The sequence below is a fragment of the Archangium sp. genome (genome assembly GCF_036277355.1).
GTDB lineage: Bacteria > Myxococcota > Myxococcia > Myxococcales > Myxococcaceae > Archangium.
This window is the reverse complement of record NZ_DASUNC010000015.1, coordinates 1-56,375: the sequence shown is the minus strand read 5'-3', so window position 1 is coordinate 56,375 and position 56,375 is coordinate 1. Positions and strand designations below refer to the sequence as shown.

Here is a 56,375-nt window from a genome sequence, read left to right as displayed (position 1 = left end):
ACGGAGACAGACGAACCGGTAGCGAGGGAAGACTTCCCATCCACGGAGCGGGACCCTCTCTCGATTCATCTCCTCGGTCCTGACTGGGCATCAGGACTGCAAGGGAGCGGTTGCCGGCCGGGAGCTGCCCATCGCCTGACGAAGACAGCCTCCGCCGCCGGAAGAACGCCGGCAGGCATCCAGCGCGACACATGACGTGGTGTTGCAGCTGGGAGAAAGAGGCTATATTGACGTGAGATCAACTCAGGAACCGTCCAAGCCATTGGACGCCAATGCCGCGCGCAAGCGCATCTCGCTCCTGCTGAGGAACGGCCAGCTCACCTACACCCGCCATGCGCGTGAGGAGATGGAGAAGGACGATCTCACGGAAGTCGACGTGACGAACGTGCTGCGAGGCGGGCACATCACCGAGCCCGCGGAGAACGAGAAGGGCACCTGGAGGTACCGGGTCCACACCAACACCATCTGGGTGGTGGTGACCTTCCGGGGAGAGACGGAGCTGGTCGTCGTGACGGTCTGGAGGAAGCGATGAAATGCCTGCAGTGTGGGGGGAAGATGACGGTCCGGCACGAGACGCGACGCGCCTATGCGGGGCTGGAGGGTGTCATCATCGAGGGGGTGCAGGTCCGCCATTGCCCGGACTGTGGCGAGGAGGAGCTGAGCTACTCGAACGTCGAGCAACTCCACGCACAACTGGCGCTGCAGCTCGCACGCAAGGAAGCGGCACTCACGCCCCGGGAGATCCGCTTCCTGCGCTCCTGGCTGGGCCTGTCGAGCACAGACCTGGCGAAGCGGATGGGCGTGGCCAAGGAGACCGTGTCGCGGTGGGAGCGGCTCGACAAGCCCCTCTCCATGGGAGCAACGGCGGAGCGGCTCCTCCGGTTGATGGCGGTGCACGAACGACCCGTGGAGGAATACCCGCTCGAACGGCTCGAGCACGTGGCGACCTCGAAACCGGCGCCCCTCCGGGTGCGCCTCAAGCCACGCAAGCAAGGCTGGTCGGCGGAGGTCTAGCCCACGCGCCTCACGGCACCAGCACGAGCTTGCCCACGGTGCTCAACGAGAACCGGACCTGTCCTTGGACTTCGACCGGACACGCCGAGGGGACTGAGGAGCCCGGCGCGACGACGAAGCCTCGCCCCTCTCCTGCCCCCTGCCACGGACCGGCTCACCAAAAGCGAGGGCCGAGGGCAACTCGGACTCGAGCGCATCGAGTTCGCGGAGAAGCTCATCGGTCGCTGGGCGCTTGGGAGAAGGCATGGAGACGCTCCTGATTCATTATGAGGGCTTCCCTGCGAAATGTGCAGACCACGGACCGCCCGAGTGAAGGCACACGCATCTCCTCGCACTCCAGTTCGAGCGCACGCTGAGCAGCGAGGTAGACGGCCAACACGCCCAAGCGTGCACGCCGCCCCCACCCTCACGGCACCAGCACGAGCTTGCCCACGGTGGAGCCGGACTCCAGCGCGCTGTGCGCCTCGGCGACGCGCTCCAGCGGGAAGCGGGTGACGGGCGGCGAGATGATGCGGCCCTCGTCCACCCACGCGAGCAGCCGTCCCATGGCCTCCTCGAGCACATCCCGGCGCTCGAACAGATAGGAGAGGTTGAAGGCGAGGACGCTCGCGTTCGCGTTGGTGAGCGAGAGCGGATCGAACCGGGGCGTGCGCAGGAAGTCCGCGGCGAGCTTCACCCAGTTGGGCCGGCCTCCTTCCCGCGGCAGCATGGAGTGGAAGCCGTAGATGACGAGCTTGCCGGGCCTCGCGAGGTGCCGAAAGCTGTCGCGCAGCGTGGAGACGCCATTGGCATCCAGCACCACGTCATAGCCTTGGGGAGCGGCCTTCTCAGCGGCGCGCCAGAGGTCCTCGCGGCTCTTGTCGATGACGACATCGGCCCCCAGGGCGCGCGCGGTCTCCACCTTGTGGCTGGAGCCGACGACGCCCACCGTCCTGCAACCGGCGATGCGCCCCAACTGCAACAGGGCCCCGCCCACGCCGCCCGCGGCCGAGTGCACGAGCAACGTGCTCCCCGGGCGCGGATGGGCCAGCTCGAAGAGAGCGTAGTAGGCGGTGAGGAAGACGGTGGGGAAGCCCGCGGCCTGGGCCATGTCGAAGCGCGCGGGCAGGGGGAACACCTGGTGGCGGGGCACGGCGACGTGGGTGGAGTAGCCCCCGAAGCGCGTGACGCCGAACACGCGGGTTCCCACGGCGAGGTCCGTGACGGCGGAGCCCACCGCGGACACGATGCCAGCGAACTCGAAGCCCGGGGTGATGGGCCAGCCGACGTACTCCTTGGCCGAGGCATATAGCCCCATGCGGATGACGCAGTCGGCGTAGTTGACGCCGATGGCCTCCGTGGTGACGACGACCTCCTCGGGAGCGGGAGTGGGATCGGGCTGCGTCTGGAGCGTGAGCCGGTCGTAACCACCGGCGCGGGGGATGACCACCTTGCGCATGGCCCGGATATACCCCCTCTCCCGGGCTCGAACTTCCCCAACTGGTCCGATTGTCGGACCAGTTCACGCCTCGTCGTCGAACGGGAGCCCCAGGGCCGGTGCCTGCTGCGCACCGGACACGGCAGCGGGGGCCTCCTCACTGGCCACGGGCCCGGCCTCCGGCACCACCTCCGCCGCCGCGAGAATCACGGAGGGCTCCAGCGCCACGGGCTCGGCGGCAACCGGTGGCACGGCCTCGGGAGCAGATTCAGGTGCGGAGTCGGGCACCAGCTGCGCGATGTCATCCATGCTCGCCACGAAGGCATTGGCCCCCGCGTCATCGAACGCTCCCCCACCCTGCTCCAGGTTCTCGATGTCATCCAGGCTCGCGAAGAACGTGTCCGCGCCCGGATCGCTGTAGACCTCCTCCTCCTCGAGCGCCTCGGCCTGGGCCTGGAGCGCGGACAGCTCCGCCTCCATCCACGAGTTGTCCTCGCCCGCCTCCACCTCGGCCCCACCATCCACCTGGAGCGCGGCCACCTCCGCCGCCATCCAGTCGTCCACCCCGGCCCCACCGGCGGCGGCGGCCTGCTCCGCCGCGGCCCGCTCCAGCGCGGCCTGCTGCTCCGCCGCGGCGCGCTCGGCCCGGCTCACCGACTCGTACACGTTGGCCCGGGCCAGGTGCGCGAGCGAAACCCCCGGCGTGTCCGCACGGGCGCTCGGCGGTGTCTCCTTCGAGACGTCCTTGCCCCCCTTCAGGTCCACCAGCTCGCGCTGGGCCGTCTCGTACCCATCGGCGAGCGTCAGCTGGGCCCGCAGCGCCTCGGTCTCGCGCTCCTTCTGGGCCCGCTCGGCCTCCAGCGCCTCCATCTCGGCGCGGTGCTTCGCGTTGAGGGCCTCGAGCGCCTGCTCCTCGGTCATCAGCTCCGGGTCATCGGTCCCGAGGGGCTTCTCGACGGCCTCGACGCGCTGCTGTGCCTCGATGCGCCGCTGGGCCTCGATGATGTTCGCCGTCTGGACGAAGGGGTTGAAGCCGATCCTTCGGATGCTCATGGAAGGTCCTCGCTGGACACACGGGGGGTGCTTCGTTGTCCTATTGTCGCAGCGAGCGGGCCCCGGTTGCGACCCCCCCGCGAAAACAGGGCGGCCCGGGCCCGTCACACGCGGTAGCCTGGGTCTCTACCCGCACAACCCGTTCCAGTCGGAGGCCGAGATGTCATCCGCGCCCAACCACTACAAGCCCAACCTGCGAGACCTGAGCTTCAACCTCTTCGAGTTCCTGGACATCGGGCGGAGCTCGCTGGGCAAGGCGCCCTTCGGGGACTTCGACGAGACGGCGGCGCGGCAGACGCTGGAGACGTTCGCCGAGGTGTGCCTGAAGGAGATGGCGCCGAGCTTCTCCGAGCCCGAGCACAACCCGCCGAAGCTGGAGAACGGGCGGGTGACGTTGCCGCCGGGCATCCAGAAGGCGATCGCGGCCTATCACGAGTCGGGGATGGCGCAGCTGGAGCTGCCGGTGCACCAGGGGGGCATGGGAGCACCGCCCTCGCTGGGCTGGGCGGCCTTCGAGCTGATGGTGGGAGCCAACCCGGCGGTGGCCTTCTACACGCTGGCCGGCGTGCTGGCGCGCGTCATCGACCGGCTGGGCACCGAGTCCCAGAAGAAGCGCTACCTGCCGGCGATGATGGAGCGGCGGTGGGTGGGCACCATGGTGCTCACCGAGCCGGACGCGGGCAGCGACGTGGGAGCGGCGCGGGCCAGGGCCCGGCACGTGGGCGGGGACGTCTGGGAGCTCGAGGGCGTGAAGCGCTTCATCACCAGCGCGGAGACGGACAGCACGGAGAACATCGTCCACATGGTGCTGGCGCGGCCCGAGGGCGCGGGCCCGGGCACCAAGGGGCTCTCGCTCTTCATCGTGCCCAAGTTCTGGGTGGAGGAGGGCGGCGCGCTGGGCGAGCACAACGGCGTGGTGTGCACGAAGATCGAAGAGAAGATGGGCCTGAAGGGCTCGGTGACGTGCGAGCTGACCTTCGGTGACGGAAAGCCCGCGCGCGGCCTGCTGCTGGGCGAGGTGCACGACGGCATCCGGCAGATGTTCCACATCATCGAGCAGGCGCGCATGGCGGTGGGCATCAAGTCCATGGCCACGGTGTCCACGGCGTACCTGAACGCGCTGGAGTTCGCGAAGGATCGCAAGCAGGGCTCGGACCTGAAGGAGGCGCGCGACGCCAAGGCCCCGCGCGTGACGATTCTGCACCACCCGGACGTGCGGCGGATGCTGATGGCGCAGAAGGCGCACGCCGAGGGCATGCGGGCGCTCTGCCTCTACACGGCCTCCATCCAGGACCAGGTGGAGCTCAAGGGCGGGCACCGGGCGCTCGAGGCCGCCGAGTACGACTCGCTCAATGACTTGCTGCTGCCGCTGGTGAAGGGCTACTGCTCGGACCGGGGCTACGAGCTGCTGGGTACGGCGCTGCAGTGCTTCGGGGGCTCGGGGTACCTGAAGGACTACCCGATGGAGCAGTACATCCGGGACCAGAAGATCGACTCGCTCTACGAGGGCACCACGCACATCCAGTCGTTGGACCTGCTGCTGCGCAAGGTGGCGAGGGACGGCGGGGCGACGCTGCAGCGGCTGCTGGGGCAGGTGCGCGAGACGGTGGAGACAGGCGAGGGCGGCAAGGAGCTGGAGGCCGAGCGGGCGGCACTGGGCAAGGGGCTGGCGGACCTGGAGACGATGCTGGGCGCGCTGTTGGGGAAGATGGGCGAGTCCATCTACCACGTGGGCCTGCAGGGCAACCGGGTGCTGCTGGGGCTGGCGGACCTGGTGGTGGGCTGGCTGCTGGTGAGGCACGCGGCGGTGGCGCTGGAGCGCATGAAGACGAACCCGGGGGACAAGACCTTCTACATGGGCAAGCTCGCGAGCGCGCGTTGGTTCTGCCACGAGGTGCTGCCAGGGCTGGCCCACGCCGCGCGCATGGTGGAGCAGGGCTCGCTCGACCTGATGGAAGTGCCCGAAGAGGCCTTCTGACCTGCCTGACCGTCTGCCCTCCAGGCCATCAACCCGAGAACCGCTGCCGGACGTCTGACCCGGGTGTTACATCCCACCCCTCATGGAAGAGCAGCAGGGAGAACAGGGCCGGAAGGCCGAGCGCCCGAGGAAGAAGCCGAGGAAGGTATCTCCCCGCTATCTGGAGAACGCGGCGCTGCACTACCTGAAGCGGTACGCGGCGACGGAGAGCCAGCTCAAGCGCGTGCTGATGCGCCGGGTGGACCGCTCCCTCAAGGAGCACGGCGGAGAGCGGACCGAGGCACTCGGTTGGGTAGACGAGCTCGTCGCGAAGCTCAGGCGCGGCGGGCTCATCAACGACGAGGCCTACGCGGGGATGAAGGCGCACTCGCTGCGCAACTCGGGGCGGAGCGCGCGGGTCATCGCCCAGAAGCTGAGGCTGAAGGGCGTCCCGGCGGAGGTGGTGGCGAAGAAGCTGGCGGACGCGACCGCGGAGCTCTCGGAGGAAGAGGCGGCGAAGATCTGGGCGCGGAAGAAGCGGCTGGGCCCCTTCCGGACGAACACGAAGACGCGCGAGGAGAACCGGCAACGCGACCTCGCGGCGCTGGCGAGGGCGGGGTTCTCCTTCGCCATCGCGAAGAAGATCATCGACTCGGCGGGATAGACACGCGCGACTACCGCCGGAACACGGTGCCGCCCTTCATGACGAAGCGGACCTGACGCAGCGCGGAGATGTCGCGGGTGGGGTCGCCCTCGACGGCGACGAGGTCCGCGAACAGTCCCTCCTTCACCTGGCCGATGCGGTCCTCCATGTGGAGCATGCGCGCGTTGACGGAGGTGGCGGCCTTCAACGCCTGCAGGGGCGTCAGGCCATAAGCAACCAGGAGCTCCAGCTCGCGGGCGTTGTCACCGTGGGGGAACACGCCCACGTCACTGCCATTGCAGACGGTGACACCAGCGGCGAGGGCGGCGCGGAAGCTGGCGCGCTTCTGCTGGATGGCGGCGGGCTCGGGGTCGGTGCCCTTCTTCCAACCGCCGTACTGGTGGATGGCGTCCCCGGCGGCGAGCGTGGGGCAGAAGAAGACACCGCGCTCGGCCATGAGCTTGAAGACCTCGGGGGTGCCACCGTCCCCGTGCTCGATGCTCTCCGCACCGGCGAGCACGGCGCGGCGCATGCCTTCCGGAGTGCTGGCGTGGACGACGACGGGGCGGCCGCCATCGCGAGCGGTCTGGACGATGAGCTTCATCTCCTCGAGGGAGTAGGACGGGAGCGCCTCGCCGCGAGGGCCCCAGCGGTAGTCACCGTAGACCTTGATCCAATCAGCGCCCTTGCCCATCTGGCCGCGGACGGCGCGGATGAGGTTGTCGACGCCATCGGCCTCCTCGGCGCCCTGGGGGACATGCCACTCGGGAGCGAAACCCTTGGGCGCATAGGAGCCGGTGGCGACGAGGGCGCGGGTGGTGGCGAGGACGCGGGGCCCGGGGATGATGCCCTGCTGGATGGCCTGCTTGAGCCCGACATCGGCATCGGCGGCGCCCTCGGTGCCGAGGTCGCGCACGGTGGTGAAGCCAGCGAACAACGTGTCCCGGGCGTGATGGGTGGCGCGGGCGACGCGAAGGGCGAGCGGCTCGCGGAGCACCTGATCATTCCAGGAGGTCTCGTTGTAGGGGTGGAGGAGCAGGTGCGAGTGGCCCTCGATGAGACCGGGAACGAGCGTGGTGCCGGGAAGCTCGACGATCTCCGTACCAAGTGGCGCGGTCACCTGAGCCGCGGGCCCGACGGCGGCGATGCGGTCACCGCGGACGAGCACGACCCACCCCTCCTGGGCCTTCGCGGAGACGCCGTCGAAGACGCGAGCGGGGCGCAGGAGGAACACGGCGGAGCTGGCAGCCTGTGCGGAGGCCATGGAAGGCACGACGCAGAGGAGCGCGGCGAGGAGAGCGGGCAGGAGGCGCATGGAGAGCAGGGAGGAAGGAGGAACGAGCGAGCGACCTATCACAGGAGCCCACCCCTGCCATCCATCCCCTCTCCCCTCGGGAGAGGAGCCCCCCGTCGTTCAAAGGGGGGGCAAGCCCCCCGGGGTGAGGGTACCCGTCCCCGTTCTCTTCCCCCGTGCCCCTACTCGTCCTGCTCGATGGCGGAGGCGTCCTTGCCGAAAGGAGGCTCGAAGGCACCGGAGAGCTGGCGTTCCTTGAGGTCCTTGTCGCGCTCGAGATCGGCGTAGGTCATGCCGGGGGACTCGGGACCGGGGCGAGACGCCTCTTCTTCGGAATGCGCACGGAAACGCGAGGACAGCTTCTGCCAGATGCTCATGGGGAGACCTCCTGCCGGAGAGGATGCGCACTCCGGGAACGAAGCGAGCCCCCTCCCCTGGCTGGGATACGACCCGGCTCTCCCGGTGCGGAGCATCGGACGCTCGCATCCCTGCCCGCTCGGATGGCGCGTGCAATGGGGCGGGCTTTGGAAGAAAAAGAATCACACAGGGCGCCGGCGGGCGCGAAGGATGGTCAGGCGGAAGATGCACGAAGTGACTGCGGGAGCACCGGGGAAGGTGGCGTCGAGGCTGGAGCTGTCGGCGGGAGCGTTGGCGGCGAACGTGGCGACGCTGCGCAAGCTGTCCGCGGACACGAACGGGCCGAGGGCGCTGGGGGCGGTGTTGAAGGGCAACGCGTACGGCCACGGGCTGACGCAGATGTTGCCGCTGGTGCACCCGTTGGTGGACGTCCTGTACTTCATCACGCCGGGGGACGCGCTGACGGTGCGGGCCTTCGAGCAGGCGAAGGGCCTGAAGCGCAAGCAGGTGCTGGTGATTGGCGCCACGGACGCGGAGGAGGCGGTGGCGCTGGCGCGAGCGGGGGTGGAGGGGGTGGTGGGGGACGGCTCGTGGAGGGAGGCGGTGGAGGAGCTGCGCCGGGCGAAGCTGGAGCAGCCGCTGCGGGTGCACGTGCACGTGGACACGGGGCTGGGGCGCGAGGGCTTCACGCCGGGGCAGATCGCGGGAGGCGAGCTGGACTTCCTGCGCGAGGCGGCGGACGTGCTGCGGGTGGTGGGGGTGCTGAGCCACTTCGCGAACACGGAGGACGTGACGGAGCAGACGTACGCCGAGTCGCAGCTCGACATCTTCGAGGGTGGGCTGATGGCGCTGAAGGCGAGCGTGCCGGTGGAGGAGCCGTTGCAGCGGCACATGGCGGCGAGCGCGGCGACGCTGGTGCTACCCAGGGCGCGCTACGACGCGCAGCGGGTGGGCATCTCGCTGTACGGGCTGTGGCCGTCGACGGAGACGAGGCTGTCGGCGCGGCTGGTGTTGGGGCGGGTGCCGGAGCTGAGGCCGGTGTTGTCGTGGAGGTGCCCGAGCCAGGTGGTGAAGTGGCTGCCGTCGGGGAGCTACGTGGGGTACGGGTGCACGTACCGGTGCGCGGAGGCGACGCGGGTGGCGGTGCTACCGGTGGGGTACTTCGACGGGTACGCGCGGCTGATGTCGGGGAAGGCGCACGTGCTGGTGAACGGGAGGAGGTGCCCGGTGTTGGGGCGGGTGATGATGAACCACATCATCGTGGACGTGACGAGGGCGACGCACGACGAGCGGCCGCTGACGGCGACGCTGATCGGCAAGGACGGGGACGAGCACCTGCACGTGGAGAACCTGGCGGACTGGGCGCAGACAATCCATTACGAGTTCGCGACGCGGCTGGGCGCGCACCTGCGCCGGGTCGTGGTCCCCTGAACCAGGGTCCAATCCCCAACACAGGGTGACCCCCTCTCCCTCTGGGAGAGGGCTGGGGTGAGGGTCTTCCCTCATGTGGAACCACGGCGCGGCGGACGGCGGCTCGCGAGCCTACCTGTCGCGGTACTGAGTCATCCAACAACACACAGCGCCCCCCATCCCTGGACCGATGGCTGGGGCCAGGGAGGGACCGCACCGTAGGCGCCCCGCTTGCAGAGGTGGTGCGAATGCGACGTGTCTGGTTCCTCTCATTGCTCACGGGCGGACTGCTGGCCTGCGAACCCCAGTCCGCCCCCGAAGCCGTTCCACCCACGCCCCTGCGCTCCGCGCCGGACGAGGCGCGAGCCGTCTTCGAGGCCACACTGGCGCTCGAGGACGCACCAGCCGCCGGAGCCCGGCTGACGCCCGTGGAGCGGCTCGGCAAGCTGCTGTTCTTCGACCACCGGCTCTCGGAGCCACCCGGCCAGCCGTGCGCCGTCTGTCACGGGCCCGCCGTGGGGTGGACGGGGCCGGAGCTGCTCATCAACGCCTCGGGCGCGGTCTACGAGGGCGCGGTGAAGGGGCGCTTCGGCAACCGCAAGCCGCCGTCGTCCGCCTATGCCACCCCGGCGCCCCTCTTCCATCGCGAGCACCCCCGGAATGCCGGGTTCGTGGGCGGCAACTTCTGGGATGGGCGCGCCACGGGCGAGGAGCTGGGCAACCCCGCGGCGGACCAGGCGCAGGGCCCCTTCCTCAACCCGGTGGAGCAGAACAACCCGAGCGAGGCCGCGGTGGTGGCGAAGGTCTGCCAGGGCCCGTACGCGGGCCTGTTCCGCTCCGTCTACGGCTCGCGCATCTGCGCGAACGTGGAGCGCGCCTATGACTCCATCGCGCGGGCCATCGCGGCCTACGAGGACTCGCCGGAGGTCAATGCCTTCACCTCCCGGTACGACGCGTGGCTGAGGGGGAAGGCCCAGCTCTCGCCGCAGGAGCACTGGGGCCTGAGACTCTTCGAGGGCAAGGCCCGCTGCGCCAACTGTCACCCGAGCCGGCCGGGCCCGCGGGGCGAGCCACCGCTCTTCACGGACTTCACGTACGACAACCTGGGCACCCCGAGGAACCTGCTCAACCCCTGGTACTGGCAGGACGAATTCAACCCGCTCGGGCCCTTCTGGGTGGACTACGGGCTGGGCGCCTTCCTGCAGAGGCGCGAGGAGTGGAGGCCCTTCGCGCGGGAGAACCTGGGCAAGGTGAAGGTCCCCACCCTGCGCAACGTGGACAAGCGGCCCCACCCCGGGTTCATCAAGGCCTACGGGCACAACGGCTACTTCAAGAGCCTCGAGTCCCTCGTGCACTTCTACAACACGCGCGACGTGTTGCCGGTGTGCCTGCCCGAGTTCCCCGGCACGCCCGGCGAGGACTGCTGGCCCCCCCCGGAGGTGGGGCTGAACGTCAACACGAAGGAGCTGGGCGACCTGGGCCTCTCCCCGCAGGAGGAGGCCGCCATCGTCGCCTTCTTGAGGACCCTCTCGGACGGCTACTTCCAGCGCTGAGCCGGGCGGCCGGGCTACGGGCCCAACTCCGGGGTACAACCAAAGACAGACATGTCCTCGGTGACGGTGGAGCAGGTCCACCCGGCGCCGCAGGACTGGAGGTCCCCGGGGTCGCACTGGCGGAAGCAGGTGCTGGCGGTGGAGCTGCCCATGCCGCAGACATTCCCGGCGGAGCACGAGCCGGGCCGGATGGGGTTGCAGAGCGGAGCGCACCAGAAGACGGCCCGGCCCCGGGACATGCGCATGTTGCAGCGCTCGCCCTCGGGGCACGGGGTGTCGCGGCAATCCCCCTGGGAGGCCACGAGACACTGGTACGGGCCCTCTCCCACGCGGGAGCACTGTTGCCCCTCGGGGCACCCGAGCCGCTGACAGTCCGGGACACACCCGGGGCCCTCGCGGCTGTCGGTGCAGACGAAGCCCTGCGCACAGCGCACGGCCCCATCCATCGAGCACGGCGCCGAGCACACCTGGTTGACGCAGCGCAGGCCCTCGCGGCAGGAGCTCCCGGGCGAGACGGGCAGCGCGTCACAGGACTCCCCCTCGCGGCGCACGCCCTCGGGGACACAGCGGCGGACGACGGCGGTGCCCGTGGCGCCGGTGGTGACGGCGCGGCACACGCTGCCCGGGAAGCAGTGGTCATCCACCTCGCACTCGGACGCCAGGCACTCGAAGCGGCGCGTCTCGCGATTGGCCACACACCCCTGGCCGGCGGGACAGTCCCCATCGGTGCGGCAGCTTCCGCAGTCGAGCCCCTCGCCGGTCCGGGTGCAGCGCATCGCCGAGACGGGCAGGCCATCCGGCGCGAGCTCCCGCGAGGACAGCGGCAGCACGCTGGCGAGAGGCGGAGGAGAAGGAGGAGGCGGCGGCTCGGGAGGAGGAGCCGGCACGCCATGTAACGGACGGGAGCCCACCCAGGCGGGGACGGCCCGCACCAGACGCGAGGCCGAGGTGGCCGCGAAGCTGGCATCGAGCACGGAGGCGCCGTGGAGCAGGGCACGCGGCCGCGAGGCCGGGCGGGGGACGAAGAAGGGGCCGGACGGCGGCTCCCAGGGAACGGGGCCCGGGGAAGCGGTGGCGAGCTGCCAGAGGAACACCGCGACGCCGCCGAAGGCGAACGCGAGCGCGTACCGTTTCGAGCGTGTCCGCTCACGCATGTGCTGCGCCTCTCATGTCATCCCCTCCGTGAGGTGGCGAGTCCATTCACGGTGCGATGTCTCCAGACACTCCTTCCCCATTATGGGAGGAAGGCGTGCCCGGGTTCCGCACCAATCTTCATGAGCCGTGCGCCTCGCTCAGCAAGCGTAGGCGTCACAACACATGAGATAGCCACCATCCGACGAGCAGCCGCAGGGCGAGCACTGCCAGCACTCCTTCTGCATGGCGTAGGCCGCGCCTCCGGCGAGAGCAGCGGCAGCACCAAGGGCCAACATCCAACGGCGCCAGTACGTCTTCTTGTTCGTCTTCATGACGTCCTCCGGGCTCACGACTGCACACACGGCTGCTCTCACAGCGCGACGCCCATCCGCCCCCGCAGCTCCAGCTCGAACCGGGCCTGCCCGTCCTCGGGCAGCGCCGGCGTGACGACGACGAGCCACCCCCACCCACCGGGCGGCAGCGACCCGGGCCCCATGCGCAGGGCCAGCACCTCCACCTCCCCTCCCCCCTCCACGCGACGCACCCGGACATCTCCGGGCTCCCAGGAGCGCAGCGGATCCGGATTCCTCACGCGCACCACGAAGCCGGACAGTCCTCCGGCGTGGAACACGCGCCGCTCCACCTCGAGCCCCTCGCCCGGCACGGCCGGGGGCAGGGGCCCGGAGCGCGCGGCGAGCACCAGCATGGACTCCGCGAGCTGCCCGGCCCGGCGCTCCTCCTGACGCGGGCGTGGCGCGGCGTCGTAGCGGGAAACACGGACCTGCACGTCCACCTCGGAGGCGCTGGTGGCGAGCACGAAGGGCACCTCGGTGCCGTCGGAGAGCACCACCCGCAGCGTCACGTGCTCGCCGCCGGCGAGCTCCTCGCGCGGGGTGACGACGAGGAAGCCATTGCCCACCAGGAGCGGCTCGAATCTCCCGAGCCCGTCCTCCAGACGCGTGCGCCGCGCGTCCAGGGCGGTGTCGAAACGGATCCGCGTCGCCGTCCTGGCGGCCACGCGCACCTCCTCGGCCCGACCCGTCACCCGGACTGCGCGCAGCCTCGGCTTGCGACAGCCTTGCTGCGCCTCCCACCCCCCAGCGGAGACACGCGTGGTCAGGAACAGCATGACGCAGAGAGTCATCTCCGCGAGTCCTGACCTCATGCATCACCCAACCTATGCAGCAAGGACTGACATGGCGAGGGGACAGGTCGGCCTTTCGTGCACCCATCAACTCCAACGCACGGGCAATGAACCGTGGAAAACGTTATAATCGTGCAATGCGGCACAGACCCCCGTGCCGCATGCACCCCACCCCCATACAAGGAGTAGCAATCATGCGGCTGCATCATTCCCTTTCATTGACGGGTGCGCTGTTGTTGGGCGCGCTCGTTCCCGGTTGTGGTCCCGCGGAGGAGGTGGACGTCCCGGCGCAGGCCCCCGTGAAGCAGGAGGCGCCCGCGCGGGAGACGGGCAGCACGCAGCAGGCGGCGGTGTCCACGTCTGGCTTTACCTCGCACTTCCGCACGTGGCTGTCGGCCAATGGCTATGAGCCCGCGTACAACCTGGTCCGCGCGGACCTGGTGGGCGGCAGCTACGGTGGCAAGGCGAGCAGCACGGACACGGTGGTGAATCAGCCGGTCATCTTCATCCACGGCAACTCGGACAAGGCGATTGGCACGGGCACGGCGGGCCAGTCGGGCTGGAACGCCTCCATCGAGTACTTCCTGGCCAATGGCTACAAGCCGAGCGAGCTGTACGCGACGACGTGGGGCCCGGCGGACGCCTCGCTGTCGGCGTACCAGTACCACTCGAAGACGAACGTGATGAAGGTCCGCAAGCTCATCGAGGCGGTGAAGGCCTATACGGGCGCCGCCAAGGTGGACATCATCGCGCACTCGATGGGTGTGACGCTGGCGCGCAAGGCGGTGCTCGGCGGCTACGCCACGGACTCGCTGGAGGGCGGCCAGTACTACGTGGGCGCGCCGCTGACGTCCTCGGTGGACACCTTCGTGGGCATCGCGGGCGCGAACCTGGGCCTGACCTCGTGCTACCAGACGGGCCCGAGCACGCCCACGTGCGGCAGCACCAACGGCCTGTACCCGGGCTACTGGAACGGCATCGGCGTGAGCGGCCGCTCGGCGTACCTCAACAACCTGCTGGCCAGCAGCGGCTACGAGGGCGCCTACCGCTACACCATCTGGTCCACCGCGGATGAGGTCATCGGCTACAACGGGCTCGTCTACGGCAGCTACACCCCGCGCATCCCGGGCCAGACGGGCGAGAAGGTCTACTCGGCCTACCCGTATGGCCACTTCAACTCGAAGGACCTCACGCAGAACGTGCAGTTCAACATGGTGAAGTACCACTCCATCCCGTAGTGACGGACTCCCTCTCCCTCTGGGAGAGGGCGGGGGGTGAGGGTCTTTGCCCGCGTGTCGACCCTCACCCCGACCCTCTCCCAGAGGGAGAGGGAGGATGCGTCACTGCAATCCCTTCAGGAACACGAGCACCTGCGCGTTGTAGTCCTGGGGGCAGTCCATCTGGACGGTGTGGCCGCAGCGGTCCAGGCCCACGAGCTTGGAGCCGGGGATGTTCTCGTGCCCGTAGCTCATGATGTCGCGCACCTCGCCCCCGTGGAGGAAGGGATTGGGGATGAGGCGGTCGTCCTCGCCGTAGATGATGAGGGTGGGAACGGAGACGCGGTGGAGGCTGTCGCGCACGAAGTCATTGTGGGCGAGCCCATTCACGGTGCGCACGTTGGCGTAGGCGTAGGAGTCGAACTCGGGGCTCCTGGCCACGCGCACGCGCTCCTCGATGAGCCAGTCGAGCTCGGGGCGCCAGCGCTCGAAGTTGGACTGACGCACGCTGCCCCAGATGCCGTACTCGGGCGAGCCCTTGATGAGGGCGGTGCTGAAGGCGCGCTGGAACCAGGCCTTCTCGCGGGCGCTGAACTTCTCGAAGCCGGCGGGGGACGTGAGCACGAGCGCCTTCACGTCCTCGGGGTAGCGCAGCGCGTAGGAGAGGGACGTCTGCCCGCCCATGGAGTGGCCCACGAGGATGGGCTTCTGGACGCCGAGCTTCTGGGCGAGCTCGTGCACGGCGTCGCCCATGGCCTCCATGGTGTAGGGGAAGGAGGCGGGCTTGTCGGACTTGCCGTAGCCGGGCAGGTCCACGGCGATGACGCGGTAGCCCTGGGCGGCGAAGGCATCGAGCTGGTAGCGCCAGAACTTCAGGTACGAGCCCAGGCCGTGGATGAAGAGGACGGTCCGCTGTCCCTGGGGGTTGAGCTCGACGTAGGCGACCTCGGGCACCCGCTTCGTGCCGTGGGTGGCGGCGGTCTCGGGCAGGGCCAGACGCTGAACGGGCCAGGGCTTGCCGTCGAGGGAGGAGTAGTCGAAGTCCTGGAAGGACAGGGGGGGACGCGCGTTGTACGAGGTGGCGCACCCGGTGGAGAGGGCGGCGAGCGCGAGCAGGCCCAGGGCACGAGTCTTCAGGGTCATCTTCATGGTCAGAAGGCGTACCAGGTGAAGGTGGTGAAGGCGGCCCACGGGTTGGCGGTGACGCGCGGGTTTCCGTCGTAGAAGTTGCCGCGGAACATGTAGCCGCCGTGCAGACCCACGGTCATGAGGTAGCGGATGGTGTAGCGCAGCTCGGCGTTGATCTCCGTGCCGATGACGCGGCCACGGGCGACGCCCACCGTCTCCTCGGGCGGGGTGACGCTGCTGCGCGCATGGCCCACGCCCAGCTTGAGGTTGAGCTTGTTGGGGATGAGGTCATACGCGCCGGTGGCGATGACGCTCTGCAGACCGAAGCCCTGGTTGGAGATGTCCGTCACCGCCCCCGTGTAGTTGTTCACCGTGTTGGTGAAGGGGAACAGGATGAGCATCTTGTGGTTGAACCACACCGCGCCCGGCAGGCCGTACTGGTTGAGGGTGAAGGCGCCGGAGTACTGGCTGTCGGCGAGGTCCGCGTCGCCCGTGGAGAACATGCCCTCGAGCGTCACCAGGTCGCTGTTGGTGCGCCCGAAGTTGTAGAGCAGCTCCAGGTTGGCGGAGAGGCCGCTGATGTCCACCCGCGGGTTGAGGGTGGTGTCCGCGCGGTTGGAGACGAACTGGCCTCCGTTGTACATGAGGAAGCCGGAGGCGCCGAACCGGCCGGTGCGGAAGTCGATGTTGTGGTGGAAGTTGAGGCCCGCCCAGCCGACCCAACCCGAGGGCCGGTCGATGGACAGCCGGGGCACGCCCGTGAAGTTGCCCAGGCTGCTGGAGGACGGGCCGCTCTTCACCAGGCCCTCGAAGGCGTAGGCATCGCCCTTGGTGTCGTCGCGCAGGTACCACAGCGACGCGCCCACGTTGGTGCCGGGCGCCACCGGGTAGCTGTAGTCGGCCATGCCCAGCCAGACGAACTTGAGCCGGGGATCATTGAACTCCGCCTTGTCCGCCTGCACGCTGCCCAGCGGCAGCAGGCTCAGGCGGGACTGGCCCTTGAGGTGGTTGCTGAAGACGGACAGGCCGGTGGCGTCACTGCCCAGGAAGGTCAGCTTGTAGCCGGTGCGGATGATGTCGCCGAGCGGGGCGCGCGTCGGGTCGTAGACCGAGTCGTAGACGGGCTGGGTGCCCATCAGCAGGGTGAGCTGGTTGGGATTCTTCGTGGGGTAGAGGGCGACGTTGACGTTCTTCGTCTGGATGTTGACCTGGTCGGCGTTGAAGCCGCCGCCCTCGTTCTGCTGCACGGCATTGGCGGAGCGGCCCCAGAGGTAGTCCACCTCGAACTGGGCGCGGAAGCTGGCCAGGCCGTCGACGAAGTGCGGGCTGTATTCGATGACCGGAATCCAGCGCTGCTCGACGTAGAAGGCCGGGGCGTTCTCCACGCGCACGGCACTGCCCGCCACCTGGCCGATGGGCCCCAGCGACACGCCCTTGAGGCCTGTCGGGTCGCCGAGCTGGTTGGTGGCGGTGACGCGGGTGAAGAAGTAGTTGATGAGGACGAACTCGCGAGGCTCCGGGTCCTCGTCGCGATTCCTGTCCTCGTACCAGGTGCCGTAGGCCCCGGGCAGCGGCGTGCTCTGTCCCCACGCGGGGAAGGAGAGCCCGGCCGAGCCCAGGGTCAGCGCCAGCGCGCATCCGCGAACCACGGTCCTGCAGGTTGCTTCAGGAAGCCACCGCCACGTCATACGTGTCTCGTCTCCGGAGGGGGAAGGAGGATGCGCGCTGGAACAGGGCGTTCTACTGGACGATGAACGTCTGCACGGCGTTGCCGGTGAAGGTGGCGCCGTTGAGCTTCACCGTCGCCGCGCCCACCGCGCCGTCCGCGCAGCGGTGTCCCGTAGCCTGGCCGGTGAAGAAGAGCTCCAGCTTGAGCGTCTTGCCATCCGCGCTCAGGCTGCCACGGCCCTCCTGGCCAAAGCCGTTGTAGGTGAACGTGGCGTCGAAGCAGCTCAGGTCCGCCTTGGCGTTCTCGATGAGCACGGCCGTGGTGGTGAACTGCAACGTCGCGCCCGGGGCGGTGTGGTCACAGGTGCCCACGTTGAACCTCTGGGGCGCGTCACGCAGGGTCCCCAGGATGCTGGTGACGGTATAGGTGTTGTTGCCCACCTGCATGGTGCTCTTGGTGTAGCACTGGGTGGAGCCCTCGAGGTTCATGTCCTCGTTGAAGCCATTGGGGTGGCTGGGGATGTTGTCGCCCTCCATCACCATCGTCTTGCCCTCGAGCTTCGTCCCCACCTGCGTGTTGGGGTCCACCGGGGTCGGCTCCACCGGATCCCCGCAGCCCACCACGCCCAGCGTGCACAGCATCACCGCCGACAGCAGTTGCTTCTTCATGTGACAGTTCCTCTCTCCCGGCGTGTGCCGGCTCCGTTGACGCAATGTGTCTGGGATTGCCCCGCGGCAGACACAGCGGGGAATACCCTCACCCCAGCCCTCTCCCAGAGGGAGAGGGGGGAGGCGCTCAGCTTACTCCGGCCGCGATGGCGCGCTCACGCAACTCGCGCTTGAGAATCTTTCCCGCCGCGGACACCGGCAGGGACGCCACCAACTCCACCTGCTTGGGCACCTTGTAGCGCGCCACCCGGCCCCGCAGGTGCTCCAGCAGCGCCTCGGCCGTGGCCTGCGCTCCCGGCTTGAGCACCACGAAGGCCCGGCCCACCTCGCCCCATTTCGGGTCGGGCACGCCCACCACCGCGCAGGACTGCACGGCGGGGTGCTCGTAGAGGACCGTCTCCAGCTCCAACGGGTACACGTTCTCCCCGCCGGAGATGAACATGTCCTTCTTGCGCCCGTTGATGAAGTAGAAGCCGTCCGCGTCGCGGTGCGCCAGGTCGCCCGTGTGCAGCCAGCCGTCCTTGTCGATGGCCTCGGCCGTGGCCTCCGTGTTCTCGAAGTAGCCCGAGCACATGGAGGGGCCCTTGAGGATGAGCTCGCCCGTGGCGCCCTCGGGCACGTCGCGGCCGTCATCGTCCACCAGGCGCGCGTCGATGAAGTAGTTGGGCCGGCCGATGGAGCCCGCCTTGGACACGGCGAACTCGGGGCCCATGCTGAAGAGGCCCGGGCCGAACTCCGTCATGCCGAAGCCCTGCTTGAAGGGCACCCGGTGCACCGCCTGCCACGCCTGCAGCAGGGGCACCGGCAGCGGCGCGCCACCGCTCGTCACGAAGCGCACGCTGGAGAGGTCCGCCGAGCGGAAGCGCGGCGAGTCATACATCTGCTGGTATTGCGTGGGCACCGCGAAGAAGAGCGTCACCTTCTCGCGCTCCACCAGCCGCAGCATCTCCTCGGCGTCCCAGCGGCGCATGAGCACCACCGTGCCACCGCTGGAGAGGATGGGCACCGTGTAAACGAGCAGTCCGCCCGTGTGGAACATGGGCGTGTGCGTCACCGTGACGTCCCCGGGCAGCAGTTCGTGGATGAGCGTGTTGAGCGTGTTCCACGCCACCATCCGGTAGCTGATGCGCGCGCCCTTGCTCTTGCCCGTGGTGCCGCCGGTGAAGAGCAGGCAGAGGATGTCCTCCTCGTGCACCCGCGGGTTCGTCACCCTCGAGGCGGGCACGTGCGCGAGCGTCTGGGCGTACGGGATGCTTCCGGGCACCCCCTTCCCCTCCAGGTGGACGAGCTGCAGCCCGCTGCCCACCTGCTGGCGCACGGTGGCCACGCCGTCGCGGAAGTCATCGCCGAAGAGGAGCACGCGCGGGCCGGTGTCGCGCACCAGCTCCGTCAATTCCTGCGCGTGCAGGCGCCAGTTGTAGGGGACGAAGATGGCGCCCAGCTTGCCGCAGGCGAAGAAGACATCCAGGTACTCCACGCCGTTGTGGGCCACCAGGCCCACCCGGTCTCCCGGAGCCACGCCGGCCACGTCGCGCAGCCAGCCCGCGAGCGCCTCGGCGCGCGCGTTCATCGCCCGGTAGGTGAAGCGGCCGGCCTCGCCCTTGGCCTCGTCCACCACCGCGGTGTGCTCGGGCCAGTACGTGGCCCCCCGGCCCATCCAATCGCCGATGAACATGCATCCTCCCCTCCCTGGGTGTCGCCGGTGCCGCGCTCAGGCCGTCCAGCGGTAGAGCGCCGAGGCCATCGCGAGGCCGCCGCCGCTGGCGCACAGCGCCACCAGGCCGCCCTTCTTGATGCGGCCCTGCACCACCGCGTCATCCAGCGTCATGGGGATGCACGCCGAGCCCGTGTAGCCCCACTTGTCCATGGTCCAGTTCGTCTTGGACATGGGCTGCTCCAGCACCTTCATCGTGGCCTCGATGGTGCGCAGGTTCAGCTGGGTGAAGACGAAGTGGTCCACGTCGTTCATCGTCAGCTTCGCCCGCTCCAGCAGCTGCTTGAGCAGCATGGGCCAGCGCTCGGTGTTGAAGGTGGCGGGGAACTTGCGCACGAACTGCACCGAGGGCTTGCCGTTGGTGAGCTCCAGCGTCTGCGCCGTGGCCGGCCGGTACGTGCCGCCCGTGTAGACGCCCAGCGCGTCATGGTACTCGCCGGCCGCCAGCAGCTTCGCGCCCATGAAGCCGGGCTTGTCGCTGGCACCCAGCACCACCGCGCCCGCGCCGTCCGCGAAGAGCGTGCAGGTCTTCTTGTCCTTCCAGTTGATGTACCGGCTCATCCCGTACGCGCCCACCACCAGGATGCGCTGGTAGCTGTCGTCCGCGGCGATCGTCTTGCTCGCCACGTCCAGCGCCGTCACCCAGCCCGCGCACGCGGCGTTGATGTCGAACGTGCCCGCGTTGCTCGCGCCCAGCTTCGCCTGCACCGCCGAGGCCGTGGCCGGGCTCAGGTAGTCCGGCGTGTCCGTGGAGATGATGATGAGGTCCAGCTCCCCCGGCTTCACCCCCGCGCGCTCCATGGCCTGCTTCGCGGCCTCCACGCACAGGTCGCTCGTCACCTGGTTGTCCGCCATCAGGTGGCGCTGCTTGATGCCCACGTTCTGCTGGAGCCACGCGTCCACGGGCTCGCCGATGATGCGCTCCACGTCGGCGTTGGTGAGGACCTTCTCGGGAACGTAGCGGCCAGTGGACAGGATGTTCGCGTATCTCATCGGTTCGTCTTGCTCCGCGGCGCGCGCGCCTTGCGCGGCCCCTTCTTGCTGCCGGTGGCGCCTCCAACAGGACGTGCGTCCATGCCGTGGCGGATGAACTCCATCGCGGTGTCCAACACGTGCTCCAGGCCGCCCTTCTTGTCCCAGAGCACCCAACGCATGCCCAGGAAGTCGCCAATGCCCATCAGGCAGTAGGCCAGCGCCTCCGAGTCCATGCGCCGCACCTCGCCCTGGGTCATGGCCCGCTCCAGGCCCGACACGTAGCCCTCGGCGAAGCGGTCGTAGTAGCGCCGGTAGCACGCCTCATCCACGAACTCCGCCTGCCGGACGATGCGGTACAGGTTGTGGTGGCGGCCCACGAACTGGAAGAAGGTGCGCAGGCCCTCGCGCTCCACTTCAATCCGGTCCTCGCACTCCGCCACCGCCTCGGCGATGAGCCGGCGCAGCCGCGCCCCCAGCTCGTCCACCACCTCGACGAAGATGGACTGCTTGTCCGGGAAATAGACGTAGAAAGTTCCCAGCGCCACTTCCGCCTCCCGGGTAATATCCGCGATGGAGGCGTGCTCGTAGCCCTTCTCCCCGAAGACGGTCTCCGCCGCCAGCAGCAGCCGCTGGCGCGTGCGCTGGCCGCGTGGGGTCGCTGGAACGATGCGCTCGGCTGGCGAAGTTGAAGACCGATTCATCTTTCAACCTTGCGTAACACCCCCCGCGCGGTATTGTCAAAAACCGTCATCACATCCCTGACGCATGAACATGCAACGCATTGCGTCAGCCACGAGAGGGAACGCATGCAGCTCAAGGACTTGAAGGTCATCGTCACCGGCGGCGCCCAGGGCATGGGCGCTCACTTCGCCACGCGGCTCCACGAGGCCGGCGCCCAGGTGGCCGTGGGCGATGTGAACGACGAGAAGCTCGCCGCGCTGCCCGCGGGCATCCACCGCCGCCGCCTGGACGTCTCCAAGGAGGAGGACTGCATCGCCTTCGTGCAGTGGGCCCACGAGTCCATGGGCGGCCTCAATGGCCTCATCAACAACGCCGGCATCCTCCGCGACTCACTGCTGGTGAAGAAGGACCGGACCACCGGAGAGGTGAAGAAGCTGTCCACCGCGGACTGGAACGCCGTCATCGGCGTCAACCTCACCGGCGCCACCTTCATGGTGCGCGAGGTGGTGGCGAAGATGGTGCAGACGGACCAGAAGCCCGGCGTCATCGTCAACATGAGCTCCATTGCCCGGCACGGCAACCGCGGGCAGAGCAACTACGTGTCCGCCAAGGCCGCCCTGGCCGCCAACACCTTCACCTGGGCGCGCGAGTTCGCTCCCTTCGGCATCCGCGTGGGCGCCGTGGCCCCCGGCATGGTGGAGACGCCCATGACGCAGGGCATGAACCAGAAGGCCCGTGACGCCCTGGTGGCCAACATCCCCGTGGGCCGCATCGGCCTGCCCGAGGACCTGTGGCTGGCGGTGAAGTTCGTCCTCGAGTGCGACTACTTCAACGGCCGCACCATCGACGTGGACGGCGGCCTCACCATGTAGGCCAGCATGTAGGCCAGCATGTAGGCCGGTGAACGTGGGCCTCGCGGCTGCGCTCACCATCCAACGGGCCGGCGCGGAACGGGTCAGACCCATCCGCCCGGCCCGTGCGTTTCAGAAGGAAAGGAGGCGGTGAGGGCTCGGGAAGACCCTCACCCCCACCCTCTCCCAGAGGGAGAGGGAGCGCCCGGGGGGGCCCCTTGAAAACCGAGGCCGGGAAAAAAGGGTGCAAGGTGGGACTTCTTCGCCCAGATGCAACCGCAACAAGCGTTCAGGGGGTTGCCGCTTGCAAGTCAAGTGAGTAAATCATTTCCAGTCGGGAATAGACGGGACGCTCGGAAGGTCGAGCACGGCAGGCGGGACACGCCCACCCAGGGCAGCGAGCCCCGCGAGTCGAGGGAGCCGAGCGAACCGCACGCAGTCCGGGAGTCCCGACGCCGAGGGGAACCTCGAGCCCCGCTCAGGTGTCACAACTGAGGGGATGGCTCAGGTGTACATCTCGAGGCCAGCGGCACGGCCGGCATCGAATTCGCGCGAGCGCTGGAGCTGCTCCAACACGCGGGGCGTGCAGTAGAGCGTCACCATCTCCGTGGAGCCCGGCTCGCTGATCCACCGCACGGCGCCCATGAGGTGGTGCGCCTGCAGGTAGTTCAGCACGGCGTCGCGGAAGCACTTGCTCTGCTCACACGCGCTCTTGTGCGCGTGCGAACGGTCGCGGGCGATGGACGGCTGCCAGGTCGCTCCGGGCTGCTCCCGGGGCATGACCATGGCCTCGATCCACCCCTGCGCGCTCTCCACGCGAGAGCCGGGCAGCGGAGTGACCGCGGAGATCTTCGGGAAGCGGCCGGAGGCCCGGCGCGGCGATGTGGCTGTCTTCCTGCTCATCCTGCTTCCTCCCGCAGGCCCGGCGCTCACCTGCCGCCGGCCCTGGTAGCCGCCATCACTTGTAGACCGCCAGACCCCTGCCCGCGCGCCCGGAAGGCGTCTTGGGCAGCTTCAGCACATTGTCCAGAATCAAATCCCTGACTTCAAGTGCCGTCAAGTCCGGGGAACGGCAGCGATATAGCGCGGCGAGTCCCGCGACGTAAGGGGCGGCCATGCTCGTTCCGCTCATTCGTTCATAGAACGCCTGGTTGTTACACCTTCGTTCTGTGCTCGAGTAGACGTTCACGCCATAACCCATCACGTCGGGAACAGATCGCTGATTCACCACGCCGCTGGCCGAAAAGCTGGCCACCCGCCGCGAGAAGTCGACCGCCCCCACGGCCAGGGCCTCCGGGAAGGCCGCCGGGTAACCAGCCGTCCCAGCGCCTCCATTGCCGGCCGCCACGATGGGCAGGACGTTGGAGTCCACCAACCGGCGCAGCAGCGTCTGCAGCGCGCGGATGTTGAGCCGGTACTCCATGTCACTGACACCTTGAGGCGGCTGCACGGGGAACCCCAGGGACATGTTCACCACCGCGGGACGGGTGGCGTTCTCGGGACGTGAGAACTGGTGTAGCAGCCATTCCATGCCGGCGGCTACACGGCCCAGGCTCGTGCGTATGCTTTCGGACTCGATGACCGAGGCGACGTAGAGGTCCACCTCGGGCGCCACGCCGTGGTACTGGCCGGAGGCGATGCCGGCCACGTGCGTGCCGTGCCCATCCGGGTCGAAGCCGCGCACGTCCCGCGCCGGGTTGTGCGGCGAGTTGGGGAAGAGCGAGACGTAGCGGAACTGGATGATGCGGTTCTGGTGCTCGGGGTGGTCCGCGTCCACGCCGGTGTCGAGGATGCCCAGCATCACACCCGCGCCCTTGATTCCCTGGGCATGGGCGGAGTTGATGCCGCACTCCTCGGGCCACTCGCGGTTGACGAGCGAGGACAGGCCCTGGTTGCGCGGGCCGAGCTGCCCCGCGGACACCGGGCCCGGGAAGGTGAGCTGCACCGTGTCCGGGATGAACTCGAAGTCGCGCCCCAGCTCCTCCTTGGCCACGCGCTCGGCCTGCTCCGAGGTGAAGTGCGCCATGGTGGCGCCGATGAGCGGCATGTGGCGGTAGGTGCCCACCTCCGAGGCCGTGGCCGGCTCCATCACCGGGCCATCGTTGTTCACCGACACCTGCACTTCGTTCTTGCGGCCGCGGCCCCTGGCCGGCTTCGCCGTCTTCTTCTTCGGCGCGGTGGGAGGCGTGCTCACCTCGGGCAGCCGCCCGGGCAGCGTGGCGGAGCGCAACCCGAGGCTGCGCAGCATGTCCGGCGCCCGCCCGCTGATCATGAACTGAAGGGCGGTGGTGCGCTGCAGCACGCGCTCTCCCTGCTCCGTGCCCCGCACGCCGGGATGGGCGCGGGTCTCGATCGACTCCTTCGGAACCAGGAGGTAGGACTTCATGATGGGTTCGCTCCTTTACTCGATACCGACTGCTCGGACTGCCCGGCGGCCACGCCCTGACTCCGGCCGCGCCCCCGCGGCGCCGGGGTGCGACACCGTCCTGCGTCACACCGTCGGCTCACAGTGTGACTAGAGCGGCCCCCCCTGACATGAAGCGCGAGCATCCCCGCTCTGGACGCCATCGGCCCCCCGTGTGTTCCAGTGGTTGACTGACACAACGTACGAAACCGGAAACCATTCACTTCGGGGAAGCCTAATACGAGCCGCGACAGGCCGGAAAATAGCGGCCGCACGGAATGTCCGCTGGGGAGATTGCGTTCGCCCGCCTGCCCCTGGGGTGAACCGGGGGGAAGCACCCCCCCCCCCACATTTGTTCGCCACCTGGTGGCAGGGCGGACTATGGCTGTGCCCCGCCCGCCCGCCGGAGAGACTCTTGATTCCCTACATCAAACCGCCTTCCATCCCGCTCGGTCCCTTCACCCTCGAGCCCTTCGGCATCTTCGTGGCACTCGGCGTCCTCTTCGCCGCCCGCATGCTGGCCCGCCACGCCGAGCGCGAGGGCCTCGACTCCAACCCCCTGGCCGACTACGCCCCCTGGGGCGTCGGTGTGGGTGTCGTCGTCGGGCACCTCTTCCACCTCTTCGCCTACCACCCCGAGGAGCTCTCCAAGAGCCCCTTCCAGATTCTGAAGGTGTGGGACGGGCTGTCCTCCTTCGGCGGGCTCATTGGCGGCATCCTCGCCGCCGTCGTCTTCTTCAAGGTCCGCAAGCTGCGCTTCCGCGACTACGCCGACGCCTTCGCCCTCTCCGTCGCCCCCGGCTGGGCCATCGCCCGCCTCGGCTGCTTCGCCGTCCATGACCACCCCGGCGTCCGCACCGACTTCTTCCTCGCCGTCAACTTCCCCCAGCCCCTCGGGCCCCGCCACGACCTGGGCATGTATGACGCCGTCTTCCTCTTCGCCATCTCCGGACTGTTGCTGCTGCTGCGCAACGCCGGGGCCCTGCGCGGCAGGTTGCTGCCGCTGCTCGCGATTCTGTACGCGTGCGGCCGGTTCTTCTTCGACTCCCTCCGCGCCACCGACCTCTCCTATGTCGATGCCCGGTACCTCGGCCTGACGCCCGCTCAGTTCGGGTGCTTCGCCCTCATCGCTTTTGGCGTTTATGGCCTGGCGAAGTGGCGGGCTCCTGAACGCAAGGAGTCTTCGGCTGTCGGCACGGACGCCGGGGTTCAGGCCCAGGCACGGTAGGTTCCACGGGTCTCGGGGTGATGGAGGGGGCTCCATGTGCAATGCCAGGGCGTTGATCTACGACGCGGTCATGGTTCCCGCCGGGTGGTTCGGCCTCGACCGCGCCCGGCAACGGCTCGTCGACGGCCTCTCCGGCTCCGTCCTCGAGGTCGGCACCGGCACGGGACTCCAACTGCCCACCTATCCGCCCGGCGTCTCCTCCGTCGTCGCCATCGACATCGACCCCGAGCTCCTCACCCGCGCTCGCCTCCGCCGCCCCGGCGTCTCCCTCCTGCAGGCCGATGTGCAGCAGCTCCCCTTCCCCGATGGCTCCTTCGATGCCGTCGTCGCCTGCCTCGTCTTCTGCACCGTCGCGGACCCCGCTCGCGGTCTCTCGGAGATCCGCCGCGTCCTCCGCCCCGGCGGACAGCTCCGCCTCCTCGAGCACGTCCGCTCCCCACACCCCACCGTCGCCCGTCTCCAGGACCGCCTCACCCCCGCCTGGAGCCACCTCGCCATGGGCTGTCAGCTCAACCGCGACACCGTCTCCCTCGTCCAGTCCTCCGGCTTCCGCATCACCCACCGCGCCCAGCGGCTTCGTCAGCTCGTCGAGGAGCTCGTCGCCGTTCCCGCTTGAGATTCGGTGTGCAGCGGTTCCTGCACTTACTTCGCGCGGAGTAGTGGCCCGACGCGTGGGCCCCTGGCCTGACACGGGATGCACGGGTCCTCGGATTTCTGGCATCCCGCTCCCGCTCCGTGAAACCTTCGCATCAGCGGTGTCAGAGCAGGAACGCCGTGCGCCCGGTTCTTGCTATCGCCCAGGGGCCATGAAGACGCGCTCCCTCTCCGTGCTCCTGTCTGCCTTTGTCCTGCTCGTCCCCTTCACCCCTCGCGCCAGTGAGGGGGACACGGTGCTCCAGCCCGAGCACCCGGAGCCCGTGAAGCTCGCGCTCGCCACCGGCGCGGGCCATGCGTACGCCCTGCTCGGCGTCCACCTGGAAGCCCGCTCCTCCCACTGGGCCGTCTTCGCCGGCACCGGCCTGCCCCTGCTCCGCGGGCCCTCGGGAGTCCTCGGCATCAAGGCCTTCTCACGCCCCGGAGCGGGCCTCGTCGGCTCCCTCCACTTGAGCTACTTCGGCTCCTACGGCAGCGGGCTCGTCTCGCTGGCCTCGCTCTCGGCCACCGTCGGCTGGCGCTTCCGCTGGCGCGAGACGTTCCTCGAGCTCGGCATCGGCCAGTCCTTCAGCTACGCGCAGCACGCGGACCACCAGGACGGTCCCCATGCCGGTGTCGTGGACCACGAGCTCGGATTCGGGGCCCTCGGGCCCATCCCCTCCCCCAACTTCCTCCCGGATGTGGCGCTCGCCCTCGGCTACGAGTTCTGAACCCCGGCGCCTCCACCCGCGGTCCCAGCCCCCAGCACGCCGCGTCATCTCCTCGGAGCGCCTACCTGTCAGTGAACCGGGCGGATATGCTCCCGCGCCATGACTTTCAAGACCAGCTACAAGGTCGGCCTCGCGGTGCTCCTGTGCTACCTCGTGGCCTGGCTGGACCGGATGGCCATCAACATGACCATCCCGTTCATCCGCACGGAGCTCGACGTCGGGCCGGAGCGCATCGGGTGGATCCTCAGCGCCTTCTTCCTCGGCTACGCCCTCTTCCAGATTCCCGGCGGCATGCTCGCCGACCGCATCGGGCCCCGGAAGGTCATCCTCTTCGCGCTCGCCTGGTGGTCCGTCTTCACCGCCCTCACCGGCGTCGTCGGGGGCCTCGCCAGCATGCTCGCCGTGCGCTTCCTCTTCGGCATCGGTGAGGGCATCTTCCCCGCCGCCGTCTGGAAGGTCATCGGCAACTGGTACACCAAGAAGAACCGCGGCACCGCCAACGCCATCATCCTCTCGTCCGTGGCGTTCGGCCCCGCCATCTCCTCCCTGCTGCTGGCCTGGTTCCTCCCCAAGCTCGGCTGGCGCGGCAGCTTCTTCGCCCTCGGAGGCGCCGGCGTGCTCTGCCTGCTGGCCGCCTGGCTCTACATCACCAATTCCATCCAGGACAACCCGAAGGTCTCCCGCGAGGAGCTCGAGGAGTTCGAGCGCGACAGCCGCTCCCAGGCCGCCAACGCCGAGCAGACGCTCGAGAAGGCCAGCTTCGGCCAGCTGCTCAGCTCCCCCGCCATCTGGGTCCTCTTCTTCGTCGCCCTCATCTACAACCTCACCATGTACGGCTGGCTCAACTGGCTGCCCACGTACCTGCTCGAGGTGAAGAAGCTCTCGCTCACCAAGACCGGCCTGCTCGGCGCCCTGCCGTTCCTCTTCGGCGGCATCGGCTGCACGCTCGCCGGCTACGTGTCCGATCGCTGGTTCCGCGGCCGCCGCAAGTACCTCGTGTTCGGCTGCCAGGCGCTCGGCGGCATCTGCCTCTACCTCTTCACGCAGATCAACGATCCCGTCCCGTACATGATCGCCCAGTGCATCGCCGGCTTCCTGCTCTTCATGGCCGCCGGCGCCATCTGGACCCTCCCCATGATTCTCGTCCCCCCCAAGCTCATGGGCTCGGGCTCCGGCTTCATCAACACCGGCGGGCAGATCGGCGGCTTCCTCACCAACATCCTCATCGGCAAGGTCATCGAGTGGAACGGCAATGACTACGCCACCGGCTTCCACTTCATGCTCGGTGCGCTCGTCGTCGCCGCCCTGCTCGTGCTCGCCGGCATCCGCGAACAGTCCGCCGCCGCTCCGCCCAAGCCGTCCACCGAGCCCGCGCTGTCCTGAGCACGGGGGGTGCTCGGCGCCACGGCCCCTGCTCGCGGTGGAGCACGGGGCCTTGGGGTCCACGAGGCGCTCTCACAGGCTCGACCCGGGGTCCGGATACCCTCACCCCGACCCTCTCCCGGAGGGAGAGGGAGGGGCCTCCGTGCCACTCAGCTGCTGTTGCTCCTCCGCGCCACTCAGTTGCTATTGCTACCAGTAGTTCACGGACTTCAAATCGAAGATGTCCGTGATGCCGTGCGCCCGGAGGATCTGCGTCGCCATCGCGCTGCGCCCTCCCGCCTGGCAGTACACCACCACCTTCGTCCCCGGCGGGCCCACCTCCCCCACCCGCTGCGGCAACTCCTGCACCGGGATGTTCCTCGCCGGCTCCGGATGCCCCATCCGGAACTCCTCCGGCGTCCTCACGTCCAGCAACACCCACCCCTCCCCCACCAGCTCCCGGGCCTTCTCCGACAGTTCTTTCGGCGTCATGCCCCCGGACTGTAGCCGGAAACTGGAGCCCTCCCACCACGGCGCTACAGTCCCGTCGCACCATGTTGGACAAACACGCCCTGCTCGATCAGCTCGCCGAAAGGCTCCGCCAGAGCGACCGCCTCGCCCACCGCGCCGAGCTCGAGGCCCGTGAGGCCGCCCGCACCCTCGCCACCGAGTCCGAGAAGAAGGAAGACGGCCGCGCCGTCATCGAGTACGGCAGCCTCGCCACCGGCCAGGCCCAACGCGCCCGCCGCGTCCAGGAGGAGATCAAGGCCCTCTCCGACTTCCAGCAGGAGGGCCTCCCCCGCTTCTCCCGCAAGAGCCCCGTCGGCCTCGGCGCCCTCATCGACGTGTCCACCGAGGACGAGGAGGGCTTCTCCGAGCGCACCTTCTTCCTCCTCCCCGTCGGCGCCGGCACCGAGCTCACCGGCCCCGGCGGCGATGGTTTCCTCTCCGTCATCACCCCCGCCTCCCCCGTCGGCCGCGCCCTCCTCGGACGTCGGGCGGGTGACACCATCGAGGTCACCCTCGCCGGGGAGGTACGCGAGTGGACGGTCCTCGAGGTCGCCTGACCTCCCCGGCTTGCTCCGCGACCCCGACTCCTCTCACGCTTCCAGGGTGAGCAGTCGCCGGGGGGCCCTGCCCGAGAGGAGGTCGCGCGCCATGTCCCAATCCCGTGGAGCCGCGAAGAGCATCCGGCCGGAGCCTGCCGAGGCGCCTTCTCCCACCTCCGGGGACGACTGGTCCTTCGCCGCCGACCACCCCGATGGCTACATGGCCGTGTCCGCCGTGCGCGACGACTCCGGCACCCTGGTGGACTTCCGCTGGCTGTACGCCAACCCCGCCGCCGAGACCCTGATGGGCATGAGCCTCGCCTTCGTGCTCGGCCGCGGCATCGTCGAGCTGCTCCCCGACGCGCGCAGCCGCGGCATCCACTCCCGCTTCGCCCTCGTGGTGGAGACCGGCCAGCCCTACGTGGACGAGGTCTACTTCCCCCTGGAGAACCGCGAGCGCTGGTTCCGCCTCGTCGCCCTCAAGCGCGGCGATGGGCTCTCCGTCTGGTTCAACGACATCACCCGCCGCAAGCGCGAGGAGCGCGAGTCCACCTTCCTCGCCGAGGCCAGCCACCTGCTCACCGCCTCGCTCGACGTGGAGAGCGCCATGAACGAGCTGGCCCGCCGCTGCGTCCCCTCCTTCGCCGACGCCTGCGTCCTCCAGGTCATGGACAGCCGCGGCCAGCCCCTCCTGCGGGAGACCGTCGCCACCGAGCCCGTCCAGGAGGCCCTGCTCCTCGAGGTCCTGCGGCGCTCGTCCGAGGACTCCGGCGGCGAGGACTCCAGCGGCGAGGCCTCCAGCGTCGTCCCCGGCCAGCCCGGCCTCGTGGGCCTGCTGCTCCCCCAGGACGTCCCCCAGCTCCTCACCGAGCTGACCCCCGCCCTCCTCCAGTCCCTCACCCGAGACCCCGAGCACCTGCGCCTCATGCAGGCGCTCGGGCCCCGCTCCCTGGTGGCCGTGCCCCTGCGCGCGCGCGGCCGCATCCTCGGCGCGCTCGTCCTCTTCACCTTCTCCCCCCGCTCCTTCGGCCGGGAGGACCTGCGCTTCGCCGAGGACCTCGCCGACCGCGTGGCCCTCTCCGTGGACAACGTCCTGCTCTTCCGCGAGGCCCGCCAGGCCGTGGCCCAGCGCGATGAGTTCTTCACCGTCGCCGCCCACGAGCTGCGCACCCCCACCACCTCCCTCAAGCTCAACGTCCAGTCCCTGCTGCGCGGCGCCCGCCGCGCCGAGGCCGGCCAGACTCCCCCCTCCCTCCTGGCCAAGCTGGAGAACATCGACCGCAACGCCGGCCGCCTCAACGCGCTCGTCAACGAGCTGCTGGACGTCACCCGCATCCACGCCGGCCGCCTGCGCCTGGACCTGGAGCCGGTGGACCTGGCCGCGCTCGTCCAGGACGTGGCCGCCCGCTTCGAGCTGCCCGCCTCCCAGGCCCACAGCCCCATCCTCCTGGAGCTCTCCGGCCCCGCCACCGGCTCCTGGGACCGGCTCCGCCTGGAGCAGGTCGTCACCAACCTCCTCTCCAACGCCCTCAAGTACGGCGCCGGCAAGCCCGTGCGCCTGCGCGTCTCCTCCGACGCCTCGTGCGCCCGCCTCGAGGTGCGCGACGAGGGCATCGGCATCGCCCCCGAGAGCCTCCCCCGCCTCTTCGGCCGCTTCGAGCGCGCCGTGTCCGACCGGCATTACGGCGGCCTCGGCCTGGGCCTCTACATCACCCGGCAGATCGTCGAGGCCCTGGGCGGCACCGTGAGCGTCACCAGCACCCCGGGGGCCGGCGCCACCTTCACCGTCCTGCTCCCGCTCGAGGCCACCCACTGAGCGCCTGAGCACCCTTCCCCACACCCACGGGCAGGCCCCGGGTGTCGGGCGATGGACGAATCACGCGGGGGCGGTGGATTTGGAACGGGCAAGCTGATTGGAAGGGGGGAGCATGAGAGCCGAGCCCGCTCGCCCGCCACCGTTACCCCTCACCTGGCCCGCAGCGGTATTCGGTCTCATCTTCGGCGTGGCGATGACGTACGTGCCGTACGAATTCCACGCGGCCTCCTTCCGGCCCCTGTACCCGTACGTGCGCCCCATGGGCGTGGCCTACCTGGCCAGCAGCGTGGTGCTCATGGCCACCCTGCTCTACGCCCAGGTCCCCCGCTGGTTGGACGTGCTGGGACGCGTGGGCTTCGGCGCCGTCACCGGGCTGTACTGGTGGGTGCTCAACGTGCGCACCGGCGGCCTCACCGGCGCCATCCTCTACCCGCTGCTGCTGGCGGGCCTGGCCCTGGAGGCGTCCCCCGCGTGGCGGCGGCGCGAGGTGTTCCGCGGCGTGGTGGCGCTCGTCGCGCTCGCCTTCGGCCTGCTCATGCTGCTGGCCGGCCAGCACTTACCTCCCGTCTTCTACGCCTCCGTGGCGCCGCTGCTCGTGCCCATGGGGCTCGTCTTCCTGGGCTGCGGCGTGGGGCTGCTCTCCCCCGCCCACCCCCGCTGGCCACGGCTGCCGCGCCTGCTGCTGGGCCTGCTCGCGCTGGACTTCTCCGTCCTCGCCTGGGCCCAGAGCCGCCTCGGCGCGGGGCCCGGCGCCAGCATCTACCTCATCCTCACCCTGGCGTGCGTCGCCTCGGCGCTCGGCCTGAGCCCCCGCGCTCCCCGCACCATCGGCTTCAAGCTGCTGCGCGGCCTGGCCTTCGCCGGCGTGGTGCCCCTGCTCGCCCTGGGCGGCTTCGCGGCCTGGATGGCCCAGAACGCCATCGAGCGCCAGGTGCGCGACGACACCATCCGCGCCGCCGCCGGGGAGGCCGACTTCCTCGTGCGCTACCTCGACGACGCGCGCGAGTCCCTGCAACTGCTGCTCGAGTCCCCCGGCTTCCGCAAGGCCTACGCCCACCGCGACAACGCCCAGGTGGCCCTCTACCTGCGCAACCTCCCCGCCCAGGCCCGCGCCTTCGACGCCGCCATCGTCGTGGACAAGGACGGCGAGGGCTTCGCCGCCTCCTACGGCACGAAGAACCTCGGCAGCTTCGCCCACCGCGACTACTACGCCGGGGTGATGAGCACCGGCGCCCCCTACATCTCGCGCCCCTACATCAGCATCCTGGACCTGCCCCACGTCGCCATCGCCCTGCCCTTCAAGCAGGAGGGCAAGCTGGACGGCATGCTGGTGGGCCTGCTCTCCCTGGAGCGCCTGTCCGCCGCGGTGACGCCCGCCGCCCAGCGCTTCCGCGTCCAGGTGTTGGACCGGCGCGGCCTGCTGCTGCTGCGCGACACCCAGCCCGGCGCCCCCCTGCTGAGCGAGACCCACCTGCCCGCCGTCCTGCGCCAGCAGCTGTCCACCAGCGAGGAGGGCGTGGTGGAGACGTTCGGCCCGGAGGATCAACGGATTCTGCTGGCCGCGGACGCGCCCGTGCCCGGCACCGAGTGGAGCGTCGTCGTGGCCCAGGACCTGGGCGTGGCCTACCGCGCCATCACCCGCACCAGCGTGGCCTTCATCGCCATCCTCGCGCTGGGCGTGCTGCTCATGCTGGCCCTGTCCCGGTTCGTCGCCCGCGACATCATCCGCCGCCTGGAGACGCTGGTGGAGGCCACCTCCGCCATCGGCCGGGGCGAGCTGTCCCGCCGCGTCCCCGTGGAGGAGAACGACGAGCTGGGCGGGCTGTGCCACGGCTTCAACGAGATGGCCGCCCGCACCGAGGCCGCCCAGGGCGAGCTGCGCGAGGCCGTGCGGCTGCGCGAGGAGTTCCTCTCCGTGGCCAGCCACGAGCTGCGCACGCCCCTCACCCCCCTCAAGGGCTTCGCCGCCCTCACCCTCAGCCGCATGGAGAAGGGCGGCGACTTCCCCGAGCGCGAGCGCACCCTCAAGGCCCTGCGCTCCATGGCCCGCCAGACGGACCGCCTCACCCGCCTGGTGGATGATCTGCTGGACACCTCCCGCATCCAGGCCGGCCGCTTCGAGCTGGAGCGCGCCCCGTTGGATCTCCTCCCGCTGGTGCGCGAGGTGATCGAACGCTTCGAGATGCGGGGCAACGAGGGGCTGCGCTTCGTGCTGGAGGCCCCCGCCCAGGCGGTGGAGGGCCTGTGGGACGGGCCCCGGCTGGAGCAGGTCATCACCAACCTGCTGGCCAACGCCGTGCGCTACTCGCCCCAGGGCGGCACCGTGCACGTCAGCTTCCACCTGTCCCCCGACGCGGTGGAGCTCCAGGTGCGAGACCAGGGCATCGGCATCCCCGCCGAGAGCATCGCCCTGCTCTTCCAGCCCTTCGCCCGCGCCTCCAACGCCACCGCGCGCCACTTCGGCGGCCTGGGCCTGGGCCTCTTCATCTGCCGGGAAATCATCCAGCGCCACGGTGGCTCCATCTGGGCGGAGAGCCCTGGCGCCCAGCTCGGCAGCTGCTTCCACGTCCGCCTGCCCCGCGAGGCACCAATCGCCCGCGTGGCCGCCGCAGCCAGCTGATCCACGAACAAGCAGGAAGACACGGTTTTCTTGGAGGATGGTGCAGAAGGGTGTAGGGCAGGCTATCGTAATTCTCCAGCGAGGCGGTTCCCCCGGGCCCCCCCCGAACCCGTGGAGCCGAAGCACCCCCATCCTCATGCATCCGAAGCCCCTGCAGACCCACGCGGAAGATGGCACGGCCCTCGGGACGTGCGGCCCGCCCAACGACGTCGCCGAGCGGCGGGCGACGACGGACGCGCTGGCCCGGCGCGAGCGCTACCTGACCGCGGTGGTGGAGATCCAACAACGGCTGCTGGCGGCCACGGCCTCGGAGAACCTCTTCGAGCGGCTGGTGGCGCCCCTGGGCGAGGCCTCGGGCGCCAGCCGCGCCTATATCTTCGAGGCGCACCGCTCGCCGGACGGCAATCAGCTCTTCAGCCAACGCGCCGAGTGGTGCGCGCCCGGGGTGACGCCGGAGCTGCACAACCCGGTGCTGCAGGACATGCCGCTGGAGCGGCAGATGCCGTACCTGTACGAGCGGCTGTCGCGCGGGCAGGTGCTGTCGGGGCTGGTGAAGGACTTTCCGCCCGAGGAGCGGGCCGTCCTGGAGCCGCAGCAGATCCGCTCGGTGCTGACGCTGCCCTTGTGGGTGCACGGCACGCTGGCGGGCTTCATCGGCTTCGACAACTGCGCCGAGGAGCGCGCGTGGGACAAGCTGGAGGTGGACCTGCTGTGGGCGGCGGCGGGAGCCATCGCCCTGTGCATGGAGCAGCGGCAGTCCGAGCGCGCCCTGCGTGAGCGCGAGCTGCGCTTCCGGCGCATCGCGGAGAACGCCTCGGACGTGCTGTACCGCTACCAGCTGGCGGGCACGCGCAGCTTCGCCTTCATCAGCGGCGTGGTGACGAACAACCTGGGCTTCTCCCCGGAGGAGCACTACCGGGACCCCGACCTGTGGCACCGCCAGGTGCACTCGGAGGACCTGCAGGTGCTCGAGCAGCTGCTGTCCGACCCACAGCGCATGGCGGACACGCCCGTGGTGGTGCGCTTCACCCGGCGCGACGGGCGGCTGGTGTGGCTGCAGCACGTGGTGACGCCGGTGCTGGACGCCACCGGGCTGTGCGTGGCGGTGGAGGGCATCGCCCGGGACATCACCGAGCGCCGCCAGTTCGAGGAGGCCCTCAAGCTGTCCGAGGCCAGCTTCCGCCTGCTGCTGGAGGGCGTGCCGGAGCCGGCGGCCATCCAGCGCGACGAGCACATCATCTACGCCAACTCGGCGCTGGTGACGGCGCTGGGCTTCGAGCGGCCGCACGACTTGATGGGCCGGCGGCTGCAGGAGTTCCTGGTGGACGAGCCGCCCACGCCCGAGGGCATGGTGTCGCTGGTGACGGGCGAGCGGCGCATGCGGCGGCAGGACGGCAAGGTGCGGGTGGTGGAGTTCGCCTCGCTGCCGCTGCTCTTCGACGGCGAGCCGGCCGTGGTGTCCATCGCGCGAGACGTCACCGAGCAGCGCAAGCTCCAGTCCCAGCTGTCGCTGGCGGACCGCATGGCCTCCATGGGCACGCTGGCGGCGGGCATCGCGCACGAAATCAACAACCCGCTGGCCTTCGTCATCTCCAACCTGGGCTTCCTCCTGGACGAGATGCGCCGCATGCCGTCCATGATGCCGGGCGGGCTGGCGGCCCGGCCCGAGGTGGACGAGTGGCGCTCGGTCATCATGGAGGCCCGCGAGGGCGCCGAGCGCGTGCGGCAGATCGTCCGCCAGCTCAAGGCCTTCTCCCGCCCGGACGAGGAGCGGCTGGAGGCGGTGGATCTGCACGCGGTGCTGGACTCGGCGGTGATGCTGGCCGCCAATGAAATCAAGCACCGGGCTCGGCTCAAGCGCGAGTACGGGCCGATGCCCCACGTGAAGGGCAACGAGGGCCGGCTGTGCCAGGTATTCCTCAACCTGGTGGTGAACGCGGCGCAGGCCATCCCCGAGGGCGCGGCGGAGAAGAATGAAATCCGCCTGGTGACGCGCGAGGGCGAGCAGGGCCGGGTGATCGCCGAGGTGCAGGACACGGGCTCGGGCATCCCTCCCGAGGTGATGGGCCGCATCTTCGATCCGTTCTTCACCACCAAGCCGGTGGGCGTGGGCACGGGACTGGGCCTGTCCATCTGCCACGGCATCATCACCAGCCTGGGCGGTGAAATCTCCGTGGAGAGCCAGCCGGGCCGGGGCACCACGGTGCGGGTGGTGCTGCCCGCGGCCGAGCAGGGCGCCCGGGTGCAGAAGCCGGCGCCCCCGCCCCAGGTGCCCATCACCCAGCGCGGCCGGGTGCTCATCGTGGACGACGAGCCCGCCGTGGGACGCGCCCTGCGGCGGATTCTTCGCGAGCACGAGGTGGAGCTGGCCACCAGCGGGCGGCAGGCGCTGGAGAAGCTGACCACGGACCACCGCTTCCACGCCGTGCTGTGCGACGTGATGATGCCGGACCTGGGCGGCAAGGACCTGTACGAGGCCATCCAGCAGGGCGGCTCGGGGCTGGAGCGGCGCTTCGTCTTCGTCTCGGGCGGCGCCTTCACCCAGGGGGCGAGGGACTTCCTGGCCCGGGTGCCCAACCCCACGCTGGAGAAGCCCTTCGACGAGACGGCCGTGCGGCGCGTGGTGCGCGAGCTGGTGATGAACAACGCGGCCGCCGTGGGGAACTGACGGCATCCTCCGGTTGTCCGACCCTCCTCCGGGTGACGGATGGGGAAAGCGGCGTACCTGGGACAGGCTGCGCTCTCCGCCCTCCCCCGTCTGTCGAGGACCGCCGATGAACCGCACCACCCTGTTGCTGGCCACCACCGGACTGCTCGCCCTGACGGCGGCGGTGGTGGGGCTGCCCCGCGCGAAGGACACGAGCCACACCCTGGCCTGGCCCGGCGAGGCTCCCACCGGCGTGGTGCTGCCCCTGGCCAGCGCGAAGGACGGCCCGCTGACGCTCCAGGGCAAGCTGTCCGGGGCGTACCTCATGACCGGGCCCAGCGAGGCCTACGCCGTGCTGACGGTGCGCGCGGACAAGCCCCGCGAGGAGAAGCGCGTGCCGGTGAGCCTGGCGCTCGTCATCGACCGCTCGGGCTCCATGCAGGGCCAGAAGCTGACGGACGCCAAGCGCGCCGCGCGGCTGCTGGTGCAGCGCCTGAGCGCCGAGGACCGGCTGGCCCTGGTGCACTACGGCTCGGACGTGCGCGTCTTCCCCAGCGAGCAGGTGACGGAGGAGGCACGCCAGCGGATGCTCGCGTTCGTGGACGCCATCCAGGACGAGGGCGCCACCAACATCAGCGGCGGCCTGCAGGCGGCGGCCCAGCAGCTGCTCGCGCATGTGGAGCACTTCCGGGTGAGCCGCATCCTCCTGCTGAGCGACGGGCAGCCCACCGAGGGCCTCGTCGAGGACGCGGAGCTGCTGAGGCTGGTGGACACGTACCAGCACCAGGGCATGACGGTGAGCGGCCTGGGCGTGGGCGAGGACTTCAACGAGCGGCTGATGCGGGGCATGGCCGAGCAGGGCGGCGGCTTCTACGGCTACATCCAGGACTCGGAGAAGCTGGCGGAGATCCTCCGGCGCGAGCTGGATCAAGCGGCGGGGACGGTCGCGCGCGGGGTGGAGCTGCGGCTGGAGCTGCCCGAGGGCGTGGAGGACGTGGAGGTCATGGGCGTGCCGACGCGGCTCGAGGGCCTGACCCGGGTGGTGCGCCTGTATGACCTGGCGGGCGGCCAGGAGGTCCAGGTGGTGGTGAAGCTGAAGCTGGGCCTGAGGGAGACCTCCAGCGCGGAGCGGGGCGTGCTGGGGGTACAGCTGCGCTACCAGGACGTGGAGGCCGCACGGGCGGTGGAGACGTCCCTGCCCCTGTCGGCCAGGGTGACGAACGACGAGGCGCTGGTGCGAGCCAACCTGGACCAGGAGGTGCGGGTGCACGCGGTGAAGGCGCTCGGGGCCCGGGAGATGCAGGCGGCCGCCGAGGAGATGAAGCGCGGCAACCGGCAGAAGGCCCTGGGCCTGCTGGACAACGCCCGGAGGCTGTTCGGCAGCTCCGCGTCGGCGCTCGCGGGGGAGCTTGCGGACGTGGACCAGACGAAGGCAGCCTATCTCAACGCCCAGGATGAAACCTCCGTGAAGCGTGAGGCGTTACAGCTTCATCGCAAGTCGCTGAAGACGTTCGGACAGAACAACTCCTACGGTACAGACTGATTCAGGAAAGCCCGGCCATGCCCCTGTCGATACAGCTCCAGGAACGCGAGGACTTCGAGGTGCGCACCCTGCGTGCGCTGGGTGGCGGAGCCGCCGCGGGCCTGCTGGCGGTGGCGGCCTCACGGCTGAACGTGCAGGTGGACGTGGGCTTCTTCGCGGTGGCGGGCGCGGCACTGGCCGGGGCACGCACGGACTGGAAGGTGCGCGTGGGGATGCTCCTGGGCTTCCCCGTGCTGCTGAACCTCCCGGACATGCTCTTCGTCCCCTCGCCCCTGTCCGAGGCCTGTACGGGCGCGATCGCCGCCGGAGTGGTGGGCTGGCTGGGGACGCAGTGGAAGCCCAAGCCGCTGCAGGTGCTGGCCGGTGCGGTGGGCGCGGGCGCGCTGGTGCCCCTGGGGCTGTACGTGAAGACGGTGATGGACGCGCGGCTCTTCGACGGGCGCCTGGGCGCGGTGGGCACGGTGCTGGGCCTGACGGCGGTGGCGCTCTTCTGGAGCGTGGGCATGCTCGCCACGCACGTGACGGTGCACGGCAACGCGGTGGAGGCGAAGGGCACCGCGCTGGAGAAGCAGCTGTCCGGCGAGGCCCAGGGCCTGGTGTCTCGCGCGGTGACGCTGTACCGGCAGTGCCAGAAGGAGGCCGCGCGCCTGACGCCGGGGCCCGGGAAGACGGAGCTGTTGGGCGTGCTGGAGAAGATGGCGCGCGAGGTGTTCTCCCTCGCCGAGTCCCACGCGGAGCTGGAGGCGCAGCTGCGCGCGGTGCACCAGGGAGAGGTGGACGCCCAGGTGCAGGAGCTGCGCGCCAAGGCGGCCGCGGCGACGGACGCGGTGGCGCGCCGGCAGCTGGAGCTGGCGGCCTCGTCGCTGGGCGAGGAGCTCAACCACCTGGATTTGCTGGGCCGCAAGCGGGAGCGGCTGCTCGCGCAGCTGCACGCGCAGGTGGCCCTGCTGGAGCGCGCCCGCGTGTCCCTGGTGGGCGTGAAGGGCGGCGACATCGGCTCCAAGGGCGCCCAGGCCGAGCAACTCGCGCGCAAGCTCGCGGCCCTCGGCCAGGAGGACCCGGGCGCTCCCGCCGCTCCGGCCCCCCTGCCCGAGTCCACCCGCGTCGGGAGCTGAGCGCCCCGCGAGCACGACACCGCCGAGACGCTCTGAGCCATGAAGAGTGACGCTGGCCACCCCACTCGTGGTGGCCAGAACGACATTGAGTATGCTACGCGATTGCGTGAGACTGACGTCTCACACTCTCCGTGTACTCATGCCAGAGGGCTCTCCATGCCAGTGACTGTCATCGTCAACGGACTGACACTCGTTCATGAGGAGAGTACTGGGTTTTCCATGGCCACCTTGCCGAACGTCTGCAAGACGCCCAGCCCCGGTGGCCCCGTTCCCATTCCCTATCCCAATATCGCCCAGTCCAGCACCCTGAAGAACGGGACGAAGACGGTCACGTCCGACGGCAAGAAAAGCGCCATCAAGGGGTCCGAGTTCAGCAGCAGCAACGGAGACGAACCGGGGACTGCGGGTGGGGTCAAGTCCAGCACCAACATGAAGGAGGCCAAGTGGCTCACCTACTCCTTCGACGTGAAGCTGGAGGGAAAGAACGCGTGCCGGCTGACGGACAAGATGACCATGAATCACGGCAACACCCTCTGCATGGCGGGCCTCATACAGCCCACACAGCTTGCCGCGATGATCAAGACACTCGAGGAGGTCGCCTGCAAGTGTCAGAATGATGAGCAGCCCAATCGCAACCTCCCTCAGGAAAAGCAGTGCGCGGATCTCATCGACCGGCGCGGCAAGTGCGCAACGCGCAAGCTCAAGGACAAGGAGGGGGAGGGCATCTGGGTCAATGCACGCTTCGAGGCACCGCAGGGTATGACCAACCCGAAGACAGGTAAGCCCGTCACTCGAATCATACCTGATGTGGTGCTGACAGCTCCGGGGACATTTCCCGAGAGCACCATCAGCGTCGGTAAGCGTAAGCGTGCCCTTAAATCGACGCTGAAGCCAGGGGACATCAAAAGGGTGGTGGAGTTCAAGTTCCCCTGCCCCCCGTCCACACGCAAGCCCTATCCCGATCCCTCCAGCGACGGGAAAGGCTACGGGCAACCGCAAAAGCCTAACGACAAAGAGCGGAACGCCTACCGGGAACTAAGCACGCCTCCACAAGATGTGGAAATGATCATGCCATCTGAATCCATATGCGGCTGAGCCGCGCCCCTGGGCTCAACCCGAGCTCTCGTGAAAGAGCCTCTCATGCCGATAACCGAAACCTCCGCCAGGAACCTGGAGCACATCGAGACCATCAACGGACAGAGCGTCCGCCTTGTCAGCCTGAGCATGGGACTCACCCTCTTCCTGCCCATTCCCTTCCGCGATGTGGCCAGTGCTGTCAGGGAGTTGTTCGAACAATACCTCCAGCTCGTTCCGAAGACCGTCTTCCGTTGGCAGAGCCTCGGTGGCACCTCCAATAGCTACAAGCCCATCGCGTCACGCGCCTTTTCGACCATAGACGGATGGCTCTCCCTGCGCCGAAGTTATGGCAGCAGTTGCGCGATCTGGCTTCAGGATGGCCCAACGGACATGGGCACTGGAGAGCATCTCTTCCGCCTGTTCGGTCAGGACCACGCCAACCGCCCGGACGATTCCGGATTCCTACAAATCTTCTTCCCCTGGAATCTGCTCGAAACGATGGGTCTGGAGCCCCTGGTGACCCGCCTCCACCAGATGCTCCAGCACCTACCCTTTCACTCCGGCTACCTGGGGTACACGCTGGGGACTTCCGCCCTGGATACCATCCGCCCGTACTCGAGCATCATCGCGACCAAGGTCTACGCGGCGGCGCAACGGTACCCTGGATTGGAAATCACCAAGCCCCATCTGGAGAACTATGAGATGAAGGCCGTCCTGCGGCCTCCAAGCTGGATCACGTTCCTCTCCCACCCGTTCCTCGAAAAACTCGGGGGAGAGAAGGAACTCCGGGGCTCGCTGAAGGGGGACTTCGTCTTCAGACCCCTGGAGCACGGGTGGAGCATTCAGGCCGGCTCGGAGCCACGGCTGGGCGACCGCAACCGCCAGGAGGATGTCTCACAGGAGCAACGGACCCTCGCACGGCGCCTGCGCCCGCTCCTCTCTGACAGACCCGCCGTTCTCTTCAAGGAACAAGCGTACGAGGATACGCTCTCGTGGATGCGCAGGCTCGCGGAGGACGCCGCTGCATGAAGGCTCGCCCCATGGTGTTGCTCCCCATGCCTGTCGATCCTTCCCGACCCCTTCAGCTCACACTCACGTGGGATGGACAGGGCGCTACCACCGAGCAGGTCGCGGACACTTATGGGAGGGCAATGAAGTCGTTCAACACCCACCTCCAGTGGGAGGCCTTCAGGCTCCCGCTCGCTGCACAAGCGGGAACAGCACCCACGGGTACGCTTCATGTGGACAGGGACGCGATTCACATCACCTTCACGTCGTATCCCTATCAGCCCCAGAGCATCGGGCTGCTCGTCCGCGCACTGGTGTACCAGCACCGGCACTGGAGCTCGCGCGTAGACGTCACCCTCTCCAACACGGAAGCAGGCATTGGCATCCCCGCATCCACCCGCCTGTGGAGGACCGCGGACATCCTCGAGTATCCACCCGAAACATCTCAGCTCCCCTTCCCCGCCTCCGTGCAATGGTGCACCAAGCGCCCACTGCTCACCGTGCAGTTCGCATCGGAAGTAGACCCGAGCGTGGTGGATCATCTCGACGATATCGTCGCCGCGTGGGTCGTCCTCGGCGACCTGGGGGCCTACGCTACGCCGTCGCAGTTGGAGGCCCCCGTCGAGGAGGAGTCCCTGGAAATGCTCCTCGATCTTCCCGTGGATTCCGGGGATGAGGTGGCATGGCAGGTGACGCAGTACGGAGTCACCCCGGATTGCGTCATCCCCTTGTTGAACATGCTGGCAGGTTTCCACGCGCGAGAGGCCAGGCTGAGCCGGCTCATCATTGAATGACGTGCACACTCACGCCGGGCCCACGAGGGCGGCACAGCGATCCCCAGACTCCGAGCTGGTCCACAGCAGGCTCCAAGGCCCCCTGGCGTAACGTCGCAGCCTGGCAGCCACCGCCAGATTGACGAAGAGCGGCCCCGAGGCGGCGCCCACGTCTCCCCAGCAGTCCGCCGGTGTGCACACCTCCGTGGCATCCACGAAGCGCTCCCCGAGCCTGGCAATACTGAAACCGTACTCGTCGGCACGGGAGCGCTCCCCATTCAGATCCCCGAAGACGTGATCGACCTTCGCACCCGATGGGAGCGCGGCGAGAGCCCCCTGTAGCGCTCGCGTCAACCCAATCCCCGTACACACCCGGCCCGTGTCCGGCCGGTCTTGTTCAATCGCCGAGGCTACTGCGGTGACACGTGCCAGCGGCCGAAGTCCATACCGGCTCATCACTCGCTCGGAAGCGACGAGACAAAAAGCCGCGGCCTCTCCAGGGACGAAGCCCCAACGATGGGTCTGGGATTTGAGCTGCTCGCGCCGATCCAACCATTCCAGGATTTCGGGCTCGATATAGCTCTCCACTCCACCGACGAGGCAGAGCTCGGCACCCTGGTTCAGCCACTCCGCCGCCGTCTGCAGCGCCAACAACCCCGCCGCGTGTCCGGCGGAGTGTACTCGCGAGATGCGGACCCGGCCTTCCAGCGGCCCTTCGAGCGCAGCCTCCAACCGTGACGCGACCTGTGAGCGTGGGGGCAGTTCCGAACGCTCGAGCGGGAGCCCCAATGCCACGGGGACAGGCCGCAGCGAGGGCAGCACCTGCGCGAGTGGCTCCAACGCCTCCATCATCGCGGGCACGGCAAGAGCAAGGTAGCGCTCGAGCCCGAGAACCGTCGCGGGGACATACGATGCAGCCGACACCACCATCGGGGCGCCCGCTCCGTCCACCATGAAGGGGTGCTCGGCAAAGCGCACAATGCCGGCGCGCACCGACGCAGCAGACATAGGAGCGCTAGTGCCCACAGGCGTACGCGCCCCCAGGCCAGCGATCATGATGGAAGAACTCTCCTGCATCGTGCGGCTCCCTCCTCCCACAAGGCTTGACCCATCAAATGAACTGCTTCTCGCGAATGGTGGTCTGCTCCAGCATATGCTCGCGATGATGACACGGCACGCTGGTTGCCCAGACCATCATCACGCGGGGAGCGCCCGGCTCGAGGATGACGCTGTGCAGCCGGGCCCGATGCTCCACCCGCTGTCGACCGAGCCGAGTGCTGAATACCAGCCAGACGCGAGGTAGGGCAAAGCGCAGTTCCTCACGCAGCCCCAGATTGAGCAATGTCACGAGCTCCCCGCCTCGCAGGTGACCGGACACCTGTTGGTCGTCAGGAGCACACTGGTGGAAACGGTCGTCGAAATCGAGCGGGACGAGAGGCTGGCGCTCCTGCTGCCACTTCGCATCATACGTGCCCGCACGCTCTCGACGAGGAGACCAGTCACGGCACAGGGGACCAAAACCCGCGGGCGGCGGCCGATCCGCCCAAGAGCTGATGAGAAACCGTGGGTCTTCGATGCATGGCGCGCGCTGGCCTACCAACCGGTCGGGGGATGATGCGAAGCCAGTTCCGATGGGATTACGTCGCTCCCACGCGTCAGTCCGTGGGGTTGCTTCCGTGTCCACCCCACCGAAGGCATGCTCGTAAACGATAGGCATCTCTACAAACGGCTCGGGAGACGTCAGACCGAGCCCCACGCGTTTGCGCCAGCGCCGCTCACCAAAGACACGGAGCACCTTCGTGAGAGGACCCACCCGCATGGCAACATCCAGTTGAGTCACGGGTCGCCCCCCGGGAGCACAAGCCGAGCCGTGAAGAAGCACGTCCGTCGCCTGCTTGCCAGGAACGAGTTCGCTCTCGTACATCAAGCTTGATTTACCGGGCTCGCCATGAAAGCGGGGAACCTTGCAAACCTCCTCTTGCGATGCCGAGAGCTTCGTCGAGCCATCAGGGAGGATGTCGAAAGTTCCTTTGACAGCGACCACCCACAGTTCCGCTCCGTCACGGTCCCGAGCAAAACACCGCTCCGCAGCGTAGGGGGTCTGGTTGACCAACTGCCACATGGCATACTCCTGTAAGGGATGCTCCTTTGAAACGGGCGCAGTGACCCACAGGCCCAGCATGCGTCCGCGAGGCCCCTGAGTCGACGAAACGGTCGCACGGGGTGTAGGCATCAGAGCCAGATGGCCAGGAGGACTCGGGCGCTCCCGCCGCTCCGGCTCCCCTCCCCGAGTCCACCCGCGTCGGGAGCTGAGCGCCCCGCTTCCGCTCACGCATCGCGCCATAGCGGAATTCACACACCGTCACGCAACAAGGTTCGTTTTTCCGCCGATAACGAGAGGAACCCTCCCACCGCTCCCGGCTCCCGGGGCAGGAACCGACATCGTGCGAAAGACAGAAACCTCGTCCTCGAGGCCCACGCGGCTCGACAGCCGTCTGCTGGCGGCCGTGCTCTCCCTCACGCTGGCGGCCTGCGGTGGCGTGTCACAGGAGGAGGCCGTCAACGACCCCCTGGGCACCCAGGAGGCCGCGGTCAGCGTGCCGCTGCGCGTGATGGCCGCCAACATCTCCAGCGGCAACTACCAGAGCTACGACCCGGGCCACGGCATCCGCATCTTCCAGGGCACCAGGCCGGACGTGGTCGCCATCCAGGAGTTCAACTACGGGGACAACTCCGCGAGCGCCATCCGGAGCTTCGTCGACACCGCGTTCGGCACGGGCTTCTCTTACTACCGCGAGGGCGGCGCGCAGATCCCCAACGGCATCATCAGCCGCTACCCCATCATCGCCTCGGGCGAGTGGGACGACACCCAGGTCTCCAACCGCGACTTCGCCTGGGCGCGCATCGACGTGCCGGGCCCCAAGGACCTCTGGGTCGTGAGCGTGCACCTGCTCACCACCAGCAGCAGCATCCGCAACACCGAGGCCACCAACCTCGTCAACTTCATCAAGGCCAACGTCCCCACGACGGACTACCTGGTCATCGCCGGTGACTACAACACCAGCAGCCGCACCGAGTCCTGCTTCACCACCTTCTCCCAGGTGGTGAGCACCGCCAGCCCGTACCCCGCGGACCGCAACGGCAACACCAACACCAACGCCAGCCGCGGCAGCCCGTATGACCACGTGCTCGTGGACGCGGACCTGCGCGCCTGGCAGACGGCCACCGTCATCGGCTCCAGCTCCTTCGCCGCCGGCACGGTGATCGACACCCGCGTGTACTCGCCCATCTCGGAGATTGCTCCCGCGCTGAGCTCCGACAGCGGCGCCACCAACATGCAGCACATGGCCGTCATCAAGGACTTCCTCATCCCCGACAGCACCACCACCGCGAGCATCACGGTGGGCTCGCCCAACGGCGGCGAGAGCTATGCCGCCGGCAGCGCCCAGAGCATCACCTGGACGGCCACCGGCGTGACGAGCGTGAAGATCGAGTACACGCTCAACGGCTCCACGTGGACCCCCCTCACCGCCAGCACCTCGGCCTCCACGGGCTCCTATGGCTGGACGGTCCCGAGCACCACCACCACCACCGCGAAGGTGCGCGTGAGCGATGCCTCCAACTCCGCCATCACCGACACGAGCGACGCGAACTTCTCCATCACCACCTCGGGTGGCGGGGGCGGCGCGGCGGTGGTGTTCATCAATGAGATCCTCGCCAACGAGGCCGGCTCGGACGTGAACGGGGAGTTCGTGGAGATCGTCAACTCGGGCGGCACGGCCGCGGACCTCTCCGGCTGGACGCTCTCCGATGCCGCGGGCCTGCGCCACACCTTCGCGAGCGGCACGACGCTCGCCGCGGGCAAGGCCATCACCGTGTTCGGCGCCGCCGCGGGCATTCCCACGGGCGTGAGCAACGCGGTGGGCTCCACCTCGGGCGGCCTCAACCTGAGCAACAGCGGCGACACCGTGACGCTGAAGAACGCGGCGGGCACGACGGTGGACACCACCACCTACAGCTCGTCGCTCGCGGGCACCGACGGTGTGTCCATGAACCGCGGCCCGGATGTCACCAGCGGCGCCACCTTCGTGCTGCACACCACCCTGTCGAGCGCCACGTCCTCGCCCGGCACGCGCGCCAACGGCACCGCCTACTGAGTCACGGCCGTTCCCCTCGGCTCCAGCGCCGTCCTGGCTGGAGCCGGTGGGCCCCGCTCCTACTTCGAGCTCTTCGAGCGGCCCTTGTCCTCGGCCTTCGCACGGGCCTCGAGACCCAGGGGCCGCACCATGTGCAGACGGGCCTCGGCCGTCAGCCGGGAGATGACCTGACCGGGCGTGCCCTGGTCGTCCTCCTTCAGGCGCTCCTCGATGCGCTGCTCGATGTCCTCGCGCATCTTCCGGGCCTCGGCGAGCGCGGCGTTGATCTGCTCGCGCACCGCCACGGAGTGCTCGTCCATCGCGGCGCTGCGATACGCGGCGGTGTCCCGGCGCACCGCGATGCGTCCCGCGGAGCTTCCCGCCGTCCGGCGCCGGCGCACCACCGTACGCTTCTGCTTCCCCGCTCCACCCTTGCGCTTGTCCGCCATCGCGGCCTCCTGCTCCACATTCCGATCTCCCCGGAAGGTGGGGTGCGCTCCCAGGAGCCGGAAGTCCCCTCCCGGTACGGTGCGGGTGCGGCCAGGCAGACAGTCGGCAATCAGCACGCTCCCATGACGTAGGGCCATTGCCTGTTCCCCGGCCTACCGCCCCACCATCTACGAAGACCTTCGTTGACATCTACGAACCCCTTCGTATACCTTGAGGGAGAAAGCTGACGGGAGGGAGTGCGATGAGTGAACCGACGCTGCCGCGCCCGACGGACGCGGAGCTGGGCATCCTCCGGGTGCTGTGGGAGCGAGGCCCCAGCACCGTGCGCGACGTGCACGAGGCCCTCAACAAGGGCCAGGAGGGCACCGGCTACACCACGGTGCTCAAGCTGATGCAGATCATGACGGAAAAAGGGCTCGTCGAGCGCGACGAGTCCCAGCGAGCCCACGTCTACAAGGCACGGGCCACGCAGCAGAAGACGCAGCGGCAGCTCGTGACGGACCTGCTGGACCGGGCCTTCGGTGGCTCCCCGGCCCAGCTCGCGATGCAGGCGCTGTCGACGAAGAAGGCCTCGGCGGAAGAGCTCGCCGAGCTGCGCAAGCTGCTGGACACCCTGGAAGGGGAGGAGACGCCATGAGCGAGGCCGTGTCGCAGTCCCTGGGCTGGGCGTTGTTGCACCTGCTGTGGCAGGGCACCCTGGTGGCCGCGGCGCTCGCGGTGGCGCTGCGCGTGCTCGACCGGCGCGCGGCCTCCGTGCGCTACCTGCTCTCCTGTGGCGCCCTGGCCCTCCTGCTCGTGCTGCCCGCCCTCACCGGCTGGCACCACTACGCCTCCCTCCAGAAGGCGGAGCCCCTTCCGAGCACCCCCGCCTCCGTGGAGCGGACCTCCACCGTGGCCCGGGCTCCCGGCCTCGTGATGGAGCGCGCGGTGGAGAAGCGCTCCCCGGTGGCGCCCCTCGCCGCCCGGCCCACGCCCGTTCTGGAGCGGGTGCTGCCGCTGCTCGGCGAGCACATGCACTGGCTGGTGCTGGCGTGGGGGCTGGGCGTGACGGTGTCGTCGCTGCGGCTGCTGTCCGGGTGGCTGAAGCTGCGCCGCCTGGTGCGCGAGGCCGAGCCCGCGCCCACCGAGTGGCAGGACGCGCTGGAGCGGCTGGCGCGGCGCCTGGGCATGACGCGCCCGGTGCGGCTGCTGCGCTCGGCGGCGCTGGACGTGCCCGCGGCGGTGGGCTGGCTACGGCCGGTGGTACTGCTCCCCGTGACGGCGCTCACCGGACTGTCCGCCCGCCAGCTGGAGATGGTGCTCGCCCATGAGCTGGCCCACATCCGCCGCTACGACTTCGCCGTCAATCTGGTGCAGACGCTGGTGGAGACGTTGCTCTTCTACCACCCGGCCGTGTGGTGGATGTCGCGCGTCATCCGCGTCGAGCGCGAGCACTGCTGTGACGACATCGCCGTGGGCACCAGCGGCAACCCCATCTCCTACGCCCGCGCCCTCACCGCGCTCGAGTCCCTGCGCTTGATGCCCCTGGAGACGGCGAGCCCGGCCATGTCCGCCCTGGGCGGCTCGCTCACGGACCGCGTCCGCCGGCTGGTGGGCACCCCCGCGGCGCGCTGCTCCTCGCGGTGGGTGGCCGGTGCGTCCGTCGTCACGCTGATGAGCGGCATGGCCGTGGCCGGCCCCCTGGTGGCCCTCGCCCTTCCTCCCGCGCCTCCCGCGGCGACGGCCGAGGCCCCCGAGCCGCCCGCTCCCGTGAGCGCGCCCCTGGCACCCACGCTCCCCGCCGCGCCTCCGGCTCCGCCCGCGCCTCCAGCGCTGATGCTTGCCCAGGCGCCCGTCCCCGCTCCCGCGCCCGCCCCTGCTCCCGCTCCGAGGCCGATGCTCTCCGGGAAGCGGGGCGGGGATGTGGACATCGATGTGGATGCGGACTCGGATTACGACTCGGACGAGGACACCACGCGCGTGGGCGACAAGCCGCTCTCGGTGGATCAGCTCGTCGCGCTCAAGGTGGCCGGTGTCACGCCCGAGCGCGTGAAGGAAGTGGAGTCGCTCGGCTATGAGCCCACGGTGGCCAACCTGGTGCGGTTCGGCCACGCCCACATGACGCCCGAGTACGTGAAGGAGATGACGGCCCTCCTCGGCGGCAAGCCCACCGCCGAGGAGCTGGTGGAGCTGCGGCACGTCGGCGTGACGCCCGAGCGCGTGAAGGGGCTCGCGGCGGCCGGGTACAGCAAGCTCTCGGCCGACGAGCTGACGCAGGCGGCGGCCCTCGGGGTGGACGAGCGCTTCATCACCGAGCTGCGCTCCGCCGGCTACGACACGCTGGACTTCGACGACCTCGTCGAGCTGCGCGCCCTCGGCGTCAATGGCGAGTACGTGCAGGCCCTGAAGGCCGCGGGCTACGACAAGCTCTCCGCCGAGAACCTGACGCAGCTCAAGGCGCTCGGCGTGTCGCCGGAGTACCTGCGCACGCTGCGCGAGGCGGGGCTCGACAAGCTCCCCGCGGAGAAGGTGGTGGAGATGCGCGCCCTCGGCGTGGACGCGGACTTCATCCGCGAGCTGCGCAAGAAGCAGTAACGCGCAGTCCCCTTCCCCCCACCTCCCACGAGCCCCCGGCCGCGCCTCGCGCGCGCGCCGCCGGGCTCCCTTTTGCCCGAAGTCTCCCGAAGGAGCCCGAACCATGAACACCCCACGCACGACGTACGCACTGCTCGTCTCCGCCCTGCTGATGTGGACCTTCTCCGCGCTGGCCGCGCCGGCGAAGAGCGGCACGTGGACGGCCACCCCGCGCGAGGACACGTTGCAGATGAACTTCCGCGTCCAGGAGCACGGGAACATGGGGCTGAGCATCCCCCGCTCCGCCATCCAGGGGCTGAACACGCAGGACGGCGCGGACACGAAGTTCCAGCTCGCCCGCGAGGCCGGCACGCTGCGCTTCGAGGGCCGCTTCGCCAACGGCGAGGGCGCGGGCCACTACACCTTCGAGCCGAACGCCGCGTACCTCGAGGAGATGGGGAAGCTCGGCTACACGAACATCACCCCGGACGAGCACTTCCAGCTGGCCATCTTCGACCTGGGGCCGGCGCGGGTGAAGGCATTGGCGGAGCTCGGCTACACGAAGCTGTCCCATGACGAGCTGCTCCAGGTGGCCATCTTCCAGGTGACGCCCGAGCACATCCGCGAGATGGCGGACCTGGGCTTCCGCAAGCTGGACTTCGATGACCTGGTGGCCACGCGCATCCACGGCGTCACCCCGCAGTTCGTGAAGGAGATGCGCGAGGCGGGTTACCCGAATGTGACCCTCCAGCAGCTCGTGGACATGCGCATCCACCGAATCGATGGGAACTACGTTCGCTCTCTTTCCAAGAACAAGGGAAGCGGCCGAAAGGAATGACGGGCCGGGAGGGGAAATGAAAGATGATGCATGGCCCCACCGCCCAGGAGCGCCATGCGTCCCACTCCCTCCCTTCCCCAGAATGACTCTCCCGCCCAGCAGCAGCAGCGCCTCGCCACGCTCACGCAACAGCGGCAGGTCTACGCCTACAACTTCGACAGCCGGCTGAGTCCGCTGGGAATCGCCGCCCAGGTCCCCCGTCAGGACAACTTCTCCTTCGTCTGGTTGGATGGCATCGCCACCACCGCCCTGCAGCTCCTGGGCAACGTGCTGGCCATCGGCGCGAAGCTCTTCGACAACGGAGAGGCGGTCCAGAACGACGCCAACCTGTCCGAGACGGAGCTGCGCAGGGTCGAAGCGCTCTATCAGGATTTGACGGAGGGCTTCAGCCGGCTGTCGGACCGGACCGCCCGGCTCCACCAGGCTCCGCACACCCCGGGGGTGGCGTTCATCGCCGGTATCATCGAGCGCCCCCGGACACTGCTCAAGGCCGCGGGCCAGGTGTTGGAGGAGACCGCCGGTGTCGCGGTGGTCTCCGAGATCGCCACCGAGGCCGGGAAGGATGCGCCCGCCGCCCTCGCACAGGACATCTTCGGCCTCATCGATGAGCTGCTGAAGAAGCTGCTGTCCGAGGCCGGTGAGCTGTTCCTGCAATACCTGGGGCTGTCCGGCAAGGCGGGGTCGCTCGACGCCTACTCGGCCCAGTTCTCGCTGTTGCAGCCCCCGGCGGTGGCGAGCAATTACGAGACCGATCTCATCTTCGCGCGCATGCGGCTGGCCGGCCCCAACCCGGTGCTGCTCCAGGGCATCGACGTCCTCCCCGAGAAGTTCCCGGTGACGGACCCGCAGTTCCAATCCGTGATGGGACCGGAGGACACCCTGGCCCGCGCGGGCAGGGAGGGACGGCTGTACCTGCTGGACTACGCCGTCTTCCAGGGCATTCCCACCGGACAGACCTCGGGCGGGCAGAAGTACATCGAAGCGCCGCTCGCCCTGTTCGCCGTGCCGGCCGCGGGCCAGCCCGACCGGAAGCTGCGCGCGGTGGCCATCCAGTGCGCCCAGACGCCGGGCCGCGCCAACCCCATCTTCACCCCCAAGGACGGCACCTCCTGGCGCCTGGCGCGCCTGCACGTGCAGGTGGCGGATGGCAACTACCACGAGCTCATCTCGCACCTGGGCCTCACGCACCTGGTCCTCGAGGAGTTCACCCTGTCCACGCACCGGCAGCTCGCGCCCCAGCACCCGCTCTACCTGCTGCTGACGCCGCACTTCCAGGGCACCCTGGCCATCAACAACGCCGCGGAGACGTCGCTCATCGCGCCCGGAGGCCCGGTGGACCGGCTGCTCGCCGGAGACATCAAGGCCTCCACCCAGGTGAGCATCCAGGCCGTGGCCCACCACTCCATCAACCAGGCCTTCCTGCCCCGGGCGCTGGCGGCCCGCCGGGTGGAGGACGCCTCGAAGCTGCCGGACTACCCGTACCGCGACGACGCGCTGCTGCTCTGGAATGACATCCGCGCGTGGGTGAACGACTACCTGGCCATCTACTACAACGATGACGCCGCCGTGCGCGGCGACTCCGAGTTGCAGGCCTGGGTCACGGAGCTCGGCAGCCCCGAGGCCGGCAAGCTGAAGGACGTGGGAGAGAATGGCGGGGGCATCCAGACGTTCGAGTACCTGGTGGAGCTGGCCACCTACGTCCTCTTCACCGCGAGCGTGCAGCACGCGGCGGTCAACTTCCCGCAGCGCACGGTCATGAGCTACACGCCGGCCCTGCCGCTGGCGGCCTACGCGCCCGCGCCCACCTCGGTGCAGTACCTGCCGGCGAGCACGGAGCTGACCCACCTGCCGCCGTTGCAGATGGCCTTCCTGCAGCAGGCGGTCACCTTCGGGCTGGGCAACGTGTACTTCACGCGGCTGGGCGGCTACGACACGTACCTGCGCGAGCCCTGGTTCGCGGACGCGCGCGTGTGGCCCGCGCTCGAGGTCTTCCAGAAGCGCCTGCGCGCCACGGAGCAGGAGATCGGCCGGCGCAACCTCTCGCGCATCCCCTACGAGACGCTGCTGCCCACGGCGATTCCGCAGAGCATCAACATCTAGTGGAGTGTCCACGAAGTTTTTGGACATAGTCGCGGAGCGAAGAGTCGGGCTGCTTCCGGGGGCGAACATGAGCAGCTGGTCCGATTGTCGGACCAGTCGGAGCATCTCGCGGAGGGAAGGTGTTCCCATCGGGAGTTTTCGGCCTGAGCGCTGAGCGCTCCCCTTGCAGTATCTTCGGAGCGCCGACCTCCAAACAGGCCAACACTTCCCGCCTATAGCGCCGCGCGGGATCCTGTTTCGACTATGTCCAAGGACTTCGTGGACAGTCCACTAGTACCATGGTCATCAAGTCCACCACCGATGCCGGTCTCCAAGTTCTGCGGGATATTGCGGAGCCACTCCGCAAACTCGGAGACGCCTACTCAGTTCCGTTGGTAGCCAAGCAGGTTGGTGGCAACCCCCGGCTTTTCGGAACTGGTTGGTTCTTTCGATGCGAACAGGAATGGTTCCTGGTCACCGCCGAGCATGTCCTCAGAGATCTTGCCCCGCCAAGATCTCCAAGGGGCACTCCGCACGACTCCGACCTGTTGGTTCCTGGAGTTGGCGGTGTTCTGGTGCCCCTATCAGGCAAATGGAGTGCGTCGCCGAAATACGACGTAGCCATCCTCCGGCTCACAGACCCAAACCCGATCCGAGAAAACTGGACACCGGTCACCGTGGCCGATCTGGCGCCACAGCAGGATCTGAAAGAAGCGTGGTTCCACGTCACCGGCTGGCCGCTTCAACTTTGTGCTCGCACAACAGGTGGTCTGGAGGCCGACAAATTTCGGTTCACGGCCAAGTTCGATGCGGGAACAGAGCCGTACAACCCCGAAACCGAGCTCCTATTCCCCCTCGAAAGGAACGACTTCGGAACTTTTGATGGACAGCCCACCTCAGCCCCAGCGTTGCAAGGAATTAGTGGGGCACCCGTGTGGCAGATCTTCATGGACGGCAACAGGCACTATCAACCCCGCCTCGCCGGTGTCGAAACCAGCTACTTAGAGCGCGACATGACTTGGTACATCCGGGCAACCCGATGGGCTGCGGTCCGGATGGTGATCGAGCACGCCGTCCCAGGACTTATCAAGTCCGCCGAGCGGTTGGTCGGGCTGTAGCTCTTATGCGCGCGGAAGGCTCGCCGTCACCTTGGCGTACTCGCGTTCGAGCATCTCGGTAATCGCCTTGCGTCGAGCGCTCTGGTCCTGTTCCTTCGTGCTGAGCGGTACGCGGGCGTAAAGCTCCCCGCTCACGATGCGCGACACCTCCCCATCACCTACGGTGGCACACCACCACCGACGTGATGCCCATCAACCAACTCGCTCACGCGCCCATCAACAAGCGTGCGCGGTAACATCTACGATCCTGGCACCTATTGAAGTTGCGAATGCAAGCCTGCTTCCACTCGGGCAGAGAAGCGTTGTTGGAGTAGTCGTCATCGTCAGCATCGGCGCGCGCAGCCCTGAGCACCTGCTCAACCTCGGATTGCGTCGCCCCACAAGCGCCCACTGGGTCCTGTGGATGCTTCTTGATGCAGCAGGCCGCTTGCGCCAGGGACTACGGGACGGCTCGACATGTAGGTGTAGTCCGTCGTCCCGCTGGAGTAGGCGTAATGCGCCCTACCAGCCGAACAACCGGACGCGAACAGCCCCCAAAGCAGGGCCACATCCACGAACACAACAGAAGTCAAGGGTTTCATACGGCCAGCGCAGGACAGTCTCTTTTCGAGACGCCACGACAGGCCCTCGCACAGGGGGCTGGCCGCTCCCATCCCTTATCTGGTAGGTCAACCCGCGATATGCGGAACTTCTTACCTCCCTGGTCTACCCTGCTTCTCGTCCTGCTGGCGCCCGTGGCTGTGGCCAAGGGACACGAGCCCGTGTCTCGTAACCTCTATCTTTCGGACGAACCAAAGGCGGAAGTGCCATCGGTTTACGTCGCGGGCGAAATGGTAACGGTCCTCCGATTTGAGCAACCTTGTGACCGGGAGCGAACGAAGCTGCTGGGCTGGGAAGGTCGCTTTGAGCCTGTGGAATGCGTCGGAAGGAAGGTGATCGTAGAGCCGCTCAAAGACCTCAAGCCCGAGGATGGTTTCTTGTTGGTGGTGACGCTAGCGGACGGGAAGGAAGTACCCTTCACCGTGACGGCGCGCAATGAGCAGTTCGACCATCAGGTGAACGTATTCCCAGACAATGAGACTAAGGGCGCTCTCCAGAGCCGACTGGAGTATTCCCAATACAAAGAGCAGCGTCTCACGGAAGAAAACGAGCGCTACCGGAAGGAAGAGACCTCAATTGATCATGCCCTTGCCGCGCTCTTGGCAACGGACGCGGTGAAACTGACTCCTTTTACTCCGCTCTTCGTCCATCTTTTCAAGAATCCCTACGATGTTGAGGTAATGATAACCGTACTCGGCACCAAGAATAAGGATAGAAAAAAGAACGATAAGATTGCGGTGGTCTTCACCGTGACCAACAACCACCCGACCGAGTCTTGGAGTTTGTTGGATGCCCGCTTGGCTAGCGAGGCAAGTAGAGAGAAGAAGCCGTGTGCTCTACGAGCCACCCGGGGGGTTTGGGGACCGGGTGGTGAAAGCGGGCGGATAGCGGTTGTCTTGGATGCAAGCGCCTTCGACTCGAATACAGGTCCTGAGCGGCTGGTGCTGGAACTTTTCCGCCGAGGAAGCGGGTTGCGGGAGGCGCTGGTGAATCTGGACCCGGTGATGCTGCGCTAGTAGATGGGTATCCCTATGAGTCCAACCCACGCGCCACTTGTCGCAACTGTTCTACTGCTCTGCGTGCTCTTCGGTTGCACGACCACCGGAGGTGTTCCGCTTCGTGCGGACGGGGGCCCGGGCCCACAGGAGTGTCCGCAAAAGGCTCTTGAAGCGATGCGGGTCCTCAACCTGCGTGTGGGGGACGGCGCTACGGTTGAACTAGATGTTAATCAGAGTCTTACCAGTCCCATTACGCTGTCGGATGGTCCCATTGAAAGCATGTTGACCAGCAGCCTCGGACCCCTCTCGACAGGAACCCGTCTTTATGGGCGCGTGTGGACCGGGGGGCCACAGGTCGCTGTCCGGTACTACGAGGCACACCCAGCAGACGGCGAGCCCTTCCCCATTTGCGCCGTGGCTCGACTTGCTCACGGGCAGATGCAGAAAAAGCCCGAGTCCAAGCCCGGAACGGCCATCCTCGAATTCTCCAGTGCTGGGGTCTTCATTGTGAACTCGTTCCGGTGAGCCGACCCACACCCACCGGGACACGTCGCCCGAACGCCCCAGCCGGTCGGTTCACGTCGGGTGCGTGTCCCGTGTAGTGGAGAATGTAGCTGCGAGCACCAGAGGAGACCTGAATTGATGGTTTTTGCCCCCATCAATTCGGTCTAAGTGCCCGAAACTACTGGAGGACCCTTTCTCCCCCTGGGAGAGGGTTGGGGTCAGGGTCTACCTCGTGCACGAATGTTCAATCTGATTTAACGTTCGTGCATGCAGCCGAATCGCCCGAATCCACCCGATTGGGGGCAGCTCTACGAAGTCGCCGCGGGCCAGGGTGGTTACGTCACCACGCGGCAGGCGCAGGAGGCGGGCTACTCCCTGCCTCTCCTGACCCACCATGTGAAGCAGGGCCGCCTGCAGCGCGCACGACGTGGCGTCTACCGGCTCACGCACTACCCGGCGGGGGAGCATGAAGACCTCATCGTGCTCTGGCTGTGGAGCGAACAGGCGGGCGTGTTCAGCCATGAGACAGCACTCTCGCTGCACCATCTCTCGGATGCCCTGGCAGCGGTGTATCACCTCACGCTGCCAGCAACATGGTCACGGCGCCGGCTCCGCACTCCATCTGGCGTTCGCCTGTACTTCGCGGACGTGAAGGGGGCCGATCGGACCTGGGCTGGCGGAGTCCCCGTGACGTCGCCTCTGCGCACGCTCGTTGATTGCGCGACCGCGGCCGTTCTCCCCGAGTTCATCCACGCCGCCTACAGGCAAATACAACAGCGGGGTCTCGCATCTCCCCGTGAACTACGGGACAGGTTGTCCCCGCTCCTTGAAGGGAGGCACCTCGCGTCGTCGCCACGACAGAAACGCAAGACTTCCCGAAAGCTCTTCCGAAACCAGGCCAGCCAGGCTCGTTCCCCATGAGATGGGGAACGACTCGAACCGCCGGGTGGATATGCCTCCTGGCACTGGTGCTCCAGGCCTGCGCGACAACAGGAGCGATGGATGGCATCGAGCCCGAGGAAGACATTCCGTCTGAAGACGTCGGGAGGGACCTGCCTCCACCGTGGGAGACACGTCACGCGGAGACGGACGAAGAAGCGCGCCGGGCCGAGGCCACTGCAGCACTCTCGGGCATGCGTGGAGTAGCCAGCCACGTGGAGGAAGCCGGTGCCGGGCTGGTCTTCCGTTTCTGGGCACACAATGGCGTACTGACA

At 68.4% G+C, this 56,375-nt stretch carries 51 protein-coding genes (1 of these 51 running past the window's edge); 31 read left to right on the top strand and 20 right to left on the bottom strand.

What is annotated here, in order from left to right:
• From VFZ09_RS02860 to VFZ09_RS02850, 3 genes are all read left to right on the top strand, one after another.
• Positions 1–22, top strand: the 3' end of a protein-coding gene (locus tag VFZ09_RS02860; RefSeq protein ID WP_329725900.1) for a serine hydrolase. It extends 1,334 nt beyond the left edge of the window; 22 of the gene's 1,356 nt are visible here — the last part of the coding sequence; the start codon falls outside the window, past its left edge; the stop codon is at positions 20–22.
• A 210-nt stretch (positions 23–232) separates the two neighbouring features.
• Positions 233–532, top strand: a complete 300-nt coding sequence (locus VFZ09_RS02855; RefSeq protein ID WP_329725899.1) for a DUF4258 domain-containing protein — start codon at positions 233–235, stop codon at positions 530–532.
• A complete protein-coding gene (locus tag VFZ09_RS02850) occupies positions 529–1,014 on the top strand; it encodes a type II TA system antitoxin MqsA family protein (RefSeq protein ID WP_329725898.1) in 486 nt (161 codons plus the stop codon). The genes VFZ09_RS02855 and VFZ09_RS02850 overlap by 4 nt, the downstream gene beginning before the upstream one ends.
• A gap of 406 nt (positions 1,015–1,420) precedes the next feature.
• Here VFZ09_RS02850 and VFZ09_RS02845 read toward each other — a convergent pair whose 3' ends face one another.
• Entirely contained in the window at positions 1,421–2,452 is a 1,032-nt protein-coding gene (locus VFZ09_RS02845) for a medium chain dehydrogenase/reductase family protein (RefSeq protein WP_329725897.1), read from the bottom strand.
• A 63-nt stretch (positions 2,453–2,515) separates the two neighbouring features.
• Entirely contained in the window at positions 2,516–3,484 is a 969-nt protein-coding gene (locus VFZ09_RS02840; protein WP_329725896.1) for a hypothetical protein, read from the bottom strand.
• Between the two features lie 160 nt (positions 3,485–3,644).
• On the opposite strand from VFZ09_RS02840, the gene VFZ09_RS02835 reads away from it, so the two are divergent.
• Both VFZ09_RS02835 and VFZ09_RS02830 read left to right on the top strand, forming a co-directional pair.
• The gene (locus tag VFZ09_RS02835; protein WP_329725895.1) at positions 3,645–5,462 is read left to right on the top strand and encodes an acyl-CoA dehydrogenase; all 1,818 of its coding nucleotides are present in this window, start codon (positions 3,645–3,647) and stop codon (positions 5,460–5,462) included.
• An 82-nt stretch (positions 5,463–5,544) separates the two neighbouring features.
• Positions 5,545–6,105: a regulatory protein RecX gene (locus VFZ09_RS02830; RefSeq protein WP_329725894.1), complete on the top strand. Its 561-nt coding sequence runs from the start codon at positions 5,545–5,547 to the stop codon at positions 6,103–6,105.
• A gap of 10 nt (positions 6,106–6,115) precedes the next feature.
• On the opposite strand, the gene VFZ09_RS02825 is transcribed toward VFZ09_RS02830, so the two are convergent.
• Together VFZ09_RS02825 and VFZ09_RS02820 are read right to left on the bottom strand one after the other, a co-directional pair.
• Positions 6,116–7,348 carry an amidohydrolase family protein gene (locus VFZ09_RS02825; protein ID WP_329725893.1) on the bottom strand — a complete coding sequence of 411 codons (1,233 nt, stop codon included), beginning with the start codon at positions 7,346–7,348 and terminating at the stop codon, positions 6,116–6,118.
• Between the two features lie 212 nt (positions 7,349–7,560).
• Positions 7,561–7,755: a hypothetical protein gene (locus VFZ09_RS02820; RefSeq protein ID WP_329725892.1), complete on the bottom strand. Its 195-nt coding sequence runs from the start codon at positions 7,753–7,755 to the stop codon at positions 7,561–7,563.
• 205 nt (positions 7,756–7,960) lie between these two features.
• Here VFZ09_RS02820 and alr point away from each other — a divergent pair, with 205 nt between their 5' ends.
• Positions 7,961–9,166 carry an alanine racemase gene (gene alr / locus VFZ09_RS02815; protein ID WP_329725891.1) on the top strand — a complete coding sequence of 402 codons (1,206 nt, stop codon included), beginning with the start codon at positions 7,961–7,963 and terminating at the stop codon, positions 9,164–9,166.
• A gap of 227 nt (positions 9,167–9,393) precedes the next feature.
• Complete coding sequence (locus VFZ09_RS02810; protein WP_329725890.1) at positions 9,394–10,698, top strand: cytochrome-c peroxidase; 1,305 nt, start codon at positions 9,394–9,396, stop codon at positions 10,696–10,698.
• Between the two features lie 14 nt (positions 10,699–10,712).
• Here VFZ09_RS02810 and VFZ09_RS02805 read toward each other — a convergent pair whose 3' ends face one another.
• The 3 genes from VFZ09_RS02805 to VFZ09_RS02795 form a co-directional block, all read right to left on the bottom strand.
• Positions 10,713–11,852 (bottom strand): hypothetical protein, encoded by a 1,140-nt coding sequence (locus VFZ09_RS02805; RefSeq protein ID WP_329725889.1) that lies wholly within the window; start codon positions 11,850–11,852, stop codon positions 10,713–10,715.
• A 138-nt stretch (positions 11,853–11,990) separates the two neighbouring features.
• The gene (locus VFZ09_RS02800; protein WP_329725888.1) at positions 11,991–12,164 is read right to left on the bottom strand and encodes a hypothetical protein; all 174 of its coding nucleotides are present in this window, start codon (positions 12,162–12,164) and stop codon (positions 11,991–11,993) included.
• A gap of 38 nt (positions 12,165–12,202) precedes the next feature.
• Positions 12,203–12,976: a DUF2381 family protein gene (locus VFZ09_RS02795; protein WP_329725887.1), complete on the bottom strand. Its 774-nt coding sequence runs from the start codon at positions 12,974–12,976 to the stop codon at positions 12,203–12,205.
• Between the two features lie 194 nt (positions 12,977–13,170).
• On the opposite strand from VFZ09_RS02795, the gene VFZ09_RS02790 reads away from it, so the two are divergent.
• The gene (locus VFZ09_RS02790) at positions 13,171–14,214 is read left to right on the top strand and encodes a lipase family protein (protein WP_329725886.1); all 1,044 of its coding nucleotides are present in this window, start codon (positions 13,171–13,173) and stop codon (positions 14,212–14,214) included.
• Positions 14,215–14,316: 102 nt separating this feature from the next.
• On the opposite strand, the gene VFZ09_RS02785 is transcribed toward VFZ09_RS02790, so the two are convergent.
• The 6 genes from VFZ09_RS02785 to VFZ09_RS02760 all read right to left on the bottom strand — a co-directional run bounded on the left by VFZ09_RS02785 (position 14,317) and on the right by VFZ09_RS02760 (position 21,048).
• A complete protein-coding gene (locus tag VFZ09_RS02785) occupies positions 14,317–15,336 on the bottom strand; it encodes an alpha/beta fold hydrolase (protein ID WP_414640667.1) in 1,020 nt (339 codons plus the stop codon).
• 8 nt (positions 15,337–15,344) lie between these two features.
• Positions 15,345–16,970, bottom strand: a complete 1,626-nt coding sequence (locus tag VFZ09_RS02780) for a hypothetical protein (protein WP_329725884.1) — start codon at positions 16,968–16,970, stop codon at positions 15,345–15,347.
• A gap of 91 nt (positions 16,971–17,061) precedes the next feature.
• Positions 17,062–17,658: a hypothetical protein gene (locus VFZ09_RS02775; RefSeq protein WP_329725883.1), complete on the bottom strand. Its 597-nt coding sequence runs from the start codon at positions 17,656–17,658 to the stop codon at positions 17,062–17,064.
• Between the two features lie 127 nt (positions 17,659–17,785).
• Positions 17,786–19,333, bottom strand: coding sequence for a long-chain fatty acid--CoA ligase (locus VFZ09_RS02770; protein WP_329725882.1), 1,548 nt, complete (start codon positions 19,331–19,333; stop codon positions 17,786–17,788).
• Between the two features lie 36 nt (positions 19,334–19,369).
• Positions 19,370–20,365, bottom strand: a complete 996-nt coding sequence (locus VFZ09_RS02765; RefSeq protein ID WP_329725881.1) for a ketoacyl-ACP synthase III — start codon at positions 20,363–20,365, stop codon at positions 19,370–19,372.
• The gene (locus tag VFZ09_RS02760) at positions 20,362–21,048 is read right to left on the bottom strand and encodes a TetR/AcrR family transcriptional regulator (RefSeq protein ID WP_329725880.1); all 687 of its coding nucleotides are present in this window, start codon (positions 21,046–21,048) and stop codon (positions 20,362–20,364) included. Before VFZ09_RS02760 ends, VFZ09_RS02765 begins: the two co-directional genes overlap by 4 nt.
• 105 nt (positions 21,049–21,153) lie before the next feature.
• Here VFZ09_RS02760 and VFZ09_RS02755 point away from each other — a divergent pair, with 105 nt between their 5' ends.
• Positions 21,154–21,900: an SDR family oxidoreductase gene (locus tag VFZ09_RS02755; protein ID WP_329725879.1), complete on the top strand. Its 747-nt coding sequence runs from the start codon at positions 21,154–21,156 to the stop codon at positions 21,898–21,900.
• A gap of 483 nt (positions 21,901–22,383) precedes the next feature.
• Here the strand turns inward: VFZ09_RS02755 and VFZ09_RS02750 are convergent, their stop codons facing one another.
• Together VFZ09_RS02750 and VFZ09_RS02745 are read right to left on the bottom strand one after the other, a co-directional pair.
• Positions 22,384–22,782 (bottom strand): hypothetical protein, encoded by a 399-nt coding sequence (locus VFZ09_RS02750; protein ID WP_329725878.1) that lies wholly within the window; start codon positions 22,780–22,782, stop codon positions 22,384–22,386.
• Between the two features lie 55 nt (positions 22,783–22,837).
• Positions 22,838–24,265, bottom strand: a complete 1,428-nt coding sequence (locus VFZ09_RS02745) for a S8 family peptidase (protein ID WP_329725877.1) — start codon at positions 24,263–24,265, stop codon at positions 22,838–22,840.
• A gap of 433 nt (positions 24,266–24,698) precedes the next feature.
• Between VFZ09_RS02745 and VFZ09_RS02740 the strand changes: the two genes are divergently transcribed.
• The 4 genes from VFZ09_RS02740 (at position 24,699) to VFZ09_RS02725 (ending at position 28,258) form a co-directional block, all read left to right on the top strand.
• Entirely contained in the window at positions 24,699–25,511 is an 813-nt protein-coding gene (locus VFZ09_RS02740; protein ID WP_329725876.1) for a prolipoprotein diacylglyceryl transferase, read from the top strand.
• Positions 25,512–25,545: 34 nt separating this feature from the next.
• A complete protein-coding gene (locus VFZ09_RS02735; protein WP_329725875.1) occupies positions 25,546–26,127 on the top strand; it encodes a class I SAM-dependent methyltransferase in 582 nt (193 codons plus the stop codon).
• Between the two features lie 190 nt (positions 26,128–26,317).
• The gene (locus tag VFZ09_RS02730; protein ID WP_329725874.1) at positions 26,318–26,875 is read left to right on the top strand and encodes a hypothetical protein; all 558 of its coding nucleotides are present in this window, start codon (positions 26,318–26,320) and stop codon (positions 26,873–26,875) included.
• 99 nt (positions 26,876–26,974) lie between these two features.
• Positions 26,975–28,258, top strand: a complete 1,284-nt coding sequence (locus tag VFZ09_RS02725; RefSeq protein ID WP_329725873.1) for an MFS transporter — start codon at positions 26,975–26,977, stop codon at positions 28,256–28,258.
• Between the two features lie 189 nt (positions 28,259–28,447).
• Here the strand turns inward: VFZ09_RS02725 and VFZ09_RS02720 are convergent, their stop codons facing one another.
• Complete coding sequence (locus VFZ09_RS02720) at positions 28,448–28,729, bottom strand: rhodanese-like domain-containing protein (protein ID WP_329725872.1); 282 nt, start codon at positions 28,727–28,729, stop codon at positions 28,448–28,450.
• A gap of 62 nt (positions 28,730–28,791) precedes the next feature.
• On the opposite strand from VFZ09_RS02720, the gene VFZ09_RS02715 reads away from it, so the two are divergent.
• The 9 genes from VFZ09_RS02715 (at position 28,792) to VFZ09_RS02675 (ending at position 41,906) form a co-directional block, all read left to right on the top strand.
• Positions 28,792–29,304 (top strand): GreA/GreB family elongation factor, encoded by a 513-nt coding sequence (locus VFZ09_RS02715; protein WP_329725871.1) that lies wholly within the window; start codon positions 28,792–28,794, stop codon positions 29,302–29,304.
• A gap of 91 nt (positions 29,305–29,395) precedes the next feature.
• Entirely contained in the window at positions 29,396–31,102 is a 1,707-nt protein-coding gene (locus tag VFZ09_RS02710) for a sensor histidine kinase (RefSeq protein WP_329725870.1), read from the top strand.
• Positions 31,103–31,214: 112 nt separating this feature from the next.
• On the top strand, positions 31,215–33,722 hold the full coding sequence (locus VFZ09_RS02705) for a sensor histidine kinase (RefSeq protein WP_329725869.1): 2,508 nt from the start codon (positions 31,215–31,217) through the stop codon (positions 33,720–33,722).
• Positions 33,723–33,858: 136 nt separating this feature from the next.
• Entirely contained in the window at positions 33,859–36,390 is a 2,532-nt protein-coding gene (locus tag VFZ09_RS02700; RefSeq protein WP_329725868.1) for an ATP-binding protein, read from the top strand.
• Positions 36,391–36,496: 106 nt separating this feature from the next.
• Positions 36,497–37,912: a vWA domain-containing protein gene (locus VFZ09_RS02695; protein WP_329725867.1), complete on the top strand. Its 1,416-nt coding sequence runs from the start codon at positions 36,497–36,499 to the stop codon at positions 37,910–37,912.
• 17 nt (positions 37,913–37,929) lie between these two features.
• Positions 37,930–39,027: a hypothetical protein gene (locus VFZ09_RS02690; protein ID WP_329725866.1), complete on the top strand. Its 1,098-nt coding sequence runs from the start codon at positions 37,930–37,932 to the stop codon at positions 39,025–39,027.
• 219 nt (positions 39,028–39,246) lie between these two features.
• Entirely contained in the window at positions 39,247–40,122 is an 876-nt protein-coding gene (locus VFZ09_RS02685; RefSeq protein WP_329725865.1) for a DUF4150 domain-containing protein, read from the top strand.
• Positions 40,123–40,167: 45 nt separating this feature from the next.
• Positions 40,168–41,133 (top strand): type VI immunity family protein, encoded by a 966-nt coding sequence (locus tag VFZ09_RS02680; RefSeq protein ID WP_329725864.1) that lies wholly within the window; start codon positions 40,168–40,170, stop codon positions 41,131–41,133.
• The gene (locus VFZ09_RS02675) at positions 41,130–41,906 is read left to right on the top strand and encodes a hypothetical protein (RefSeq protein ID WP_329725863.1); all 777 of its coding nucleotides are present in this window, start codon (positions 41,130–41,132) and stop codon (positions 41,904–41,906) included. The genes VFZ09_RS02680 and VFZ09_RS02675 overlap by 4 nt, the downstream gene beginning before the upstream one ends.
• A gap of 9 nt (positions 41,907–41,915) precedes the next feature.
• Here VFZ09_RS02675 and VFZ09_RS02670 read toward each other — a convergent pair whose 3' ends face one another.
• Positions 41,916–42,941 carry a hypothetical protein gene (locus VFZ09_RS02670; RefSeq protein ID WP_329725862.1) on the bottom strand — a complete coding sequence of 342 codons (1,026 nt, stop codon included), beginning with the start codon at positions 42,939–42,941 and terminating at the stop codon, positions 41,916–41,918.
• 55 nt (positions 42,942–42,996) lie between these two features.
• The gene (locus VFZ09_RS02665; RefSeq protein WP_329725861.1) at positions 42,997–44,007 is read right to left on the bottom strand and encodes a DUF2169 domain-containing protein; all 1,011 of its coding nucleotides are present in this window, start codon (positions 44,005–44,007) and stop codon (positions 42,997–42,999) included.
• Positions 44,008–44,329: 322 nt separating this feature from the next.
• On the opposite strand from VFZ09_RS02665, the gene VFZ09_RS02660 reads away from it, so the two are divergent.
• A complete protein-coding gene (locus VFZ09_RS02660; RefSeq protein WP_329725860.1) occupies positions 44,330–46,042 on the top strand; it encodes a lamin tail domain-containing protein in 1,713 nt (570 codons plus the stop codon).
• A 59-nt stretch (positions 46,043–46,101) separates the two neighbouring features.
• Here the strand turns inward: VFZ09_RS02660 and VFZ09_RS02655 are convergent, their stop codons facing one another.
• Entirely contained in the window at positions 46,102–46,608 is a 507-nt protein-coding gene (locus VFZ09_RS02655) for a hypothetical protein (RefSeq protein WP_329725859.1), read from the bottom strand.
• A gap of 104 nt (positions 46,609–46,712) precedes the next feature.
• On the opposite strand from VFZ09_RS02655, the gene VFZ09_RS02650 reads away from it, so the two are divergent.
• The 5 genes from VFZ09_RS02650 (at position 46,713) to VFZ09_RS02630 (ending at position 53,059) form a co-directional block, all read left to right on the top strand.
• A complete protein-coding gene (locus VFZ09_RS02650) occupies positions 46,713–47,108 on the top strand; it encodes a BlaI/MecI/CopY family transcriptional regulator (protein ID WP_043397949.1) in 396 nt (131 codons plus the stop codon).
• Complete coding sequence (locus tag VFZ09_RS02645) at positions 47,105–49,045, top strand: M56 family metallopeptidase (RefSeq protein WP_329725858.1); 1,941 nt, start codon at positions 47,105–47,107, stop codon at positions 49,043–49,045. Before VFZ09_RS02650 ends, VFZ09_RS02645 begins: the two co-directional genes overlap by 4 nt.
• Before the next feature lie 103 nt (positions 49,046–49,148).
• Complete coding sequence (locus tag VFZ09_RS02640) at positions 49,149–49,862, top strand: hypothetical protein (RefSeq protein WP_329725857.1); 714 nt, start codon at positions 49,149–49,151, stop codon at positions 49,860–49,862.
• 54 nt (positions 49,863–49,916) lie between these two features.
• The gene (locus tag VFZ09_RS02635) at positions 49,917–51,962 is read left to right on the top strand and encodes a lipoxygenase family protein (protein WP_329725856.1); all 2,046 of its coding nucleotides are present in this window, start codon (positions 49,917–49,919) and stop codon (positions 51,960–51,962) included.
• A gap of 278 nt (positions 51,963–52,240) precedes the next feature.
• A complete protein-coding gene (locus tag VFZ09_RS02630; RefSeq protein ID WP_329725855.1) occupies positions 52,241–53,059 on the top strand; it encodes a hypothetical protein in 819 nt (272 codons plus the stop codon).
• 3 nt (positions 53,060–53,062) lie between these two features.
• Here the strand turns inward: VFZ09_RS02630 and VFZ09_RS02625 are convergent, their stop codons facing one another.
• Positions 53,063–53,206, bottom strand: coding sequence for a hypothetical protein (locus VFZ09_RS02625; RefSeq protein WP_329725854.1), 144 nt, complete (start codon positions 53,204–53,206; stop codon positions 53,063–53,065).
• Positions 53,207–53,472: 266 nt separating this feature from the next.
• Here VFZ09_RS02625 and VFZ09_RS02620 point away from each other — a divergent pair, with 266 nt between their 5' ends.
• From VFZ09_RS02620 to VFZ09_RS02610, 3 genes are all read left to right on the top strand, one after another.
• Positions 53,473–54,675 (top strand): DUF2381 family protein, encoded by a 1,203-nt coding sequence (locus VFZ09_RS02620; RefSeq protein ID WP_414640666.1) that lies wholly within the window; start codon positions 53,473–53,475, stop codon positions 54,673–54,675.
• 753 nt (positions 54,676–55,428) lie between these two features.
• Positions 55,429–56,082, top strand: coding sequence for a type IV toxin-antitoxin system AbiEi family antitoxin domain-containing protein (locus tag VFZ09_RS02615; protein ID WP_329725852.1), 654 nt, complete (start codon positions 55,429–55,431; stop codon positions 56,080–56,082).
• A 77-nt stretch (positions 56,083–56,159) separates the two neighbouring features.
• The coding region (locus VFZ09_RS02610) for a hypothetical protein (protein ID WP_329725851.1) at positions 56,160–56,375 on the top strand (216 nt) is incomplete at its 3' end.

Bases quoted from the DNA above. Each gene is read 5' to 3' on its own strand.
- VFZ09_RS02685 (WP_329725865.1), top strand. From the start codon at position 39,247: ATGGCCACCTTGCCGAACGTCTGCAAGACGCCCAGCCCCGGTGGCCCC.
- VFZ09_RS02650 (WP_043397949.1), top strand. From the start codon at position 46,713: ATGAGTGAACCGACGCTGCCGCGCCCGACGGACGCGGAGCTGGGCATC.
- VFZ09_RS02845 (WP_329725897.1), bottom strand. From the start codon at position 2,452: ATGCGCAAGGTGGTCATCCCCCGCGCCGGTGGTTACGACCGGCTCACG.
- VFZ09_RS02615 (WP_329725852.1), top strand. From the start codon at position 55,429: ATGCAGCCGAATCGCCCGAATCCACCCGATTGGGGGCAGCTCTACGAA.
- VFZ09_RS02750 (WP_329725878.1), bottom strand. From the start codon at position 22,782: ATGAGCAGGAAGACAGCCACATCGCCGCGCCGGGCCTCCGGCCGCTTC.
- VFZ09_RS02840 (WP_329725896.1), bottom strand. From the start codon at position 3,484: ATGAGCATCCGAAGGATCGGCTTCAACCCCTTCGTCCAGACGGCGAAC.
- VFZ09_RS02695 (WP_329725867.1), top strand. From the start codon at position 36,497: ATGAACCGCACCACCCTGTTGCTGGCCACCACCGGACTGCTCGCCCTG.
- VFZ09_RS02675 (WP_329725863.1), top strand. From the start codon at position 41,130: ATGAAGGCTCGCCCCATGGTGTTGCTCCCCATGCCTGTCGATCCTTCC.
- VFZ09_RS02800 (WP_329725888.1), bottom strand. From the start codon at position 12,164: ATGAAGACGAACAAGAAGACGTACTGGCGCCGTTGGATGTTGGCCCTT.
- VFZ09_RS02655 (WP_329725859.1), bottom strand. From the start codon at position 46,608: ATGGCCCTACGTCATGGGAGCGTGCTGATTGCCGACTGTCTGCCTGGC.
- VFZ09_RS02620 (WP_414640666.1), top strand. From the start codon at position 53,473: ATGCAGCAGGCCGCTTGCGCCAGGGACTACGGGACGGCTCGACATGTA.
- VFZ09_RS02835 (WP_329725895.1), top strand. From the start codon at position 3,645: ATGTCATCCGCGCCCAACCACTACAAGCCCAACCTGCGAGACCTGAGC.
- VFZ09_RS02645 (WP_329725858.1), top strand. From the start codon at position 47,105: ATGAGCGAGGCCGTGTCGCAGTCCCTGGGCTGGGCGTTGTTGCACCTG.
- VFZ09_RS02665 (WP_329725861.1), bottom strand. From the start codon at position 44,007: ATGTGGCAGTTGGTCAACCAGACCCCCTACGCTGCGGAGCGGTGTTTT.
- VFZ09_RS02850 (WP_329725898.1), top strand. From the start codon at position 529: ATGAAATGCCTGCAGTGTGGGGGGAAGATGACGGTCCGGCACGAGACG.
- VFZ09_RS02775 (WP_329725883.1), bottom strand. From the start codon at position 17,658: ATGAAGAAGCAACTGCTGTCGGCGGTGATGCTGTGCACGCTGGGCGTG.
- VFZ09_RS02735 (WP_329725875.1), top strand. From the start codon at position 25,546: ATGTGCAATGCCAGGGCGTTGATCTACGACGCGGTCATGGTTCCCGCC.
- VFZ09_RS02705 (WP_329725869.1), top strand. From the start codon at position 31,215: ATGAGAGCCGAGCCCGCTCGCCCGCCACCGTTACCCCTCACCTGGCCC.
- VFZ09_RS02630 (WP_329725855.1), top strand. From the start codon at position 52,241: ATGGTCATCAAGTCCACCACCGATGCCGGTCTCCAAGTTCTGCGGGAT.
- alr (WP_329725891.1), top strand. From the start codon at position 7,961: ATGCACGAAGTGACTGCGGGAGCACCGGGGAAGGTGGCGTCGAGGCTG.
- VFZ09_RS02710 (WP_329725870.1), top strand. From the start codon at position 29,396: ATGTCCCAATCCCGTGGAGCCGCGAAGAGCATCCGGCCGGAGCCTGCC.
- VFZ09_RS02770 (WP_329725882.1), bottom strand. From the start codon at position 19,333: ATGTTCATCGGCGATTGGATGGGCCGGGGGGCCACGTACTGGCCCGAG.
- VFZ09_RS02745 (WP_329725877.1), bottom strand. From the start codon at position 24,265: ATGAAGTCCTACCTCCTGGTTCCGAAGGAGTCGATCGAGACCCGCGCC.
- VFZ09_RS02715 (WP_329725871.1), top strand. From the start codon at position 28,792: ATGTTGGACAAACACGCCCTGCTCGATCAGCTCGCCGAAAGGCTCCGC.
- VFZ09_RS02790 (WP_329725886.1), top strand. From the start codon at position 13,171: ATGCGGCTGCATCATTCCCTTTCATTGACGGGTGCGCTGTTGTTGGGC.
- VFZ09_RS02730 (WP_329725874.1), top strand. From the start codon at position 26,318: ATGAAGACGCGCTCCCTCTCCGTGCTCCTGTCTGCCTTTGTCCTGCTC.
- VFZ09_RS02830 (WP_329725894.1), top strand. From the start codon at position 5,545: ATGGAAGAGCAGCAGGGAGAACAGGGCCGGAAGGCCGAGCGCCCGAGG.
- VFZ09_RS02760 (WP_329725880.1), bottom strand. From the start codon at position 21,048: ATGAATCGGTCTTCAACTTCGCCAGCCGAGCGCATCGTTCCAGCGACC.
- VFZ09_RS02755 (WP_329725879.1), top strand. From the start codon at position 21,154: ATGCAGCTCAAGGACTTGAAGGTCATCGTCACCGGCGGCGCCCAGGGC.
- VFZ09_RS02725 (WP_329725873.1), top strand. From the start codon at position 26,975: ATGACTTTCAAGACCAGCTACAAGGTCGGCCTCGCGGTGCTCCTGTGC.
- VFZ09_RS02690 (WP_329725866.1), top strand. From the start codon at position 37,930: ATGCCCCTGTCGATACAGCTCCAGGAACGCGAGGACTTCGAGGTGCGC.
- VFZ09_RS02635 (WP_329725856.1), top strand. From the start codon at position 49,917: ATGCGTCCCACTCCCTCCCTTCCCCAGAATGACTCTCCCGCCCAGCAG.
- VFZ09_RS02785 (WP_414640667.1), bottom strand. From the start codon at position 15,336: ATGACCCTGAAGACTCGTGCCCTGGGCCTGCTCGCGCTCGCCGCCCTC.
- VFZ09_RS02700 (WP_329725868.1), top strand. From the start codon at position 33,859: ATGCATCCGAAGCCCCTGCAGACCCACGCGGAAGATGGCACGGCCCTC.
- VFZ09_RS02805 (WP_329725889.1), bottom strand. From the start codon at position 11,852: ATGCGTGAGCGGACACGCTCGAAACGGTACGCGCTCGCGTTCGCCTTC.
- VFZ09_RS02670 (WP_329725862.1), bottom strand. From the start codon at position 42,941: ATGATCGCTGGCCTGGGGGCGCGTACGCCTGTGGGCACTAGCGCTCCT.
- VFZ09_RS02680 (WP_329725864.1), top strand. From the start codon at position 40,168: ATGCCGATAACCGAAACCTCCGCCAGGAACCTGGAGCACATCGAGACC.
- VFZ09_RS02810 (WP_329725890.1), top strand. From the start codon at position 9,394: ATGCGACGTGTCTGGTTCCTCTCATTGCTCACGGGCGGACTGCTGGCC.
- VFZ09_RS02640 (WP_329725857.1), top strand. From the start codon at position 49,149: ATGAACACCCCACGCACGACGTACGCACTGCTCGTCTCCGCCCTGCTG.
- VFZ09_RS02825 (WP_329725893.1), bottom strand. From the start codon at position 7,348: ATGGCCTCCGCACAGGCTGCCAGCTCCGCCGTGTTCCTCCTGCGCCCC.
- VFZ09_RS02795 (WP_329725887.1), bottom strand. From the start codon at position 12,976: ATGACTCTCTGCGTCATGCTGTTCCTGACCACGCGTGTCTCCGCTGGG.
- VFZ09_RS02765 (WP_329725881.1), bottom strand. From the start codon at position 20,365: ATGAGATACGCGAACATCCTGTCCACTGGCCGCTACGTTCCCGAGAAG.
- VFZ09_RS02820 (WP_329725892.1), bottom strand. From the start codon at position 7,755: ATGAGCATCTGGCAGAAGCTGTCCTCGCGTTTCCGTGCGCATTCCGAA.
- VFZ09_RS02720 (WP_329725872.1), bottom strand. From the start codon at position 28,729: ATGACGCCGAAAGAACTGTCGGAGAAGGCCCGGGAGCTGGTGGGGGAG.